Below are 57,671 nucleotides of genomic sequence, written 5' to 3'. Positions count from 1 at the left end.
TCCATTTTATCATGGTACAAAAGCCGATTTACAGGTTGGTGATTTGCTCAATGCAGGATTTGAATCGAATTACTATCCTGAAATTATCATGAATCATATCTACTTTACAGCTTTACAAAACGGAGCAGGATTAGCTGCAGCGTTGGCAGGAGGAAATAATAGAGAACGTATTTATATTATAGAACCGACAGGAGAATTTGAAAATGACCCTAATGTAACCGATAAAAAATTTCCGGGGAACCCTACCCGCTCCTACCGAAGTACAAAGCCTTTAAGAATTGTCGGAGAAATAACAGACTGGATCAGGTTAACCGATGAAGAGCTCCAAAACTGGCGGGAAAGAATTGCAAAGCTCAGGGAAAATCCGAACGCTGAAATTATTAATTAGCATTAAAAATCATAATAACATACAAAACTTGATGTTTAAAATAAACAATCCAATTCTATGATTCGCTTTCTTATTTTAACAATTACGGCTCTATTTGTTATTAACTGTAAAGACAATTCAGGAACCACGAAATATACTGTTGGTCAGGAATGGAATTACAAAACCCGTAAAGGAGAAGAAAATTCTACTCTTAAAATTTTGAAGATTGAAGAGTATCCTGAAACAGGGAAAGTAATCCATATCTCAGTGAACAGATTAAGGATGAAGAACCCTGCCAGTCCCGAAGGATTTTCACAAACATTAAGTCACATACCGATCTCTGAGGAAGCATTGAACAAAAGTATCACCAAAGTACAAAACGAGACAAAAAAAATGCCCGACTCCACCGAAATGGATGGATATTCTTATTGGAAAAAAGAGTTTGACAATGGAAATGCAGGAGTATTTAGCATACCTGTTTCTGAGATTGTGAAGGGAATGGAGAGATCTATTGTTTCAGGAAACTATACTAAGTAAAACATACTCTAACTTTATTAAAAATTCATATTACAGATGAAAAAGACCTTTGAATTCCTTAAACAGTTAGAAAAAAATAATAATCGTGAATGGTTTGCTCAGCATAAAGCCGAATATGATTCGGTGGTAAAAGAAAACAAAATCTTTTTCAATCAGATTTATACTGAGCTTCAAGAGTATGATAATGTAAAAGGAATTCATATTTTCAGAATTTACAGAGATGTTCGTTTTTCCAAAGACCAAACTCCATACAAAACTAATTTTGGAGTTGGATATTCTCGCTCAAAACCGATGCTGAGAGGAGGATATTATATACAACTGGAACCCAGCAACAGCTTTGTAGGAGGTGGATTCTGGGCACCCGATGCCAAAGATCTGCTTCGTATCCGTAAAGAATTTGAAATCAATACCGCAGAAATTGAGAAGATCACTTCAGACAAGACATTTGTAAAATATTTTGAAGAAATTAAAGGTGATTCCGTAAAAACCGCTCCAAGAGGATTTGATAAGGATCATCCCTCCATAGACCTAATCAGAAAAAAACAATATATAGTGATGAGAAAATTTACGGATAAGGAAGTGCAGTCTGATGGTTTTCAGAAAGAAGCTGTTCTCACTTTATTAGCCATGCGTCCTTTTTTTGATTATATGAGCGAAGTACTTACTACGGATCTAAACGGTGAAACTTTATTTTAAAATATAAAGAAAACTGTTTTTAAGAATTTTCTACTTTGTATAAATCTGTTACTATTTTATTTATTTTTATAGCACACTAAATCATCAAAAAAATTTAATATCATGAATCTCAAAACCCTACTCACCCATACCGTCCAGTATAACAACTGGGTGGTTAACAAGTATCTCGACTGGCTTTCTGCCAAATCAGACGAACAGCTTAATCAGGAAGTGATTTCAAGTTTTCCGACGATACTGAAAACACTGCATCACATCTGGCAATCTCAGGAATATTGGTGGAGCCAAATTTCAGAAACTCATGATTTCGATTTTGAAGGCACTTCAGCAACCATCGATAGAAAAGGAATTTTCAACGGTATCCGAGACAATTCTCAAAAACTGATGGAGTATGTTGAAAGCTTATCAGAAGAAGATCTTGCCAAAAATGTAAAAATCGATTCTCAGTGGTTTCAATGTGATTTCTCAAAATATGAATACATTCAACATATCGTTTTACATGGAACGTATCACAGAGGACAAATTGTAACGATGGGAAGAAACGTAGGAATTACCGATGCTCCAATGACAGATTACAACTTCTGGAATATTTATAAAGATGCAAATGTTGTAAATAGTAATTAATTCACTACCCATTAAAAATGTAATAAACCTTTCTATTTCAAGAAGGGTTTTATTATATTCGGAAAAAATTATTACCGAAAACACTAACAATATTTCATATGACTGTTCAAGATCAAATTCAAGAATATATAGCCAGCCAATCTGCACCTAAAAGCAGCGATATGCAGGAACTGCACAATATCATTCTCAAACTCATGCCGGAATGTAAACTTTGGTTTTTAGATGGTAAAAATGAAGAAGGTAAAATTGTTTCCAATCCAAATATTGGCTATGGAGTTTATTCAATACAATACAAAGATGGAACTTCAAAAGAATTTTATCAGATCGGTCTCAGTGCAAATACAACCGGAATTTCTGTTTATATCATGGGAATTGAAGATAAAAAATTTTTACCCCAAACCTATGGAGAAAAAATAGGGAAAGCGAATGTGACTGGATATTGTATTAAGTTTAAAAAGCTTACAGACATTCATATCCAAACACTTGAAGCAGCAATAAAAGATGGAATTAATAGATCAGCATAAACAAACCATGAAAAACAAATTTTTAAATTTTATCCTTAAATATAAATACTATCTAATCTTCATTATTTTCTTTGCATTCATCTCCTTTATATTCAATCCGAAGCAGAAAGAACATTATTTAGCAAAAGACATTCAGACTTTCAAAGAGGGGGATTACCTTACAATAGCTATAATTGGCAGTGGAATATTGATGTGCCTAATGCTAACAATAGCCTTTTTGAAAAAATTTAAAATCAATCAAATTTTAAATTCAATAGTTTTCATTTCTTTTATTTGTTTTTCTATCTTTTTTTTAATGGAAAACACTGCTGTAAGTTTTTGTTTATTTATAAACAGATTAAGCACAAAGAAAGAAATCTTCGAGACTTATGAAACATTTCAGATAACCGATAAAAAATATTTTACAGCCGGAAATATCCGTCGCCCGAACAACTTTATTAATGAAGTCGATTATTATAAATATTTCGGGGTGAAAGACGCTTCAAAATTAAAACCCGGAGATACCATCACCTTACATTTTAAACAAGGACTCCTTAATATTAATTACTTTAATCTAAAATAACCTCATCCAATTTAAAGGGATTTTCTTGCCTCATTAAACCGTTGTACGTATTATTGTAAAAAATTATTTCCATGTACATTGAAGTTTCTCAGGATTTCAAGAAGAAAACTAACGCAGCCATATTTTCTATTGCAATTTTCATCTTCGTTTATATCCTTCTATTTTTGTTTACAATAGCCTTAGCACTTGGATGCATTGCCGGTGGAATAGCAATCATTGCAGCAAAACCAATGTTTCTTACCCTTATGTTAGGAGCAGGTTTGGCTGGAACCGGACTTTTCGTATTCTTTTTTATCATTAAATTTTTATTTAAAAAACACATCAACGACAGGAGCGATCTTACTGAAATCAGAAGAAGTGACGAACCCGAACTCTTCAAAATGATTGACGAAATCGTAAATGAAGCAGGAACTAATGCTCCAAAAAAAGTTTATCTTTCCTATGATGTGAATGCAAGTGTTTTTTATGATTCAAGTTTCTGGAGTATGTTCTTACCTATTCAGAAAAACCTGACCATCGGAATGGGACTGATCAATACTACGACAAAACAGGAACTGAAAGCCATTCTTTCCCATGAATTCGGACATTTTTCCCAACGTTCTATGAAGGTCGGAAGTTACGTATATAATGTAAATCAAATTATTTTCAATCTGGTAAACGACGATGAATCTTACCGTAATTCTGTAGAAAAGTTTGCCAATATCAGTGGTTATTTTTCCATATTTGCGGCATTGGCATTTTTCTTTACCGGAAAAATTAAATGGGTCTTGGTGAAAATGTACAATTTTGTCAATATCCGTCATATGGCTCTTTCCAGAGAAATGGAATTTCATGCTGATGAAGTCGCTGCAAATATTGCAGGTTCCATTGCGTTAGAAGAATCCCTTTTAAGACTGGAGCTTGCCAGTAATTCTTATCAAAATGTTTTAAGCTTTTATGATAACCGATTTTCTAAAAACGAATCGAGTAAAAATATCTACCGTGAACAGTTTTTTGTCATGAATTTTCTTGCCGAACAAAGTGAAGTGGAATCTAAAAACGGACTTCCCAATATTCAACTTTCGGAATCAGGTTTATTTAATAAATCAAAACTCAATATTGAAAATCAGTGGGCTTCCCACCCTTCTCATGAAGATAGAATTGCAAGATTGAGAACTCTCAATATCATAAAAGAACAAGACAATTATCCTGCAAAAAGCATTTTCAAAGATTTTCTAGAAACCGAAGAAAAGATTACGGCTAAACTATTTTCACAGGTAAAATATGGAAAGCAAAAAATCGACCTTGATCTTAATGAATTCCAATCCGAATTTGAAAAACAATACCAAAAAGATTCATTTGACAAAATTTTCAACGCCTACTACGACAACAAAAACCCTGACTTTACAGTAAAAGAATCTGGGTTTGAAAAAGAAACTTCTTTTGATGAACTTTTCAGTAAAGAAAAAGTAGAATGGGTATATACTTTAATTGCCCTTGAAAGTGATCGCAATACTGTGGAAGCCATCGCAAAAAAAGAATATAGCATCAAAACCTTTGATTATGATGGCAAAAAATACAAACAAGGAGAAGCAAAAATATTGGTTCCTAAAATTCAGGAAGCCATTAACGAAATCAAAGAGAAAATCCACCAAAATGATTCTGACATTTACAATTATTTCGTAAAAGCATCCGAAATACAAAATGAAAAACAGAATTTTATACAGCTTTATAAAAACTTCGGAGAATACGACACAGAGTATGACGAAAAATATAAACTATACATAGAATTGATGAATGCCACAGCATTTATGAATACAAAAACGCCATTTGATCAGATCAGAAAAAACTTCAATACCCTGAAACCTTTAGAGGAAAAACTAAAATATCAGCTTACTATTTTTCATCAGAATGAATTTCTTACCAAAGATTTGAATGAACAAGATATAAAAGATTTGAAGTTCTACACTGAGAAAGATCATCTTTATTTTAACAATAATGAATATATGGAACATAATATTCAGCTTCTGATCAAGGCTATCAATCATCTTCCCTATTTTCTTCATAGAAAATATTTCCACAAGAAAAAGGAACTTTTAAATCTGATGAAAGAACTGGAAGAACAAAACTCTCTTGCAAAGATCTCTTAAGAATTATCGCTCTGAAAAATCAGAGCGTTTTTTTATCTTTATCTATTAAATTTTCACCAATGAAAAACAACGAAAGAGTCTATAAAATGTCCTTTGCTGGAGTTTATCCACACTATATTGAAAAGGCAGAAAAGAAAGGGCGAACCAAAGAAGAAGTTCATGAAATTATTTTCTGGCTAACAGGTTATGATGAAAAAAGCTTTCAGGAAATTCTGGAGAACAAAACCGATTTCAGAACATTCTTTGAAGAAGCCCCTCAAATTAATCCTAATTCATCTTTAATAACAGGAGTCATCTGTGGCTATCGCGTGGAAGAAATTGAAGAAGAGCTTATGAGAAACATCCGTTATCTCGATAAACTGATCGATGAATTGGCAAAAGGAAAAACAATGGAAAAAATCTTGAGAAAATAATTTCAATGATATAAAGTAAATTATCATGGCGAAAGCAAACAAAACCAACGAAACAACCGTCAATGTAATTGATTTTATTAATTCATACGTTGAAAAAGATGAGAAGAAATCGGACAGCTTCCAATTAATTAAACTCATGAGTAGCTGGTCTGGGTTTGAACCTAAAATGTGGGGACCAACAATCATCGGATTTGGCAGTTATCATTACAAATATGCAAGTGGGCATGAAGGTGATGCACCTATCATTGGTTTTTCACCTCGCAAAGCAGAATTCTCCTTATATGTTTATTCGCCAACTGAAGAAAGTAAACCTTTATTAGATCATCTAGGAAAATTTAAGATGGGTAAAGCCTGCATTTATATCAAAAGACTATCTGACATTAATATTGACATCTTAGAAAAACTCTGTAAAATGACGATTACACATATAAATGAACATCATGAATGTGCATGCAGAGAAAAATAACAGAATTTTACTATTGATAAATTTTATATTCATCTCTTCTTCATTCCAAAAAACTTCCCGAAATTAGCAGTCTGTGCGTTAAACAAAAAATTAATGAATTAAAAAATTTAAACAAGACATACAGTAAAACTTAGTATAAGTTTTCTTCGGGGCAGGGTGAAATTCCCTACCGGCGGTTACAGTCCGCGACTCCTTTCTTTTGAGAGGACTGATTTGGTGAAATTCCAAAACCGACAGTTAGAGTCTGGATGGGAGAAGAAAATGGAACAATCAGTGAGGCTATTTCGATGGACTCATTGTATTGTATTTCATTTCCATGTACCGAAGTGTATTTTAACTTTTAAAAGTAAAATAACATGGAAAAATTATTAGAAAAATTCGGAGCTAGTCCGAAAGAACGTGTAGAAAAAGCACTTCTTACCTTACAACAAGGCAAAGGAATCCTTTTAGTAGATGATGAAAACCGTGAAAACGAAGGCGATATCATCTTCCCTGCCTCTACCATCACAGAAAAAGACATGGCACTTTTGATCCGCGAATGTAGCGGAATCGTCTGCTTATGCATTTCTGAAGAGAAAAGTAAACACCTGAATCTTCGTCCGATGGTCGAAACCAACAATTCTAAAAATCAAACCGCATTTACCATTTCTATCGAAGCTAAAGAAGGCGTAGAATCCGGAGTTTCAGCAAAAGATAGAGTGACAACTATTAAAACAGCCATTGCAGAAAATGCCTTAGCAGAGCATATTGCCAGTCCGGGACATGTGTTTCCTTTAATCGCCAGAAAAAATGGAGTCTTTGAAAGACGCGGTCATACAGAAGGAAGTGTAGACTTGGTTCAACTTGCCAATCTTGGTAATGATGCCGTACTTTGTGAATTGACCAACGAGGACGGAACGATGGCAAGACTTCCTGAAATTGTAGATTTCGCAGAGAAAAGAGAAATGACTGTGGTAACGATTGAAGATATTTATCATTATCGTAAAATGATTGTCAGCCAGAATTAAAAAATAGAAGCTTTAGCGCACAGAAAGAGCCGTTCAATTGTTTTGGACGGCTTTATTTTATGACTTATCATAAATTTTACAATTATGATTAAAGAAAATACATTTTCAAATCTCAGTTTTTAATTATATTTAACAAAATTTCTAATTATGAAAAGAACTCTACTTTTTATGCTTGCGTTTTCAGGATTGTGTTCAGCGCAAACTACCATTACCAAAGCATTTAACGATCCTCTTGTTGGTGACATTGTGAATAACTTTGTAGTTAACGGAACGGTTGATAATTCCGCAACAGGAGCCAATACGACCTTCAACAACGCATCTTTGACACAAGGAGCAGCTTCACAGGTTACTTACATCGCTCCTACCTCATCTGAGATTACAACGTACCCGGGTTCTACCATTAAAATGATTGATACAGGGAATTCTGTTTTATATAAAGCTACCGCAACTCAATTAGAAATTACAGGAGTGATCACTTCTGCGGCTACTTTAAATTTTGCAGCCGATAACGGAACATTTATTACCTATCCTGCAAGTTTCGGATACTCAAATTCGGATACCGCAAAAGGTACTTTCACTTCAACAACAGCTTCCGGATTATTTAAAGGAACAATTGTTACTACAGCAGATGCTTCGGGAACGCTGATTGTGGGACCGAAAACATATAATAATGTTTTAAGAATAAAATCTGTACAGAATTTTAATTTATATCAATCTACAGATACCAATTACCTTTTCCCAATCGGAAGTGTGATAAATACAGCCTATACTTATTTTGACAGCACGCATAAATTTCCGTTACTAAGTTCTACCAGCGGAACTCTTAGCGTACCGTTACTTAGCATCAATCAGTCTACAAGCGGAGCACAAGTTCTAAACGAAGTCTTTTTAGCAGTAAATGATACTGTATCTAAAAAACAAAACTTTAAAATCTATCCTAATCCGGCGCAGGATTTTATTGAATTTTCAGGAGATTCAAGAAATTATTCAACTGCGAGAATATACAGCTTAGATGGGAAATTGGTAAAAACATCTGATATTCAATCTGGAAAAATTCAAATTTCTGAATTACCATCTGCAGCTTATTTCATTGAAGTTTCAGGTAAAGATGTTCCAACAGAAACAACGAAACTGATCAAAAAGTAAAAACCTCATCCAACAAAAAATATTTTTCAGAAATTCCCTTTCTGGAAGCTTATCATAATGGGTAAAATCAGATACCTGTTAAAAATTTGCCCGTTTTTTGCATTCCCTTTTATTACAACCATCTTAAAATATACAATCATGAAAAAATATCTCATCATCCTTCTTTGTTTTATTTTTTCGGGAATAAAAGCACAAGAAGAATCAGGAGCTGTATCTTCAGAAAAGATGAATATCGTCAAAACGAATGTTACAGCCTATGCGTTCAGAAACATTAATCTTTCTTATGAAAGAGCTTTTAACAATTGGTTTTCAGTCAATATGGGATTTGGAACGATGCCTGAAGGAAAAGTTCCATTTATCAATTCATTTTTAAATGACGAAGACGAAAAAAGATTTCAGAATCTTGAAGTAAAAGCCTTTAATTTCACCATAGAACCCCGTTTCTATATCGGACACGGATATGGGAAAGGATTTTATTTTGCCCCTTATTACCGCTATTCAAAAGTAACTTCCAACACTTTTGACTTTTATTATGATTACAGATTTAGCGGGAACACCTTACAAATTCCGCTAAAAGGTTTCGGAAACACGAATGGAAACAGCGGTGGTTTAATGGTCGGTGTACAATTTTTTCTTACAAAAAATCAGAACCTAGTGTTAGATTTCTGGATTGCAGGAGCACATTACGGAGCCGGAAAAGGAGACTTCACCATGACGAGCGATGTTGTTTTGACTCCCGATATGCAGGCTCAGCTGAAAAAAGAAATAGAAGATCTTGACATTCCTTATGTAAAATACACCGTGGAAACAGACGCCAACGGAGCCAGAATAAAAGTAGATGGTCCATGGATTGGTTTTAGAAGTGGATTGTCTTTAGGATTTAGATTTTAGAAAAATTTTATTTGAATATTTTTTGAAACCGTTCTTTAAAAAGAACGGTTATTTTTATGATAGTATTGGAATACTTATTTTTGACGCGTAAGATAATTTAATGTCAAAAAAAACTAAAAATAGGAAATCCAAATCCTTTTTCTCAGATTTAATAACACATAAACTTTCATGGCTTGAATTTGTTGCTATCGGTTTTTGTTTATGGTTTTTGTTTTATCCTCACCCTTATGAAATTCTTCTCGGGATATTATTGCTTATCCCTCTTTTAGGAATAGTAATCAATGGAATTGAGAAACCTAGCTTAGTTTCTTTAGTTGAAATAACAAAAGATGAAAGTGGATATAAAAAATATGACGTTCTTGATTTCATCGATATTACAGCATGGGTAATTTTAATTAGAGTTTTATTAGATTATGAATTTGAAAGTTTTTACAGTATGATAATTCCAGGAACAATAGCGTTCATTATTGTTCTCATTATTTTATTTTCTACTCATAAACTTATTGCTCAATCAACAAAAAATAAATGGTGGATTTACACTTCAATTATTTTTAATGTTTGTATTTATAGTTACGCAGGAACTTATGCTGCAAATTGTACTTTTGATAATTCCCAACCTCAAAAATACCTTGTAAAAGTTGTTGACAAAAGAATTGTAGAAGGTAGGCGTTCTGATAGTTATTATATAAAAATTACACCTTGGGGAAATCATAATGAAGAGGAAATAAGTGTTTCCAAAGATGAATATGATAGATTATATAATGACAGAGAAATAAATGTAGACTTAAAAAAAGGATTATTCAATATTTCTTGGTATCATGTTGACCTCCATTAAAATTATTTAAAATTTATATCTTTCCTCCATGAATTCATCACAAATCACCACCACACAAAGAATTAAAGCTATCGTAGGCGGATCGATAGGAAACTTGGTAGAATGGTACGATTGGTATGCCTATGCAGCATTTGCCATTTATTTTTCAAACTCATTTTTTCCGGATTCGGATCTTACGGCACAACTTTTAAATACCGCAGGAATTTTTGCAGTCGGTTTTCTGATGAGACCTGTCGGAGGCTGGCTTTTCGGAAGTATTGCAGATAGGGTTGGAAGAAAAAAAGCAATGACATTATCGGTTTTATTGATGTCTTTTGGTTCTTTATTAATTGCGTTGACTCCCACTTATAAAACAATCGGTGTTTTAGCTCCACTCCTATTATTGATCGCAAGATTATTACAAGGTCTGAGTGTCGGCGGAGAATACGGCGTTTCCGCAACCTACCTCAGCGAAATGGCAACTAATGACCGAAGAGGTTTTTATTCCAGCTTTCAGTACGTCACATTAATTGGCGGACAATTGATCGCACTGGGAATTCAATTGATTTTACAAAAATTATTACTTACAGAAGCTCAACTGGAAGATTGGGGATGGAGAATTCCTTTTGTGATCGGAGCTTTACTTTCTGTGATCGCTTTATATTTAAGATCAAACCTTCATGAAACCGAAGCGTTTGAAAACAAAAAAGACGTCGGTGAAAAGAAAAAGGGAACCATCAAAGAATTATTAAAGCATCCAAAAGCGTTATTAACCGTTGTAGGACTAACTTTAGGCGGAACGTTGGCTTTCTATACTTACACCACCTATATGCAGAAATTCTTGGTGAATACGGTACATCTCACAAAAGAAGAATCTACACTTATTTCTTTTATCTCCCTCTTTATCTTTGCCTGCTTACAACCTGTTTTTGGAGCTTTATCTGATAAAATTGGAAGAAGACCGCTATTATTAAGTTTCGGAATTTTAGGAACCGTTTTCACCTACCCTCTTCTGAATGCTTTAAGCCATACCACTTCAATGTGGGGTGCGTTTTTCTTAATTATGTCAGCGCTAATTATTGTAAGTGGCTACACCTCGATTAATGCCGTGGTGAAAGCGGAACTCTTTCCTTCCGAAGTGAGAGCCTTAGGAGTTGGACTGCCTTATGCTTTAACGGTCGCTATTTTTGGCGGAACAGCAGAATATATTGCACTTTGGTTCAAACAGGCCAATGTAGAACATTACTTTTACTGGTATATTACTATCTGTATCTTCTTCTCTTTTGTAGTCTACGCAAGAATGAAAGACACGAAAGAAACTTCTACTTTGGATAAAGATTAATTGTAATGAATAGATATAAAAAATTTGCGGCTCAGATTCTCTGAGCCGCAAATTTTTTATGTTTAATGATAAGCTTGTTTAAACTTTTCTAAAATATTGTCTAAATTATGCCTCTGTACATACACACTCTTCACATCTTCGTACCTCGGTGACTTATAAAAAACTTCATGGAAATCCATACTCCCGTTTCCTACTTTTACTACTTTCTGCACATCGATATTCAATTTTCTAAGTTCATCTTTAAAAACTTGAAATTCATCCTGTATATTCTTCATCTATATATATTTTGGTTTTAATTAAAAAATGATCAATTTAGTTCAAACACCCTGCCATTTTTGAGGGGGCCCGTTTAATTTTTCATTAAAGTTAATAAATTTATCCAAATAATCATAAGATTTTGTTAACAAATAACACAAATAAATGAAAAATAAAAACCTTTTTCTTTATATCCCTACACATTTCTTATATTTACTCCCGAAAGAAATCTTTGGAAACCATGAATATGAAAGCGTTTTTCACCCTATTGATCTTAAGTCTGTCTTTAGTACTGCAAGCCCAGAAGCCGGAATTTCAGGCTCCTGACTACGCCCTAATCAAAAAGAATGTAGAAGATAAAAGTTCAGAATTTTATTATCCGCGCATTCTTAAAAGGCTGAAAGTGAATGATACTCTTCTTACGAACGAGCATTACAGACATCTTTATTTTGGCTTTACATTTCAGAAAAACTACAAACCTTATAAAGTCAGTAAAAAAAGTGACGAACTGAAACAATTTTATCTGGGTGAAGGCATTACCGAAAAAGATTTTCCGAGGGGAATTAAGTTCTTCACAGAAGCACTGGAAGAAAATCCGGTTGATCTTCGCGCAACCAACTATTTAGCCTATCTGTATCACCTCAACAAAGATGAGGCTACAGCCAAAAAAATGTCAAAAAATTTTCACGGATTGCTGGATGCTATTCTCTCTTCCGGCGACGGACTGAAATGTGAAACAGGATTTCACGTGATTGCGGTACCGGATGAATATGTTCTTCTCAATATGTTTCAAATGGAAACCAAAACCCAGAGCTACTCCGGAAAATGTGATTATTTGGAATTCGAAAAAGACAAGTATAAAGTTCCCGGGTTATATTTCGATGTAAGTATTTTTTACGGGAGGTTCTAATCAACAATAAAGAAAGAGGATAAAATCAACATTGATTTTATCCTCTTTTTATGTTTATACATTATCATTTATTTAGATTCCTCCTCTTCCATTTCCACTTCATGTCTCAACTGAGCTTTATACAACGTGGCATAATATCCGTTTTTATCTAAAAGTTCCAGATGTTTTCCTTCTTCAACAATCTTCCCGTGTTCCATCACAATAATTTTATCTGCTTTTTCAATGGTTGAAAGTCGGTGCGCAATAATAATGGATGTTCTGTTTTTCGTAATCTTTTCCGTCGCTCTCTGGATTAATTTCTCACTTTCGTGGTCGATAGAAGAAGTCGCTTCATCCAGAATTAAAATCTTCGGATCAGACAGGTAAGCTCTTAAAAACGATAACAACTGTCTTTGTCCTAATGAAATTGATGAACCTCTTTCGCTTACCACATAATCGTAACCTCCCGGAAGCTGTTCAATAAACTGATCCACCTCAATTTCTTTTGCCCCTGCTTTTATTTTATCCAACGTGATGGCTTCGTCACCAAACGCAAGGTTTTCAAAAATACTTCCATGGAATAGAAACACATCCTGCAACACCACTCCAATATGACTTCTCAGGTTATATAATTCGTAATCTTTAAGGTTTACATCATCAATTAAAATATTCCCTGAATTGATATCATATAATCTTGTAATCAAACTGATAATGGTAGATTTTCCGGCTCCGGTTGCTCCTACAATCGCTACAGTTTCTCCCGGATTGACTTTAAAATCGATTCCTTTTAAAACTTCCTGCTTTTCATCATAGGCAAAACGAACTTCCTGAAATTCTATTTTCCCGTCGAAATGGTCTTTTACCACCTTTCCTGTATTCGGCATTGCATAATCTTCATCCATTAATCCCAATACTCTTTCTGCTCCTACAATCCCTCGCTGAATATTATTAAATCGGTCTGCAATCTGTCTCAACGGACGAATCAACATAGAAATATATTGAATGAATGCAATTACAACTCCAGCACTAATGGTAATATACCCGCCATAGAAAAGAATAAATCCGATAAAAAGTGAAGAGATTAATTCAACTACAGGAAAGAACAAAGAGAAAATGAAAACCGTTCTCAACAATGCTCCTTTCAAAGTAATGTTAATATCATCAAATTTCTTAAACTCAGATTCCTGTCTGTTGAATACCTGAATAATAGACATTCCCGCCAGTCTTTCCTGAACAAATGAGTTCTGGTTCGCTGTCCAGTTTCTTTCATCACCAAAAGCTTTCTTCAGTCTTTTCTGGAAAAACCTTGTGATAACGAGCATTAATGGCAAAATGGCCAATGTAATATAACTCAGGTGAACATTCGTACTAAACATCATCACCAACACGAAAATGATCCTCAACACGTCTCCGAACACCATCAGGAATCCGTCTGTATAAACTGTTGCAATAGTCTCAACATCACCTACAGCTCTTGTTACCAGTTGCCCGATTGGAGTTTTATCAAAAAATGATGTTTTAAAATAGATCAGCTTACTGTAAAGCCTTTCTCTGATATCTCTGATTACATTTTGTGAAATATAGTTGGAGAAATAAACTAAGAAAAAGTTTAAGATCGTTTCGGCAAAAACAAGACCTACCAATAAGTAGATATGTTTCATCATAAGTGCTTTGTCTTGTAGCTTCGTGATATCATTATCTACAACTTCCATTGTAAGATAAGGCCTATACGTGGAAACCATTGCCAGTAAAATGGAGATAATCAGCGTCATGATGAACCAAGAACGAAACTTCATCCCGATAAAGAACAGCCTCTTGATAATTCCCCAGGTATCTTGTTTTTTCATTGTACGAATTGAAGAAAAGAATTAAAATAAAATTCTCTGCAAAAATAAGACTTTATAAATTGACAAGCTTTACAAGTTCATGAATTCCTGATGAAAAATTCAGATCGGTGCTATTTATGGTATAGATGGGGTATGACCTTTTCAACAAGAAAATCATTCCCGGTTTTGACGTCCAGAAGTGCTCTTTTGGGGTTCGTGACGTCAAATTTGACGTTATTGACCTAAAAAACGGGGTTGGTCAACGCCAATTTTGGGGTTATTCACCCCATTTTCGGGGTAGATGGACGCCAAATTTCAGGTTCCTGACCAAAAAAATGACGTCAGGAACCCCAAAAATGGAGTTCAGGACGTCATTGAAGTGTTGTAGAGGCATATTGAAGAAGAATCTGTTGTTCTTCAGCCGTTTGTTAGTTCACTTTTCCCAACCAGTTTAGCACATATCCTGCTACTTCCTCCCAGTTTTTCTCCCCTGCAATAAAGTGACTTCTTCCAGGAAATGCTTTAAAGTCTACGATGCTGTTTTTATCTTTATACGCTCCTGCAATCTTTTTTGAAAAATCTGCCGGAAAAATATGATCACTTTCCCCTGCAATAAACAATAGCGGTTCGTGAGGTTTATTTAAATCTAATTTTGCAGAAGATTTGAAAAGCGGATCTCTGGCTAATTTTCTGCTTTCTGGGGCTGCTACCGTTTCATATAATTTATCACTTTCTTCTTTAGAATAATTATTGAAAAATGCTTTGTGATACCATTCTTTTGATCCCATAAACACAGTGTTCCCTTTAAAAAAATTCACCACAGGCCAAACTATTTTCACGGTAGAAAAAGGAGCCATCACATTTTTGGGAGGAGCGCCATCGATACTTACTCCGGCAACCGCTTTTCCCATATCGATCAGCTTCTGAACCATCAATCCTCCGAATGAATGCCCTATAATAATCGGCTTTTCAGGAAGGGTATCAATAAATCTTGATAAATGATTTACTACATCATCAAATCCTACATCTTTCAAATCTGCCGGAAAGTTCTTTTTCAATTCTTTAGGATCACCTTGATGTCCCGGATTGGCAGGAGTATGTACAGTATACCCTTGTCCTTCGAAATAAGTTTTCCATTCTTTCCAGCTTGTATTATTCACAAATAACCCATGAATCAATACGATAGTTTTTGTTTTCATAACTTTTATTTTTTATTGGTTTTAAATTATGAGACAAAGTTCCGCGAATAAAATGAGGATAATTTTAACCTTGGTTAAAATCGTATTACTTGCCCGAAATTCTTTTTCGGATTCTGCTTAAAGACGGTCCCTGTATTCCTAAATACGAGGAAATATGATATAACGGAACATTGTTGAAAATATCAGGATGTTGTTTAATAAGATCTAAATACCGCTCTTCAGGAGATTTTAAAATAAACCCCTCAATACGGCTCATGGTAACATTAAACGCTTCCTGCGCCAGAAGCCTGCCAAACTTCTCCCATCGATGCGATTTCTGGTATAATGAAAGTAAATCAGTATATCGGATATAAATAATAGAAGCATCCGTTAAAGCCTGAGTATGATAATCACACGGAATCTGATTAATAAAGCTTTTAAAAGACACCACAAAACCATTGGCAGAATATAAAAAAACATTTTTTTCTTCCCCGGTCTTTTCATCGATGGTATAAGAACGGAAAACACCATCAACAATAAAGCCTAAATAAGTACAGACAGTTCCGTGAAGATTGTAAAAGTCCCCTTTCCTATAATCTTTGGGAAGCCAGAAATCTTCAGATAATTTAAAATCATCTTCGGTAAGTCCGGCAAAATGATTCAAAGCAAAAGCAAGTCTTTCAATTTCGTCCATGGTTGTTAGTTTTTATATACAATTAAAAATGGTGACTTTGAAACATCAAGTCACCACTATCTATTATAATTCTGTTCTGCCAATTTCTTCTATTTCCACAGAAGGCTTTTGACGAATTTCTTTTTTGAATTTATTCTCTAAAATTCTATGAGCACCATAAACAGCTGCAATAGCAATCAACCAGCTTATTATGTTAATTAAAGAAAAACCTCTATAATCATTCTCATTATATGAATTGGTAATTCCCTGATAAAATCCATAGCAAAAAAGAAATCCTACTTGAAATCCTAAGTAAATAGCAATTGCCAATACTCCAAGCTGCCATTTTGTTTTCCCGAATCTATCGGCGAGTCCTGCATAATACCTATAGGCTCCAATTAAAATAAAAATTGACATCATAATGTTATTAGTTTTTTAGTTTTTATATGACTTCAAAAATAATCATCTAGTTTGTCATTCCGTAGGAATCTTAGCAAACCTTTTATAATTTAATCTTTAATACATTTCCCTAGATTTCTAAGGAATAACAAAAATACGGTTTTACTTTTAAGTAAATGTTAATCAAATTCATAGCCCACATCCACCAGATACAATCCGTGAGCGGGTGCAGAAGTTCCTGCAGAATTACGATGCTTATCTTCAATCACTTTTCGTAAATCTTCAGGTTGTAATTTCCCTGAACCAATCTCAACCATCGTTCCGACAATTGCTCTCACCATATTTCTAAGAAAACGATTTGCCGACACGGTAAATTTCAGTTCATTCCCATTTTGCTCCCACTCTGCTTTGTACATCTTGCAAAGATTGGTTTTGTTGTCGGTATGCAATTTTGCGAAGCTTGTAAAATCTTCATATTCAAATAAAATTTTACAGGCTTCATTCATCTTATTAATATCCAAAGGTTTTCTCCAATGTTGCCAAGCCAGTTCTTCCGTAAACGGATTTTTCTCTAATGAAATATAATATTCATAGGTTCTGAACGTAGCATCAAATCTGGCATGAAAATCATCTTTCACCTGAAAAATTCTTTTAATAGAAATATCAGCAGGCAAAAAACTATTCAATCTGCGGGAAAGCTCATTATCCAACACTTTTTCAGTATCAAAATGGGCGAAAATCTTCTTTGCATGAACTCCGGTATCTGTTCTTCCTGCTCCTGTAGTTTTAATTTCCTCTCTTAAAATAGTGGAAAGTGCTTTTTCCAATTCTTCCTGCACAGAAATCGCATTCGGCTGAATCTGATAACCGAAATAATTTTTACCGTTGTAGGAAAATTCAATAAAATACCTCAATGTAATAGTTTAATTTTACAAAAATACTTTAATTTAATAAAATATTTATTGAAAACTCGTTCTGAATATGAGACAAAATGATGTTGAAATTCCTATTTTTGCATACGTATGAAAAGATGGTACCTTTATCCTTTTTCCCTCGGTTATCATTTGGTAACGGGTATCCGAAACACAATGTATGATGTAGGGATTTTTAAATCTACAAAATTCAAAACTCCGATTGTTTGTGTCGGGAATCTTTCTGTGGGCGGTAGCGGAAAGTCACCCATGGTGATGTATCTTGCCCAGTTTTTATCAAAACACTACAGAACAGGAGTGCTTTCCCGTGGTTACGGAAGAGTTACAAAAGGCTATGAAGTAACGAACTACGACAGCAATTATAAAATGGTGGGTGATGAAGCGATGCAGTTATTTGAGCGTTTCAAAAACCGTTTTGTCATTGCCGTTTCTGAAGAAAGAGTTCCGGGAGCCAAGAAAGTAATTGCAGATATGGATCTTGATGTACTTGTACTGGATGATGCCATGCAGCACAGAGCCATAAAAGCAGGTTTCAATATTCTAATGACCGATTTTAATGATCCTTATTTTAAAGATCATTTGCTTCCTGCCGGAGATTTGAGAGAATCCAGAGCCGGTTCCAGAAGAGCGGATATCATTATGGTCAGCAAATGTCCTGATGAACTTACCGAAGAAACCAAGCAATATTATATCTCGAGAATACGACCGGATCGTACCCAAAAAGTATTCTTTTCATCGATTGGCTATGACGAAAATGTGTACGGAAAAGAAAAAATGCTTCCGGACAACAACCTGAATTATTATGATATTTTATTAATTACAGGAATTGCCAATCCAAAACCTTTGTTGCAGCACTTAGCCAAATTTTCACAAAGGGTAAAACATTTAAAATTCAGAGATCATCATAACTTTACGGATGATGACATCAAAAAAATTATTGCCGAATACAAAAAACTAGGTGAATATAAATTAATCTTAACCACAGAAAAAGATTACGTACGTCTTAAAACTTTTGACTATCTTAGAGATATTGTTTACTACTGGCCTATTAATGTGATCATTGATAAGAAGGAAGAATTCAATCAAATCATCTTAGATTATGTTAGAAAAAATTAAGCAAACTGCCAAGTTTATTAAAAACATCATTCAGGAAGTTCCGGATTTTGCCATCGTTTTAGGTTCCGGATTGGGAAAACTTCAGGAGGAAGTGGAAGCGATCCATGTTCTTGAATATAAAGACATTCCTAATTTTCCGCAAACCACTGTTGTAGGTCACAGCGGAAAACTTATCTACGGTATTCTGGAAGGCAAAAAAGTATTAATGATGAGCGGCCGTTTTCATTACTATGAAGGGCATTCTATGGAAACCGTGACTTTTCCGGTGAGAGTCTTTCACTTATTAGGCATCCAAAACTTAATTCTTTCTAACGCTTGTGGTGGAGTAAATCCTAATTATAACATTGCTGATATTGTCATTTTAAAAGACCACATCAATATGATGCCTGAGCATCCGCTTCGTGGAAGAAACATTGATGAACTGGGACCTCGTTTTGTTGATATGAGCGAACCTTACAACAGAAAAATGATTGCCATTGCAGAACAATCTGCCAAAGAAAGCAACATTAAAGTTCATCAAGGAATCTACGTTGCTTTACAGGGTCCTACTTTTGAAACTCCTGCAGAATACGGAATGATAAAAGCAATCGGCGGTGATATGGTGGGAATGAGCACTGTCCCCGAAGTGATTGTTGCCAAACATATGAATATGGATGTTTTTTGCGTTTCCGTGATTACCGATTTGGGAGGACCGGATATTGCCTTCACCGTTTCTCACGAAGAAGTTTTAAATGCAGCTAATAAAGCCATGCCTAATGTCATTACTCTGGTGAAAGGTTTGGTGAAAAACCACCAATAGACAATCTCGATCTATAAATTTTTCCTAATTCATAAGAAACCGATCTCAAATTGCATTTCATTGTTTAGATTTGCATAAAATGAAATTGAAACAATGAGAAAATTAGTATTAATTTTTGCATTAAGTATTTTTGGGCTGGGTTATTCTCAGGAAATACCCAAAGTACTTAAAACCGGTTTTTCCAAAGAAGCATTAAACCAGAAGCTGGAGAATGAAGAAGGGAAAAGTATTACCATTAAACAAATTTTAGATCAGCATAAAGGAAAAATACTCGTGATTGATTTCTGGGCCGGTTGGTGCAGAGACTGTCTGAAAGCGCTTCCTAAAGCTAAAGAATTGGAAGAAAACAATAAAAATATTGATTTTGTATTCCTTTCATTAGACCGTTCAAAAGAAGGTTTTAATAAAAGTCTGGAAAGATTTGAAATGAAGGACAAAGAAAATTACTGGTTTGCTTCCGGCTGGGAAAATGATTTCAATAATTATATTGACCTCAACTGGATTCCGAGATATATGGTGATTGATCAAAAATCTGCTATTGCAAAGTATTACGCCATTTCTCCTGAAGATCCGGAAATTCAAACTACGATTGATAAGCTATTAAAATAAATAATCGACATAGGAAATGGAGACGTTAAGAAAATAAAATCTGTGAACGTTAAAAAAATTCTTCTGTTTGAGCGCGGGACCAATTCAGAATCGAATAACAAATCTTGAATTCGCGCGAGTTTAGAATTTTTAGAGAACAGAATTTATTTTTAGTTGGAGTTTCCAAGTCTTGAATTTTTGTTTCTTTTGTTTTAAGACAAAAGAAATCAATAAAAAAACAGGAATCCATATCTTTGTGATATGGATTTTCCTTTTCCGATACGCAAAATAATTCATGTTGATATGGACGCATTTTATGCTTCTGTAGAGCAGCATGATAACCCTGCACTGAGAGGAAAACCGATTGCTGTAGGTGGTGGACATCGCGGTGTGGTTTCTGCAGCCAGCTATGAAGCCAGAAAATATGGAGTCCGTTCTGCAATGCCCAGTAAAACAGCCAAAGAAAAATGCCCACATCTCATTTTCGTTCCGCCACGTTTTGCCCGTTATAAAGAAATTTCAAGAAAGATCAGGGAAATATTTTACGAATATACCGATCTTGTAGAACCTCTTTCTTTAGATGAAGCTTATCTTGATGTAACCGAAAATAAAAAAGATATAGAATCGGCCAATCAGATTGCGAAAGAAATCCGTCAGAAAATATTTGATGCAACGGGACTGACTGCTTCTGCCGGAATTTCTATCAATAAATTTCTAGCTAAAGTAGCTTCTGATATCAACAAGCCAAACGGACAAAAAACGATTCATCCTGATAAAATCGAAACATTTTTAGAAGAGCTTCCTGTCGAAAAATTTTATGGTGTGGGAAAAGTTACCGCCAATAAAATGTTTAGTTTAGGGATTTTTAAAGGAAAAGATTTAAAGAAAAGATCCATTGAAGATTTAACGAGAATGTTCGGTAAATCCGGTGGTTATTATTACAATGTTGTTCGCGGAATTCATCACTCAGAGGTAAAACCTCATCGTATTCAAAAAAGTGTCGCGGTAGAAAGAACTTTTTTTGAGGATCTTTTTGATGAGCAACAAATTAATGAAAAACTGGAAAGTTTAAGTACGGAGCTTCATTCAAGGTTAGAAAAAAATAATATCCTTGGGCGAACTTTAACTTTAAAAATCAAATACAAAGATTTCTCACTTTTTACGAGAAGTATTACCAAAGAAGAATATTTTTCTTCGGCAGAACAATACTTCAATACGGGAAAAAAGCTGTGGGAGCTTCGTCCATTCGACAAGCCTGTACGATTATTAGGCTTATCACTCTCCCATCTCAATACGGAAGATAAAAAACTGGTTTCTGTTCAACTAAAAATCCCGTTTAAAGAATTTGAGGATCAATAGTTTATAAATTTTCACTACCTTGTAGATACCAAATTTTACAAAGTATGAACCAGACTATGATTCAGTTCTTCCACTGGTACTCGGAAGGAGATGGAAAACTTTGGCAAGACGCTGAAAAACAAGCAGAATATTTAGCAGAATTAGGAATCACTTCAGTTTGGTTTCCTCCGGCCTATAAAGGGGCAAACGGAGGATATTCTATCGGATATGATACTTACGACCTCTATGATCTCGGAGAGTTTGACCAAAAAGGAACCATCCCCACAAGATACGGTACGAAAGATCAGTATTTAAAAGCCATCAAAGCACTTAAGAAAAATAATATCCAAATCATTGTTGATATTGTATTGGGACACAAAGGAGGCGGTGACGAGCTGGAAACTTTTAAAGTGGTAAAAGTGGATGAAAATAATCGTGAAAAAGTAATTTCAGATGTTTTCGAAATACAGTCCTATACTAAATTTACATTTGGAGGAAGAGGAAAGAAATATTCAGATTTTGAATGGAATTTTGCCTGCTTCAGCGGAACCGACTATGCGGAAGGAATGGATAAACATATCTATAAAATTCAGTCAGAATATGGGAATGACTGGGAGGAAATGATTGATGATGAAAAGGGAAATTATGATTATCTGATGTTTAATGATGTAGAACATCGAAATCCGCACGTACGTGAAGAATTGAATTACTGGGCAAAATGGTATTTTGAGCAGACGGATTTTGACGGGGTACGTCTTGATGCCTTAAAACATATTTCTTTTGATTTTTATAAAGAATGGATCACTCTACTCCGTTCCAATTCTGGGAAAAATATTTTTGCTGTCGGCGAATATTGGGCTCCCGGATATTTGAATTTGCTTCAACGATATATTGAAGTAACTGAAGGTTGCATGAGTCTGTTTGACAGTTCGTTGCAGAACAATTTCCATAATGCTTCCAAAGAAGGATCTTCTTATGATCTCAGTAAAATTTTTGACGGAAGTCTTACACAGGCAGATCCACTTCATTCTGTAAGCTTGGTAGATAATCATGATACACAGCCTTTACAGGATCTGGAAGCCCCTGTAGAAGAATGGTTTAAACCAATTGCTTATGCTTTGATCTTATTACGAAAAGACGGTTATCCTTGTATATTTTATCCAGATCTGTTCGGAGCTCATTATGTAGATAAAGACAAAGAAGGTAATGATCAGGAAATATTTTTAAATAAAATTGATGGTATCGAAGAGCTTCTGAAAGCCAGAAAAGATCACGCTTACGGCGAAGAAAGAGATTATTTTGAAGATACCAACTGCATTGGCTGGACTCGTGATGGGGATGATGAGCATTCAGGTTGTGCAGTCGTGGTAAGTAATAAAGATGCTTACGAGAAACCTATGGAAATGGGTGAAAAGTATATCGGGAAAACTTTTTATGATCTATTAGGAAGATCTGAAGAAAAAGTGACTATTGATGAAAAAGGATGGGGAAATTTTCCGGTTCCTGCCGGAAATGTAAGTGTTTGGATCGTTGAATAATTTATATGAAACATGAATCTATTTCTATTTACAATACTTGTCATTCCGTAGGAATCTGGGCTACAATATTAGAAATACAATTCTAAAAATATAAGCTTAGATTCCTACGGAATGACAAACGTTACAAATATTTTTTTTAATTAAAATCAGACTAAACTTTTCGGATCTCGAGGATTTCAGGTCTTTCAGAGTCTTCAGAAATTTTTCCGGTTCTGGCAAATTCCGCCCATAAGGAACGGAGTTTTTTACCATTTTCCTGAACATGTTTCCAAGGTACATCTTTTAATAATCCTGAATCTTTCCATGCAATTTCGTTTTCAAAGATCAGCGGAAGATCAACACAATGAGAAGCTCCGATGTAATTATTTTTTATGTTGGAATGAATGGTAAACTGATAAATATTTCCGCCTCCTTCTGCATAATTTTGGGCAAAAATATTGGCCGGTTTTTCATAAATAGATTCTGTAGTTTTCCGAACGATTCTATTGAGAATTTTTTCGTGTAAATAAGTGTATAATCCCTCTTCAGCAGTTTTTACATAAAAAGCGGTTTCATCATGATTTAAACCTATTAGTACATCATATTTTTCAGCATTTTCTTTCCATTTTTGAAAACTTTCTTCTTCCCGACATAAAGGAGGATAGTCGTATTGGGTACAAAAAGGCATGGAGGTTTTTAAGCCATATTTCATCAATGACGGTAGAAATTCCGTATAACTTTCTGTCATTTTTAACGGGTCTTCTTCGTCTTTTAAGAATTCTGTTTTCTGAAAAAATTCATGAGACATTTTGCCTCTTTTTAGGCGGAAACCAAGCGGTGCACTTTGAATAATTACTCTTTGAAATAAATTTTCAACGCCTTCGGAAATTATTAAATGAGCAATCGCATCACCACCGGAAGATTGTCCGAAAAGAGTAATATTTTCTGAATTTCCGCCAAAGCTTTCAATATTGTTTTTGATCCATTTTAAAGCTTCAATGATATCAAAAAGTCCCAAATTCGGAGGTCTTTTTTCATCACCGCCTAAAAAACCAAAAAGTCCGAGCCGATAAGACACCGCAACGACAATAATATTTTGTTCTTTCACCCAAACTGAGGGATCCGAAGTAGGAAGATCTCCGCAACCGACTTCATATGAGCCGCCATGAATCCATACTACGACAGGAAGATTTTCATTTTCATCAATTACTTCAGGACGGGTGATTGTTAAATATTGAGTAGATTCATCAACTTGAAATTTCTCAACTTCTGTTTTACCTATCAGTCTTTCTAAAAGCGGACTTATTTTCTGTGGACACACCGGAGTTTTATCCGGAAAAGTAATTTCCAAAGATGAGTATTCTACCGGAGCAGGTCTTTGATACCTTTCTGATGTTGCATAACGGATGCTTTTAGCTTTAATAACTCCATTTTCTTTTAAAGCTAAAATTTTTCCGAAAGGCGTCTGAAAAGTATGAGTTCTAAAATTCTGTTGTGATGTCATTGGGCTTCAAGCTTTAAGCAATAGGCTTCAGTTTTTTCAACTTCAATTTACGACTTTTTTATTTTTAAACACAAAGATCTCTTTTAAATTTCAGCCCGTTTCTAAGACAGCAAAAACGTTTCACTCAGCAAAGTTTTAGATACTAATTTTTGCATATTTTTTCAACCACAAAAGTCACAAAAGATTAAACTTTCGTTATATTAAGTTTATTATTAAACCTCAAATAAGAACACATAAGTTTTCTGAAAATCTATTTTCAGAGTTTGTCATCTCCGTAGGGATCTAAATATAGTCTTAGAAAATAGTATGGAAAAATTCCTGCTTAGATTCTTTCAGAATGACAAACAATACGAATATTTTTCAATAGTTATGAAAAGTTAATTCAACGTTTTATATTCACTTGGAGAAACTCCAACTTTACTTTTGAACAGCCGTGTAAAATGCTGTGGATATTTGAATCCCAGATCATAAGAAATTTCGCTAATGGATTTTGATGAGTCAAAAATTTGATCTTTGGCAACATCTATCAGTTTATTGTGAATGTATTCCTGAGCAGAAATTCCGAGTTCTTTTTTTATCAGATCTCCAAAGTAGTTTGCAGAAAGGTTGAGCTGCTCAGCAAAATAATTTACCATAGGAAAACCTAAGTTTTTAGGTTTATCAGATTTTAAATACTCATTTACCAACGTTTCAAATTTTCCAATAACGCCCTGATTTACATGATCTCTTGTAATAAACTGACGGTCATAGAAACGCATACAGTAATTTAAAAACAATTCAATATTATTTACGATTAAAGATTTGCTGTGCTTATCGATTGCCTGCCCAAGTTCGTGTTTTATATTTTTAAAACATTCTAAAATGATTTCTCTCTCTTTTTCCGAAAGATGCAATGCTTCATGTACGTCGTAAGAGAAGAAGTTGTACTCTTTGATATTCTTCCCAAGATTGGTTCCTTTCAACAAATCGGGATGGAAAATGAGCGCATATCCTGCAGGCTGAACATATTTATCTTTATTGTAAATTCCATAGGTTTGTCCGGGAGCAATGAAAACCAAAGTTCCTTCCTGATAATCATAACTGTGCTTTCCATAGATCATATCTCCGCACATTACATCTTTCAGAAAAACCGTATAAAAACCAAATTTTCTGATATTCTGACCTACAGGATCAGATTTGGAAAAATCAATGACACTTACTAAAGGATGTAAGGTTTCCTGATTGGTCATTTTATTGTACTCCGAAACACTGTTATAGATTTCAACCTCCTGATTTTCCATGAACTCCATTTTTATTACAATTCAAAATTACCACTTTCTCTGTTGATATTTTACAGGGTCGGTAAAATTGGTACGTCTTTCCGTAATTTATATAAGTAGAGTTTATCTAAAAGTTTCGACTTTTGTATCCGTAATAAGAATATTTAATCCGGAGGAATATATTTTAGTCGTAAATTAAAACATTCTATTTTTTTAATAATACCTCAACACAAATTTTAAACTCAACTCAATTAACACTTAAACTAAAAATAAATGAGCACACTCACTGTAAAAGCGTACGGAGCAGAATCTAAAACTGCAGATTTAGCAGAACTTAATATTGAAAGAAGAGAAGTAACAGCAAAAGATATAGAAATTGAGATTCTATATTGTGGAGTTTGCCACTCAGATCTTCACACTGCGAGAAATGACTGGGGCGGATCTATGTATCCTGTTGTTCCGGGACATGAAATCGTAGGAAGAATCACAAGCGTAGGAAGCGAAGTTTCTAAATTTAAAGTTGGAGACCTAGCTGCAGTAGGTTGTATGGTAGATTCTTGCGGACATTGTGAAAGCTGTAAACACGATCTGGAACAATATTGTCAAAACGGATTCACCGGAACTTACAACGGAAAAGATAAACATTTGGGAGGGCATACTTTCGGAGGATATTCTCAGAAAGTTGTTGTGGATGAACATTTTGTTCTTAGCGTTCCTGAAAATCTTGATCTAGCTGCAGTTGCACCACTTCTTTGTGCAGGAATCACTACTTGGTCACCTTTGAGACACTGGAACGTTGGTCCGAACTCTAAAGTTGCTGTGGTAGGTTTAGGAGGTTTGGGACACATGGCGATTAAACTGGCAAAAGGCTTAGGAGCTGAAGTGACGTTATTCTCAAGAACTCCGGGAAAAACTGAAGATGCTAAAAAATTGGGAGCTGATCACGTAGTAATTTCTACGGATGATTCTCAAATGAAAGAGGTAGCAGGAAAATTCGATTTAATTATTGACACTGTTCCTTACGAGCACGATATTAATCCCTATATGCAGACTGTTGCACTGAACGGAACTCTTGTTTTGGTAGGTTTTGTAGGTCAGTTTGAAGAAGCAAAACCTAGTACAGTGCCTATGATTTTCCAACGTCGTTCTGTAGCTGGTTCATTAATCGGCGGTATTGCGGAAACTCAGGAAATGCTTGATTTCTGCGGAAAACACAATATTGTTTCTGATATTGAATTAATTAAAATTCAGGACATCAACCATGCTTATGAAAGAATGCTGAAAAGCGATGTGAAATATCGTTTTGTCATTGACATGCAATCTTTATAATTCTTGTCGTATATTTTAACTGAAAGGCTCTCTTCGGAGGGCCTTTTTATTGATCATTAATTGCTATACTTTCCTTCCATATCTTTAAACGCCCATTCTGCCATGGAATTGATTACCGGAATTAATCCTTTTCCGGCTTCGCTCAATTCATAGGTTACATGAGGAGGAACGACTGGTTTTGCCGTTCTTATCACCAATCCGTCACTTTCTAATTGTTTCAAATGCTGAATCAACATTTTTTCTGTGACTGCTGGAATTGCTCGTTTCAATTCACTGTATCTTTTATCACCGTTCGAAAGGTGGTATAAAATAATAGGTTTCCAGAATCCACCGATCTTTTCCATCACATACGTTACCGGACAAGAATCTAATGCATATTTCTTGTTCTGCTGAATCGTTGAGCTTTCTTTAATTGCTGCCATAATACATACTTTAGGGTAAGTACTTGTATAAAAGTAAGTACAAATATACCTTTGTATCAGCAAATAAAAAAATTTACATATGAAAATTATCATCACAGGTTCATTGGGAAATGTAGCAAAACCTCTTGCAGAACAATTAATTGCAGAAGGACACGATATCACAATCATCAGCAGTAATGATTCTAAAAAAACTGAAATCGAAAATTTAGGGGCAAAAGCAGCGATTGGTTCAATCACAGATTTAGATTTTTTAATTGAAACTTTTAAAGGAAATGATGCCGCATTTTTGATGACACCACCTAATATGGGATTTGAAAATATTGTTGAAAACACCATCAATGCAGGAAAAAATTATGCAGAAGCTATCAAACAGACAGGCATAAAAAAAGTGGTTATGCTAAGTAGTATCGGAGCGGAATCTCCTGTTGAAAACGGACCGATAAAAGGTCTTCATTTTATTGAAAAATTCTACAATGAGCTGGAAAATACTTCAGTGACTTTCTTAAGAGCTGGATATTTCTATATCAATTTCTTCAATGATATTCCATTGATTAAAAATGCAGGAATTATTGGTGGAAATTATCCAATCAATACAGAAGTCCCATTGGTTCACCCGAAAGATATTGCTAAAGCTGCTGCAAAAGAATTAGTCAACAACTCAGAAGGTAAAAACGTAAAATATATCGTAAGTGATGTTCGAATAGCCTCTGATTTTGCCAAAATTTTCGGAAGTGCCATCGGAAAACCAGAACTTCCATGGGTTGAGTTCAAAGACGAAGAATCATTGAACGGAATGCTACAGGCTGGACTTCCTCAGGAAATTGCAGAACTATATACGGAAATGGGAAGAGGAATCAGAACGAGAGTTGTACAAAAAGATTTTATTGACCATGATGCTGTAGTGGATGGAGACATTAAACTGGAGGAGTTTGCAAAAGAATTTGCAGGTAAGTTTAACGCTTAATTTTCTTTTGATTCCAGGTCAGTTTGAATAGGCTGTTTTATCTACAGTTTCGGCGAGCTAAAGGCTCGCCGAAACTGTATCTTATTAGATTTTTTTATACTGAAATTAAAACCAATTGTTTTATTTCTCTTTTAATGTTCCTTTCAACACTTTCCATTTTCCATCAATAGGCTCATCAATTTTTAATCCTAAAATTTCTGCAACCAAAGGATATACATTGATATTGGCAAATTCATCAATCACCAGATTATTTTTGAATTCTGAGCCCCAAGCAAAGAAAGTTGCTTTCATCTCAGTAACAATTCTCGGGTTATAACCATGTTTTCCAATCGATGTTTTTTTCCCTTTTTCCAAGAAAACTTTTGGAGCTTTGGGAATTAGTAGAATCTGTCCTATTCTGTTATATTGATCATCTTTTGTTCCGAAATGAAGATATTTTGGGAGTTTTTTATCCAGATATACTTCATAATCTTCCGTTTTATTGGCTCTTAATTCTTTATACGTTTTTTTAACCTCATCAGAGTTTTTAACGTAAACTCTCAACAACGTCTGAGAATTATAAATATCAAATTTATTTTTATCTAAAAGCATAGCAGGAATTTCCAACGGATTCCCACCATCTACTTTTATCATTCCGTGATCCGATACGAAAACAAAGTTTACATTTTTTAATCCTAAATCATTTACTTTCTGAACCAATTCTCCAATGGCATTATCGATCAAATGAACAGCGTCTTCAGTTTCCTTTGTATCGGGTCCGAAATGATGACCGCTTCCATCCACTTCAGGGAAATACAATGAGATAAAATGCGGTCTTTTATCCATTGGTAATTTCAACCATCCAATCACTTTATCCACTTTTTCTGAAGGGGTAAATTTCTCATGATACGGATAATAGTATGTGGGTCTTTTTCCTCCTGCCTCACTTGCAGAACCTACCCATTGCAAAGAAGCAGAAACCATTCCCTGTTTTTCAGCTAAGCTCCAAAGCGGAGTTCCACCGTACCAACTTCCATCTTCTGCATTTTTTTTATTACTCATCGCGTACGGTTCTTGTCTCTTATAATCGTAGAAATAATTATCAATCAAACCATGATGAGAAGGATAAAGTCCTGTAATTAACGTCCAGTGATTGGGAAATGTAATACTCGGATAGCTGGGAATCATTGCTTTTGCCTGAACTCCATTCTGTGAGTATTTCAAAAGATTTTCTGCATTGTATTTTTTAGCATAGTCATATCTAAAACCATCTGTTGAGATCATAATCACATAAGGCTTTGTCTGAGCTTCAGTGCTATTGTATCTGTTTGGAATAACGACCTGTGCAGTATCAACCGTTTCTTTTTGTCCAAAAACTGTCAATGAAAAAATCAACAGTAAAAATTGTAATCCTCGCTTCATTATAAATTTTTCACAAAGTTACTTCTGGAAAATTTGACATAAAAGTTTCCTGAGTTAAAAAAACATTAAAAGCACTTTTTAGAATCATTGTAAACAAAAAAGCCACTTTTCAGTGGCTTTCAATTTATTCTTTAATTAATTTTTCGTAGGATAATGTACCGTCTTTTTGGGTAATTTCTAAATAATAGCTTCCGGATCTTAAATCAGAAACACTGATATTTCCCCCTTCAACTTTCACCGATTTTACTTTTCGTCCTGTTGTTTCGTAAATATCAACAGATTTAATATTATCGGCATTTTCGAAATTCACTGTTTCTTTAGCAGGATTTGGATAAATACTTGTTGCTTTGCTCTTAAGTGTCAAATCACTCGTTGCAAGACTCGCAGATCTTGAGAGTGTTGCATAATCTCTCAATGCATTATGATATCCTAAAACTGTATTTCCATCTCTTCTCGAATAGAAAATACTAAGACTTGTATTGGCATTTGAAATCGCAAAATCTCCGGTTCCACCAGCTAAAGTTCTTGTTGCAACGATTGTTCTTGTAGTTCCTGATACCGAATTAGTCCCAACAGTCCAATCCTGTGCAGCATCTGCAGTAGGTGTAACTCCTATCCCACCAAAGGTGTAATCTCTACTTGTAGCAGAATTATAAATAAATCCGTCTGCTCCGTTTGCCATTCCACTGGAACCAAAACCAATTCCAAGCATTGAATTACTGTCTCCAGTTAATGTTAAAGTAACTGTTGTAGGTGTAGTATCTATTTTTACAGTCATACCCGCAGTTGGTAATGAGACTGTTCCTGTCGTAAACTGAGCCCAGGCAAAATTCGCCAGAAGCATTCCCAATATTAGTAAAGTTTTTTTCATTTTTTAATTTTTTAAGAGGTTGATAATGTCTTTATTGTTGGTTTGAAGGGCATATTCGAATGGAGTCATTCCCTGAGAATCTTTGATAGATTTGTCTGCTTTATGTTGTAATAGCAATTCTATGAGTTCTTTATTTCCAAATTTCACAGCCCAGAATAAAGGAGTAGCTCCTGTAGCATCCGCGATATTAGGATCGGCGTTTTTATGAAGTAAACGCTCTACCAGATCTTTATTATATTTTACAGAAAGCCCTGCCAAAGCAGTTCCTTCCTGACTTTTATAATTAACATTCTTTACATTATCTATCAAAAACTTAGCCACTTCATTATTCCCTCTGTAACATGCTAAAATAAGAGGCGAAAAACCATGATCGTTAGTCTGATTAATAACATCTGGATTCTGTTTCATCAGCTCTTGTACCTCTGTTACAGTTCCGCTTCTGGCAATATCAAAAATAGATTTTGCCTTTTCCTGAGCATTCATTAATGTAACGCTCAGAAAAATACCTATGATGAGAATTAAATTTTTCATTATTTCGATAAGATATATTTATATTGAACATTTACATTTTCAGCAATCTTTTTAGTGACCACTTTAGGAATGGTTACTTTATGATCTGCTGATTTTGCAACAAAGCCTCCTTCGATATAAATCTTCCCGTCCTTAGCAGAAATCGTCGCGTTTGACGTATAAGCTTTATCTACTCCATGAAAATTTAATGTTCCCTGGATGACATATTTCTGTTCTGTTGCTGAAAGTTTCGTTTTATCAAAATTCAGGATCTTTCCTTTGAAAGTTGTTTTCGGATATTTTGCTGTTTCAGCATAGCTCTCATTGAAATGCTCTTCCATTAACTTAGTTTTGAAATGAAAGTTTTTGACAGCGGAAACTGAAGCAATTTCTCCTGTATCTGCATTCAAGACAACAATATTATTATCATCCTGAGCAAAAACATCTTCAAATAAAGGTACTGAAGCTTCAAATGTTACTTTCCCTGTCTTTGAGCTATATTTCTGAGCAAAAGCAAGGTTTGTAAAAAGTAACGAAACGGTTAGTATTATTAACTTTTTCATATTAATTCAGTTTAATTTTCAATAAGTCCGTCTGCTTTCCATTGAATGAAAATACTGATCTGCGAAGGCGATAATGCTCCACCTTGAGGCATTTTCTGAGGATCTCCAACCGGTTTCTGGATTCTGTTTATGATATTATCGATATGATTTTTCACCTGAGTATAGCTCGTCCAAGGCTGGAACGAAGCTGCTCCTCCCGCAGAATGGCAAACAATACAATTAGCATCTACAATAGGTTTTACATCTTTAGTATAGGTTACCTTTTCTACAATAGGAGTTGATGCTGAGATTTCTTCATAGGTTCTACTTTCACAGGCTATCAGAATAATCGCCGATGAAAATAAGTATGCTATTTTTTTCATATTTAAAAAACTCTATAAAGGTTAAACCCAAAGAAAATATGCCCTTTTCCCCAATCTCCGGCTGCATTGGTGAGATAACCGATGTCTGAATTGAGTTGAGAGTTGGTAAACAACAGCTGGAAAACATGTCCTCCGGTTTCTATATCCATCCCCAATGATAAAGGATTTTTATAAAAACTGTGATTATCAAAATTCACAAAGTATTCTGCGTTAATAGAAATTCTTTTCGAAATTTTATAACGTCCTCCTAATCCTGTAAGAAACTGGTTTTTGTCTTCAATACTAGGTTCGTAAAGGTTTTTGTGAACATAAGAAGGTGTTAATTGCAGCGAAAATTTATCGCTAAATCTTCTTGAAATAAGTGCCTGAGTAAGATAGGATAATCTATCTCCGAACTGAAGATCCGGATAATTATCTTTGCTAAGGTCTGTATTTACAGCCAACACATTATAGCCTACAATATCAACCGGAAAGTTTTCACTTTGTTTTACCAGTTTATACTTTGCCCCACCTTCAAAAGTTTTCATATTGGTTTCTCTGGAAAGACTTAATGAAAGTCCATCAGTAACACCATAGATTACCCCTAGTTTGGTTGAAGCATCATCTAACCCAAAGAAATCTTTGAATCCTTTGCTTACATCTCCGAAACGGTGTGCTACTACGATATACCATTCGTTCTTTGTAGCGAGTTTTGTAGATTGTCCTGTGACGACTTGTAATGCCTTGAATGCAGGCTGTGAAATTTCGGTGTTTGTTTGAATAGTATCAATATCCTTCAACAAGTCTTCTTGTGCAAAAGCGAGACTTGAAGCCAACATTGACAAAAAAAAGAGAGTTTTTGTCATACATTTATCTGATTAAAATATTAGTATAACAAACTTATAGACTTATGCTTTCAAAATTTGGTGATAAAAGTCACCGACAAAATTGTTTTTATCAATTAAATTGTTAAAATAATTAAATAACATTTATTAGATTTATCTAACATTCTCATTTACAGCCATTCTTATTCCTTCTTTGGTCTGAATGATTTCACCTTCATTTTCAACTTTTTTCAACACACGGCTTACGACTTCTCTGGAAGTTCCTAAATTACTGGCAATTTCTCTATGAGTAAGCTTTATAGGGTTGTTTCCTGTGATTACAATCTGTTGTTTAATATAATTCAGGATTCTTTTATCAAGTCGGTGAAAAACGGCATCATTTACCATGTTCATTACATCGGTGAACCTTTTGTCGTATTCGTTATAAAAAAGTCTGTTGATTTCCGGAAATTTAATTAACCATTCATGCAGTACAGAAACAGGAACCAGCATCACTTCAGAGTCTTCTTCCGCAAGAGCATAGATCTTACTTGTATAATCACTAAAAATGGATGAAAACGTCATTAAGCAGCTATCATTGGGACGCACATAATAATAGATCAATTCTCTCCCGTCATTTAAGGAATAGACTTTAATGGAACCTTTTATCAGGAACGGAACATATCTTACTTTTTGCCCCTCGGTAATAATTTCTGTTTTTGCTTTAATATCTGTAATAAATGCGTGTTTCTGAAGTTCAATTGAAAAATCGTTCCCCAAAAACCCAAACTTATTAAGAATAAATTGGTTATTTATCATATCTATTAAATCATATCTAGAAACAAATATATAAAATTGCAGAATTCATAGAAAAATATTTTTATCTATTAAAGATATTTAATACAGATATATAATTATGAGCATAAAAAAATGCCTCAATTTTCATTGAAGCATTTCTATGTATGTTAAGAAAAATCTTAAGCTTGTACGTTGTTAGCACCTAATACGAAAGGCTCAACTTCTTTGATTTCACCAAATTGTTGTTCGTAGTTAGCAATGTTTTGTTGAAGAGCAGATAATACTCTTTTTGCGTGAAGTGGAGCAAGGATAACTCTTGATCTTACTTTCGCTTGTTGTACCCCCGGCATTAATTGGATGAAATCTACAACGAATTCAGATGGAGAGTGGTTTACTAAAGCTAAATTAGCATAGATTCCCGCTGCTACCATTTCGTTTAATTCGATGTTGATGTTTCCGTCTTGTGGATTTTGATTGTTGTCCATTGTTATAAATTATTTTTTTTAATTCGAAATTTGAGGTTGTGAAAATATAAAAATAATTTCAAACCTCAAATTCCAAATCATTAATTTTAGTTAAGGTCTTCGAATTCTTTTCTAGAACCTACAATTACATTCTGATATTCTTTAAGACCTGTACCTGCAGGAATTCTGTGTCCTACAATTACATTTTCTTTAAGACCGTTCAGATCATCGATCTTACCTGCTACAGCCGCTTCGTTTAGAACTTTAGTAGTTTCCTGGAACGATGCCGCAGACATGAATGATTTAGTTTGAAGAGCTGCTCTTGTAATACCTTGCAATACAGGTGTTGCTGTAGCTGGTAAAGCTTCTCTTACTTCAACTAAAGCCTGATCTTCACGCTTCAATTTAGAGTTTTCGTCTCTTAATTCTCTTGCAGTAATCATCTGACCTGGTTGGAATGCTTTAGAATCCCCAGCATCAACTACTACTTTAAGACCGAATACTCTGTTGTTTTCTTCTAAGAAGTCATACTTATGTTCAAGAGCTCCTTCAAGGAATTGAGTATCACCTCCGTCAACGATAGATACTTTCGTCATCATCTGTCTTACGATAATTTCGAAGTGCTTGTCGTCGATTTTCACCCCTTGTAGACGGTAAACTTCCTGAATTTCGTTTACCAAATATTCCTGAACTGCAGTTGGACCTTTAATTCTTAAGATATCGTCTGGAGTAATTGAACCGTCAGAAAGTGGCGAACCAGCTCTTACGAAGTCATTCTCCTGTACTAAGATCTGGTTTGATAATTTAACTAAGTAAATTTTTCTTTCTCCAGTTTTAGCTTCAACGATCAATTCACGGTTACCTCTCTTGATTTTTCCGTAAGAAACTACCCCATCGATTTCTGTAACAACCGCCGGGTTTGAAGGATTTCTTGCTTCGAATAATTCGGTAACTCTCGGAAGACCTCCGGTGATATCCCCTGCTTTTGCAGATTTTCTTGGGATCTTGATTAGGACTTTACCCGCCTTAATTTTTTCACCATCGTTTACCATTAAGTGGGCTCCTACCGGTAAGTTGTATGCTTTCTGCTCAACTCCTTTAGAATCTACCACTTTCAAAGTAGGTACGGCTTTCTTATTTCTAGATTCAGAGATTACTTTCTCTTCGAATCCTGTTTGTTCGTCAATTTCAAGTTGGAATGAAATACCTTGGATGATATCCTCGTATTCTACCTTACCTGAAGTTTCTGCAATGATAACCGCGTTATACGGATCCCATCTACAGATTGTATCCCCTTTCTTCACTTTATCACCTGGTTTTACAGATAATATAGATCCGTAAGGTACGTTAGCTACCATTAATGGAGTTCTAGACTCATTATCAGCAACCAATCTAAATTCCGTTGAACGAGATACTACAACCTCAGCTGTATTACCGTTTTCATCTTCAGAAGTAATGGTTCTTACTTCGTCCATTTCAACGATACCATCTCTTCTTGCAACGATTGAAGGATTTTCTGAAACGTTACCTGCAGTACCCCCTTGGTGGAAAGTTCTCAACGTAAGCTGAGTACCTGGTTCCCCAATTGACTGTGCTCCGATAACCCCTACAGCTTCACCCATGTGAATCATTTTACCTGTTGCTAAGTTTCTACCGTAACATTTCGCACAGATACCTTTTTTAGCTTCACAAGTTAATGGTGAACGTACTTCAACAGCTTCTAATCCTGCTTCTTCAATTCTCTTCGCTAATTGCTCAGTAATAATTTGATCAGCTTCAGCGATAATTTCATCACTTTCCGGATCATAAATATTATGTAAAGAAACTCTACCTAAGATTCTTTCAGAGATTTTTTCAACAATCTCATCATTTTTCTTAAGTGCAGTAACTTCTGTACCTCTTAAAGTTCCACAGTCGTCTTCTGTAACGATAACGTCCTGTGCAACGTCTACCAATCTTCTCGTTAAGTAACCTGCATCGGCAGTCTTAAGAGCGGTATCCGCAAGACCTTTACGAGCACCGTGGGTAGAGATAAAGTATTCTAGGATGGAAAGACCTTCTTTAAAGTTTGCAAGGATCGGGTTTTCGATGATCTCTGCACCGGTAGAACCAGCTTTTTGTGGTTTCGCCATCAAACCTCTCATCCCTGATAACTGACGGATCTGTTCCTTAGAACCCCTCGCTCCAGAGTCAAGCATCATATATACAGAGTTGAAACCACCTTGGTCAGTTTTCATTCTGCTCATGATCATTTCAGTTAATCCAGCGTTTGTGTTTGTCCAAACGTCGATTACCTGGTTATAACGTTCTGTATCGGTAATTAGACCCATGTTATAGTTAGCTCTAATTTCGTCTACAGTTTCGATTGATTGTGCAATCATCTGCTTTTTCTCAACAGGAACTACGATGTCTCCTAATGAGAAAGAAAGACCTCCTTTGAATGCGTTTGAATACCCTAAGTCTTTCATTGCATCCAAGAACTTCACAGTTGTAGGGAAATCTGTATCAGCAAGGATCTTACCGATAACATTTCTTAATGATTTCTTAGTAAGAAGTTCATTAATATACCCTGACTGTTTAGGTACAATCTGGTTGAATAAAATTCTACCTACAGAAGTTTCGATCAATCTTGTAACGATTACTCCATCTTCTTTAACAGGAAGTCTACATCTTACTTTAGCATTTAAAGATACTCTACCTTCAGCATAAGCGATTTCCGCTTCTTCAGGAGAATAGAATGCAAGACCTTCTCCTTTTACTTTCATAGTATCTGTAGAGCTCAATTCTTTAGTCATGAAATAAAGACCAAGAACCATGTCCTGAGATGGTACTGTAATTGGAGAACCGTTTGCAGGGTTCAAGATGTTTTGAGAACCTAACATCAATAACTGAGCTTCAAGGATCGCTTCAGGACCTAACGGTAAGTGTACCGCCATCTGGTCACCGTCGAAATCGGCGTTGAAGGCTGTTGTTACTAACGGGTGTAGTTGGATTGCCTTACCTTCAATCATCTTAGGTTGGAAAGCCTGAATACCTAGTCTGTGAAGCGTAGGTGCTCTGTTCAATAGAACAGGGTGACCTTTCATCACGTTTTCTAGAATATCATAAACTACCGGTTCTTTTCTATCAATAATTCTCTTTGCAGATTTTACTGTTTTTACAATACCTCTTTCAATTAGTTTTCTAATGATGAATGGTTTGTAAAGTTCCGCAGCCATATCTTTAGGAATACCACACTCGTGAAGCTGTAAGTTTGGACCTACAACAATTACCGAACGCGCAGAGTAATCTACCCTTTTCCCTAGTAAGTTCTGACGGAAACGACCTTGCTTACCTTTCAATGAATCTGAAAGTGATTTCAATGGTCTGTTTGATTCAGATTTTACAGCTGAAGATTTTCTTGTATTATCGAATAATGAATCTACTGATTCCTGAAGCATACGCTTCTCGTTTCTCAAGATTACTTCAGGAGCTTTGATCTCCAATAATCTCTTCAAACGGTTGTTTCTGATAATAACTCTTCTGTAAAGGTCATTCAAATCGGAAGTAGCGAAACGTCCACCATCCAACGGAACCAATGGTCTTAGTTCTGGTGGGATAACTGGAAGTACACGCATAATCATCCACTCTGGTCTGTTGATCATTCTTGTATTCGCACCTCTCAATGCTTCTACAACGTTCAATCTTTTCAGAGCTTCTGTTCTTCTTTGTTTTGAACCTTCGTTGTGAGCTTTGTGTCTCAAGTCGAAAGACAATGCATCAAGATCGATTCTTTTTAATAATTCTTCAACAGCTTCAGCACCCATTTTAGCGATGAATTTGTTTGGATCAGAATCGTCAAGATATTGGTTTTCTACAGGAAGAGTTTCCATGATATCAAGGTATTCTTCTTCTGTAAGGAACTCCATTTTTTCAAAGTCGGAACCGTCTAATTTCTTAGCGATACCTTGTTGGATAACTACATATCTCTCGTAGTAGATAATCATATCCAATTTCTTTGAAGGAATACCTAAAAGGTAACCGATTTTGTTTGGTAAAGAACGGAAATACCAGATATGAGCAATAGGAACAACCAAACCGATATGTCCGATTCTCTCTCTACGTACTTTCTTCTCCGTAACCTCTACACCACAACGGTCACAAACGATCCCTTTGTAACGAATTCTCTTGTATTTACCACAAGCACATTCGTAATCCTTTACAGGACCGAAGATTTTTTCACAGAACAAACCGTCTCTTTCAGGCTTGTGTGTTCTGTAGTTAATAGTTTCCGGCTTAAGAACCTCCCCTCTTGAGTCTTGTAAAATAGACTCCGGTGAAGCTAAACCGATGGTTATTTTATTAAATCTACTTGATTTATTTTTATTTGACATTTGTTAGATTTTAAATTTTAGATTTTAGATTTTAGATTAATTTTTGAATGTCGCCATTCAACATTTATAATTTAAAATTTAAAATTATTCCTCTAGTCTTACATCAAGTCCAAGACCTTGTAACTCGTGAAGTAATACGTTGAATGATTCTGGAATACCTGGTTCAGGCATAGATTCACCTTTTGCAATTGCTTCATAAGTTTTTGCTCTACCAATCACGTCATCCGACTTCACAGTCAAGATTTCTCTCAAGATATTTGATGCTCCGAATGCTTCAAGAGCCCAAACCTCCATCTCTCCGAATCTCTGACCTCCGAACTGAGCTTTACCTCCTAACGGCTGCTGAGTAATCAATGAGTAAGGACCGATAGAACGTGCGTGCATCTTATCATCTACCATGTGTCCTAATTTCAACATATAAATGATACCTACCGTTGCAGCCTGTGTAAATCTTTCTCCAGTCCCCCCATCATAAAGGTGAGTGTGACCGAATTTAGGAAGACCTGCTTTCTCAGTATACTCAGTAATTTGATCTAATGTAGCCCCATCGAAGATTGGTGTAGCGAACTTCAATCCTAATTTTCTACCAGCCCATCCAAGAACTGTTTCGTAAATCTGACCGATGTTCATACGAGAAGGTACCCCAAGTGGATTCAATACGATATCTACCGGTGTTCCATCTTCTAGGAATGGCATATCTTCTTCACGAACGATTCTAGAAACGATACCTTTGTTACCGTGACGTCCCGCCATTTTATCTCCTACATTCAGTTTACGTTTCTTAGCGATGTAAACTTTTGCCAATTTCATGATACCTGCTGGAAGCTCATCTCCGATTGAAATTGCAAATTTCTCACGGTTTTTAACCCCTTGGATATCGTTATATTTGATTTTGTAATTATGAATTAATTGTTTGATTAATTCATTTTTATCGTGATCTACCGTCCAGTCTGAACCGCTAACGTTTACATAATCTTCAACTGAAGTCAATAATTTGTGAGTGAACTTCACACCTTTACCGATGATTTCTTCGTCTAGGTCATTTGTAACCCCTTGAGAAGTTTTACCGCTTACCAGTGTATTTAATTTTTCAATTAAAGTATTTCTCAACTCATCAAACTTAGCCTTGTAAGTGTTTTCAATCTCTTCAAGTTTAAGTTTTTCTTCAGTTCTTTTCTTTTTGTCTTTAATGTTTCTTGAGAACAATTTTTTGTTGATAACAACCCCTCTTAGTGAAGAGTCAGCTTTCAATGAAGCATCTTTTACATCACCAGCTTTGTCACCAAAGATTGCTCTCAATAGTTTTTCTTCAGGAGTCGGGTCAGATTCACCTTTTGGAGTAATTTTACCAATCATGATATCTCCAGGCTTCACTTCAGCACCGATTCTGATCATACCGTTTTCGTCAAGATCTTTAGTCGCTTCTTCAGAAACGTTTGGAATATCTGCTGTAAGCTCTTCCATACCTAATTTGGTATCACGAACTTCAAGAGAATATTCATCTACGTGAATTGAAGTAAACCAGTCTTCACGTACAACTTTTTCGTTGATTACAATCGCATCCTCGAAGTTGTACCCTTTCCAAGGCATGAAGGCAACCACTAAGTTTCTACCAAGAGCTAATTCTCCGTCTTCAGTAGCATAACCGTCGCAAAGTACCTGTCCTTTTTCCACTACATCACCTACTCTTACGTTTGGTCTTAGGGTAATCGTTGTACTCTGGTTAGTTTTTCTAAACTTAGTAAGGTTATATGTTTTAGTAGCAGACTCGAATTGTACTAAATCTTCGTCTTCGCTTCTTTCATATTTAATAGTGATCTTATCAGCATCTACGTACTCTACAGTACCTGTACCTTCAGCATTGATCAAAATTCTAGAATCTCTTGCAACTTGTTGCTCAAGCCCTGTACCTACGATTGGAGCTTGTGGCTTCAATAGAGGAACTGCCTGACGCATCATGTTAGATCCCATCAACGCACGGTTCGCATCATCATGCTCCAAGAAAGGAATCAATGAAGCTGAAATACCAGAAATCTGGTTTGGTGCAACGTCGATAAGGTTTACCTGAGAAGGCTCAACTACAGGGTAGTCACCATCAAGTCTTGCAATAATTCTGTCTGTTAAGAATTCACCGTTATCATTCAACTCAACGTTTGCCTGAGCAATTACTTTGTCTTCTTCGTCTTCTGCATTCAGATAGATAGGATCAGCAGCAAGATCAATCTTACTGTCTTCTACTTTTCTATATGGAGTTTCGATGAAACCTAGTCTGTTGATCTTAGCATAAATACCTAAAGATGAAATCAAACCGATGTTTGGTCCTTCCGGAGTTTCAATCGGACAAATTCTTCCGTAGTGAGTATGGTGAACGTCTCGAACCTCGAAACCTGCTCTTTCTCTTGATAAACCTCCAGGCCCTAGTGCAGAAAGTCTACGCTTGTGCGTGATTTCTGAAAGCGGGTTGGTTTGGTCCATAAACTGAGAAAGCTGGTTCGTTCCGAAGAATGAGTTGATTACAGACGTTAAAGTCTTAGCATTCACAAGATCTAGAGGAGTAAAGATTTCGTTATCTCTAACGTTCATTCTTTCCTTGATCGTTCTTGCAATTCTTGAAAGACCTACACCGAACTGACCTGCTAATTGCTCACCAACAGTTTTAATTCTTCTGTTTGATAAGTGATCGATATCATCAACCTCTGCTTTAGAGTTTACCAACTCGATCAAGTGTCTTACGATCGCAATGATATCTTCTTTTGTAAGAACCTCGGTTGTCGTAGGAATATTAAGACCTAATTTTTTGTTTAGTCTGTAACGTCCAACTTCACCTAATGAATATCTTTGCTCAGAGAAGAATAATTTTTCAATAATTCCTCTTGCAGTTTCCTCATCTGGTGGATCTGCATTTCTCAACTGACGGTAGATATACTCTACTGCCTCTTTTTCAGAGTTAGTAGGGTCTTTTTGTAATGTATTCTGGATAATAGAGAATTCATTGCTGTTTTCTTTGTGAATCAAGATAGATTTCACACCAGCATCCAAAATAAGATCTAAATGTTCTTTTTCAAGAATAGTTTCTCTATCCAAGATGATTTCGTTTCTTTCGATAGAAACTACTTCACCGGTATCTTCGTCTACGAAATCTTCGAACCAAGTGTTCAATACTCTCGCAGCCAATGTTCTTCCTTCTACTTTTTTAAGGGCAGCTTTAGAAACTTTAACTTCTTCAGCAAGGTCGAAGATCTGAAGGATATCCTTATCAGATTCGTAACCGATAGCTCTTAATAAAGTTGTTAATGGTAACTTTTTCTTACGGTCGATATACGCGTACATTACGCTGTTGATATCTGTCGTAAATTCCATCCAAGATCCTTTGAAAGGGATAATTCTTGAATAATACAACTTAGTTCCGTTTGCGTGGTAAGTCTGTCCGAAGAATACACCAGGTGAACGGTGAAGCTGCGTAACAATAACTCTCTCTGCACCATTGATGATGAAAGAACCACTAGGCGTCATGTAAGGAACCGGGCCTAAATATACATCCTGAACCACAGTTTGGAAATCCTCGTGCTCAGGGTCTGTACAATACAATTTAAGTCTTGCTTTAAGAGGCACTGAATACGTCAATCCTCTTTCCACACACTCATCGATTGAATAACGTGGAGAATCTACCAAATAATCTAAGAATTCCAATACGAATTGGTTTCTAGAATCGGTAATCGGGAAATTTTCCTGGAAGGTTTTGTACAAACCTTCGTCTGTTCTGTCTTCAGGAAGCGTATCAAGCTGGAAAAACTCACTGAAAGACTCGATTTGGATATCCAAGAAGTCTGGAGTGATGATCTTCCCTTTCGCTGAAGAGAAATTAACTCTCTGATTTCCCCTAATTGTAGGTGTTGTTTTACTCATAAAACTTTTAAGAAAGGTTAAAAAATATTTTGATTTATTACAAAAATATCAGAAGAAAGTAGAGAAAAATAGGTGGAAGAAAAGAAAAAGTAAGAAAATTTTGGCGCAATTATCAAGTCTTTGTTCTTTATTCTCAATCCTTTAAGTCTTAATCTAACTTCTAACTGCAACGCTGGTATATCTTTTCACAGCGTAATGCAAAATATTTTTATTACTTTTGAGGCAGATTCGCCGCAATATCTATATACAAGAAATCCCCTTCATTTTCATGAAAGAGGTGATATTCAATATTTTATAGATTTACAAACAATTATTCGCGCCAAAAGAGACTGCAAATTTACAAAAACTTATCCACATTCACAATATTTTATTGTGTTATATGCTCGTCAGTTCTTTTATACTTATTTCATACTTATACAATTCAGAGAATCTAGATATAATTAATTGTCTAATATCAGTAACAATAGCTGACTTATCAATTTCAAAAAAAGTTTCTAAAACTCAATTTTATTCCACAAAAAAAGCCCGGGTAAAATACCCGAGCTTATTATTTATAGTAAGATTGATTATTTCAATTCTACTTCAGCACCAGCTTCTTCTAATTGCTTCTTAAGAGCTTCAGCTTCGTCTTTAGAAATACCTTCTTTGATTGGAGCAGGAGCACCATCTACGATATCTTTAGCTTCTTTAAGACCAGCACCAGTTAAATCTTTTACTAATTTAACGATAGCTAATTTAGAAGCACCTGCAGACTTAAGAATTACGTCGAATTCAGTCTTTTCTTCAGCAGCTTCACCTGCACCACCTGCAGCAACTACTACAGCAGCAGCAGCTGGCTCAATTCCGTACTCATCCTTAAGGATAGCAGCTAATTCGTTTACGTCTTTTACTGTTAAGTTTACTAGCGTTTCAGCTAAATTTTTTAAATCTGACATTGTTGTAATGTTTTTTGTTGATTATTGATTATTTTTTGAGTGTAATTATTCAGCAGCTGGCGTTTCGTCAGTGCTTTCTGCAGCAGGAGCTTCTGGAGCCGCCTCAGCAGGAGTTTCTTCAACTGCAGGAGCAGCAACTTCTTCAGTTGTAGCTTCTCCAGCTTCAGATTTGTTTTGAAGAGCAGAAACAACTCTCTGGATTGGAGACTGAAGTAATCCGATGATTTCACCGATCATTTCTTCTCTAGACTTGATGCTTACTAAAGTATCTAAGTTTTCGTCACCAACATAGAAAGTTTCCTGAACAAAAGCAGACTTTAATGCCGGCTTCTCATCCTTCTTTCTGAAGTCTTTGATTAATTTCGCAGGAGCGTTAGCTGTCTCAGAAATCATGATCGCTGAGTTTCCTTTGAAAGACTGGAACATCTCAGAGTAATCTACTCCTTCGATTTGCTCCATTGCTTTTTGTAAAAGTGTATTTTTTACAACTTTTACTTTAATATTTTGCTTGAAAGCCTGTCTTCTGAAATCAGAAGCTTTACCAGCGTTCAAACCTTCTAGATCTGCTACGTAAACTACTTTTGCATCCTGAAGCAAATCTTTGATCTCTTGTATTGCTACAACTTTTTGGTCTTTTGTCATTGTCTTAGGATTTATTATTAGTTAACAGATTTAGTATCGATTGCAATACCAGGACTCATTGTAGAAGACAAATAGATAGACTTCACATAAGTACCTTTAGCAGCAGTTGGCTTCATTTTGATCAAAGTAGAGATCAATTCCTGAGCATTTTCCTTGATTTTAGCAGCATCGAAAGATACTTTACCAATACCTGCGTGGATAATACCGTATTTGTCTACTTTAAAGTCAATTTTACCAGCTTTTACTTCAGTTACTGCTTTACCAATTTCCATTGTTACAGTACCTGATTTAGGGTTAGGCATCAAACCTCTTGGTCCTAATACTCTACCTAATGGTCCTAATTTACCCATAACAGCCGGCATAGTAACGATAACGTCAACATCAGTCCAACCATCTTTGATTTTTTGTAAATATTCATCAAGACCTACGTAATCAGCACCAGCTTCTTTAGCTTCTGCTTCTTTATCTGGAGTTACTAAAGCCAAAACTTTAACATCTTTACCAGTTCCGTGAGGAAGAGATACAACACCTCTTACCATTTGGTTTGCTTTTCTTGGATCTACACCCAATCTTACAGCGATATCTACAGAAGCATCAAACTTTGCAGAGTTCACTTCTTTTACAAGAGCTGAACCTTCTTCAAGGTTATAGATTCTTCCTTTTTCTACTTTGCTTAAAGCTTCCTTTTGCTTTTTAGTTAATTTTGCCATTTCTATTAGTTTTAAGCGTTAAAAGTTGGTTTAGTTCCTGTTACTCTTAATCCCATAGATCTAGCAGTACCTGCAACCATAGAAACTGCAGAATCCATTGTAAAGCAGTTAAGGTCAGTCATTTTATCTTCAGCGATTTTTTGAACTTGAGCCCAAGTTACAGCACCTACTTTGTTTCTGTTCGGTTCTCCAGAACCACCCTTGATTTTAGCCGCATCCATCAACTGGATTGCTGCAGGAGGAGTTTTGATTACGAATTCAAAAGATTTGTCTTCGTATACTGTAATTACTACAGGTAAAACTTGTCCTGGCTTATCTTGAGTTCTTCCGTTAAATTGCTTACAAAACTCCATGATGTTCACACCTGCAGAACCCAATGCTGGACCTACTGGTGGAGAAGGGTTAGCAGCGCCACCTTTCACCTGAAGCTTTACCATTTTAAAGACTTTCTTAGCCATTTTTTGTTTTTTAAGTTTGAATAATTAATGAGTTTGGAAGCATTTATTATTCAGCAGGTTATCCATATCTCACCTTAGATAATCCTACTTTTCGGACTGCAAAATTATAAAATATTTTTGAAATAGCAAATTGATATCTTATTTTTTATTAAAAATTTAATCTAAAAATAAAAACCCACTCATTTTTCAATAAGTGGGTTTCGAATATTTTGTAAGTATAATGATTATACTTTTTCAACCTGCATATAGCTAAGCTCCATTGGAGTTTTTCTTCCGAAGATAAGAACTGATACTTCAATTTTCTTTTTATCTTCAAGAATTTTCTCTACTGTTCCATTGAATCCATTGAATGGTCCGTCAATTACTTTAACGTTTTCTCCAACGATGTAAGGAATTTCAACATCACTTGCAAATTCTGACAACTCATCCATTCTTCCAAGCATTCTGTTAACTTCAGACTTTCTCATTGGAACTGGATCACCTCCTTTTGTTAAGCTTAAGAAAGAAATAACTCCAGGAATGTTCTTAATAACGTGAGGAATCTCTCCCATTAATTCAGCTTCAATCATTAAGTATCCAGGATAGTAAGGTCTTTCTTTAGGAACTTTTTTACCGTTTCTAATTTGAATAACCTTTTCCATAGGAATAACCACTTGAGTAACGTACTGCTCAAACCCTAAACGTTTGATTTCTGTCTCAATATAGTTTTTCACTTTATTTTCCTGTCCGCTGATAGCTTTCAGCACATACCATTTCAATTCGCTCATTGTGGGAAAATACTTTTATTATTAATTGAACAAGTTGATTAGCATTCCTATTATGTTGCTGATTGCTTTAGAAAACAATTCGTCAACCCCAAAGGTAAATAACGCCAAAATAACTGTTGCAATAGTCACTACAATTGTAGATGATTGCAGATCAGCCCACTTCGGCCATTCAACTTTATGTCTGAATTCGTTATAAGAACCTTTTAAAAAATCGATAAATGAACTCATAATTGTTATTTGCACGGGCACAAGGATTCGAACCCTGATCAACGGTTTTGGAGACCGGTATCCTACCATTGGACGATGCCCGTAGATTAAAAGTTCCGTAAGTTTCCTTACGGAACTTTAATTATATTAAGATGATTAGTCTAAGATTTCAGTAACCTGACCTGAACCAACTGTTCTACCTCCTTCTCTGATAGCGAATCTAAGACCCTCGTTAAGAGCGATTGGTTGTAACAATTCTACAGTGATCTCTAAGTTATCACCAGGCATTACCATTTCTACACCTTCTGGTAAGAAGATCTCACCTGTAACGTCAGTAGTTCTTACGTAGAACTGAGGACGGTATTTGTTGTGGAATGGAGTGTGACGTCCACCTTCTTCTTTAGAAAGGATATAAACTGAAGCCTTGAATTTTTTGTGAGGCTTAACAGAATCTTTCTTAGCGATTACCATACCTCTCTTGATGTCAGTTTTTTCAATACCTCTCAACAATAGACCTACGTTATCACCAGCTTCTCCTCTGTCTAGGATTTTCCTGAACATCTCAACTCCTGTAATTGTAGAAGTTAATTTTTCATCACCCATACCTACGATATCAACTGGGTCACCAGTGTTGATAATACCAGCCTCGATTCTACCAGTTGCTACAGTACCTCTACCTGTAATAGAGAATACGTCTTCGATTGGCATCAAGAATGGCTTTTCAGTATCTCTTACTGGCTCGTCGATCCACTCATCAACTGCATCCATTAGAGCTTCAACAGTTTTGAACCACTTATCTTCAGAATCACCGTTAGTTGCAGCAGTAAGTGCACCTAGAGCAGAACCTTGGATTACTGGAGAGTTATCTCCGTCGAAATCATAAGTAGCTAATAAATCTCTAAGTTCCATTTCAACAAGCTCTAACAATTCTGGATCATCCACCATGTCAACTTTGTTCATGAAAACAACGATTTTAGGTACGTTTACCTGACGGCAAAGTAGGATATGTTCTCTAGTCTGAGGCATTGGTCCGTCAGTTGCAGCACATACTACGATAGCTCCATCCATCTGAGCAGCACCAGTTACCATGTTCTTTACGTAATCCGCGTGACCTGGACAGTCAACGTGAGCATAGTGTCTTTTTTCAGTTTCGTATTCGATGTGAGCAGTATTGATAGTAATACCTCTTTCTTTTTCTTCTGGAGCAGAGTCAATTGCAGAGAAGTCTTTTTTCTCAGCAAGACCTTTGCTAGCTAATACAGCAGAAATAGCAGCTGTAAGAGTAGTTTTACCATGGTCAACGTGACCAATAGTACCAATGTTCAAGTGTGGTTTGTTACGATTAAACGTTTCCTTTGCCATGATTTGTAATTATTTATTTATTGTTTTTCAAATTTTCGGTGTGCAAATATAATGAATTTTTAAATACTAAAACCTTTTTATTAAAAAAAGTTTCAATATTCAAATCCAATGAAGTACAAACCGTATATTTCAAAGTATTGAGACTGCAAATTTACACAAATTTCTTGATTGAAAAAATCTTGATAAATGTTTTATTAAAAATCAAAACTATCTCATTAATTATGAATATTATATAAAAACAAAATATCCATAAAAAAAATTAATTGTTATTGAAAAAACCAAAGTAACCCGTTTCTCGTACATAAAAATACAACCATTAAAAAATAATATTATGAGAAAATTATTACACTCCTTTATGGCCGTATCTGCTGTTTGTATTATTTTATTTTCATGCAATGATTCTGATGATTCTATTATGCCTGAAAACAACATGATGCAAGGTCCAGATCTTATGGTGTATGGAATAACATCAATGAACGAACTGGTGTCTTTTAATTCAAATAATCCTAAAGCTTTTGTTTCAAAAACTTCTGTCATGGGAGTTCCAACAGGAGAAAAGCTATTGAGTATAGATTTCAGACCTGCAACAGGAGAATTGTATGCATTATCAAATGCCAGTAAATTATACATCATTAATACAGCAAATGCTTTTGCAAGAGTTGTAGGTTCTACAGCATTTACACCTGCAATTTCAGGAACCATTGCTTCGATTGATTTTAACCCGACCGTTGATAGAATTCGATTGGTAAGCAATACAGGACAAAATCTTCGTTTACATCCTGAAACAGGGGCTTCAGCAGCAACTGATATGAATATCAATGGAGGTTCTAGTGCTTCTGTAACAGGCGTAGCTTATACCAACAGTAAATCCGGAGCTTCTTCTACCATTTTATATGATATAGATCCTGCAGCAGGAAAATTATTTAAACAAGATCCTCCTAATAACGGAACTTTGGTAGAAGTCGGAAGTTTAGGAACAACATTTACCGGACAAGCTGCTTTTGATATTAAATATGATAATAATACCGCTTTATTAGCTTTAAATGACAAATTACATCTTTTGGATTTAAATAGTGGTAAAGCTACCAGTATAGGATCACTTCAACAAGCAATTATTGATCTGGCAATACCTACAGAGCCCGTTGCTTATGCTGTTGATAATTCAAACAATCTGCAAATATTTAATCCCAACAGTCCCATGCCTGTTTCAAAAAGCATTGCAGGATTACAAAGTGGTGAAAATATTTTAGGAATTGATTTTCGTCCTTTAAACGGACAGTTATATGCATTGGGAAGTTCCAGCAGAATATATACGATTAATTTAGGTACAGGTGCAGCCACTGCTGTTGGAAGCTCTCCTTTTGCGACCTTACTTTCAGGAACCGACTTTGGATTTGATTTTAATCCGACCGTTGACAGAATACGTGTAGTAAGTAATACCGGACAGAATCTTCGCCTCAACCCAAATGACGGAACTATCGCAGCAACGGATCTTACTCTTAATCCGGGAAACCCAATGATAAGTGCAGCAGCATATACGAATAATTTTGCAGGGGCAACTACGACTACTCTATTTGTGATTGATCATAATACCGACAAATTATATCAACAAAACCCGCCTAACAATGGTACCTTGGTAGAAGCAGGTTCTTTAGGCATCAATATTACCAATACCAATGGTTTTGATATCGGAAGCATGAGCCAAAAAGCTTATCTAATGGCTTCAGTGGGTTCAACAACAAAAATTTATACGATTAATACAAGTACAGGAGCTGCAACGGCGGTTTCAGATTATCCAAATACTGTAAAAGCTTTTACAGTGGGATTAGGATTTTAACTCATAATCTTATTTTGATAGAATGGAGAAGCGCGGAAAACAAAGTTTTCCGCGCTTCAATTAATATAAAATAAATGAAAGATTGACTAAATCTGTTGTGATTTTTTAGTTCTATTGAAGATCCAAAAGATAATCGGGAAAATTAATAATGTTAAAACTGTGGCTGTAATTAATCCTCCGATAATCACAATTGCCAAAGGTTTTTGAGACTCGGAACCGATTCCTGTTGACAATGCTGCAGGCATTAATCCGATAGAAGCCATTAAAGCCGTCATGATGACAGGGCGCGTTCTCGATTTTACTCCATTTAAAATAGATTCATCCAGACTTAGCCCATTCTTGACATTCTGATGAAATTCAGTGATAAGAATTACCCCATTCTGAATACAGATTCCAAGGAGAGCGATCATCCCTACTCCGGCAGAAATCCCAAAGTTGATTCCTGTGACATGCAAAGCAATAATACCTCCGATCAAAGCAAATGGAACATTCGCCAACACCAAAAGAGAGTCTTTCATGTTTCCGAAAAGGATAAATAATAGAAAGAAAATCCCTAAAATACTGATCGGAACCACCTGTGTCAATCGTTTTGATGCTCTCTGCTGATTTTCAAACTGACCGGTCCACCCGACAGTATATCCATCTGGAAGATCAATCTTAGCAACAGCTTTTTGTGCATCCGCAATGGTACTTCCTAAATCTCGATCACGGATTGAAAATTTTATTCCGATGTATCTTTTAATATCATCACGGTAAATAAATGCCGCTCCGTTATCTTTTTCAATCGTACTGATTTCTTTTAAAGGAATTTTTGCACCATCCTGTGTCGGAACCATCAAAGCAGCAATATCATTTTCATCTTTTCTGTATTCCTGAGAGTAGCGAAGACGAATGGGGAATTTTCTTTCGCCATCAAACATTTCGGAAGCTGTTTTACCTCCAAAAGCCATTTCTAAAACAGATTGTGCATCATCGGGCATCACTCCGTAAGCAGCCATTTTATCTCTATCCAAGACAACACTTACTTCCGGCTGACCAATATTTTTGATAATTCCGGCATCTTTTACTCCTTGAATGTCTTTCACCTCTTTTAAAACTTTTTCAGCAAGCACATCCAACGTCTGAAGATTGTCACCATAAATTTTAATTCCATTTTCAGCTTTAAATCCAGCGACAGCTTCTGCTACGTTATCGGAAATCGGCTGAGAATAATTGAAGGTAATTCCTTGATAGGTTCTTAGTTTTTTGTCAATTTCTTCTATTAATTCTTCATAGGTGATCTTTCTTTTCCAGTCTGCTTTAGGTTTAAGATTTACGGCAAACTGTACAAATCCGAATCCGTTCGGATCGGTTCCGTCGTTACTTCGTCCCGTCTGAGCCAAAACATCGGTCACTTCGGAAAAGCTCATAATATCTTTCTTCAAGAGATCCGCTGTTTTTAAGGATTCTTTTAAGGAGGAACTCATCGGCATTTCAGCTGTGATCCATAATGAACCTTCATTTAATTGTGGTAAAAACTCTGTTCCCAAAAACTTCCCGGAAAATAAGGTAAGTGCAAGAAAAGAAAGGGAAACAATTAAACTTAATCTTTTATGTTTAAAAGTAAAATTGAAACCTTTTAATACAATTCTATCCCAGAAGTTCACAAAAGGATTGTTCTTTTCCTTTACATTTTTATTCAAAAGAATATGTGAAAGAACAGGAACCAAGGTCAATGTAAAGATCAACGCTCCCATTAAAGCAAAACCGAGTGTGAATGCTAATGGTGAAAACATTTTCCCTTCTACTTTCTGGAATGAGAAAATCGGGATTAATGAGGTGATGATAATTAATTTCGAAAAGAAAATTGCCTTTCCTAAACCGGTTCCAGTTTGCTTAATCCATCCTCCTTTTGCCATTTTATTGAACTTTTCCTGTCCATATTTCATGGCTTTATGGTCGAGCATTACAAAAAGTCCTTCCACCATGACGACGGCTCCATCGATAATAATCCCAAAGTCAACCGCTCCTAATGACAACAAGTTGGCACTCATTCCTGCTAATTTTAAGCATAAAAAAGCAAACAATAAGGATAACGGAATGATGATAGAGACAATTAAAGTTGTTCTCCAGTCGGCCATGAAAATTAATACAATCACCGTTACCAGAATGATTCCTTCCAATAAATTATGCATTACCGTTTCAGTAGTGAAATCCATCAGATTATCTCGATCGTAGAAAGTGACCATTTCCACATCTTTCGGAAGAATCTTTTCATTCAGTTCTTTGATTTTAGCTTTTACACCTACCAAAACTTCACGAGGATTCTCCCCTTTTCTCATCACCACAATTCCTTCCACCGTATCTTCCTGATTGTTCAGTCCGGCCTGTCCTACTCTTGGCAAAGAACCTTCATGTACATCTGCGACATTTTTAACCAACACAGGGTTTCCATGATCATTTTCTATCGTAATATTTCCGATATCTGAAATAGATTTTACCAACCCAATTCCTCGAACAACATAAGCCTGACCGTTTTTTTCAATCACATCTCCCCCAACATTTAAGTTACTTTTCGTTACCGCATCGTATACCTGAAGCGGAGTTAAATTGTATTTATCTAATGCTCTAGGATCAATACTTAATTCAAAAACTTTATCCTGACCTCCGAAAACATTGATATCCGCAACTCCGGGCACCCCTCTTAACGCTCGGTCGATTACCCAATTTTGTAAGGTTAATAGTTCACGGGAATCTTTTGTTTTACTTTGTAAAGTATATCTGAAAATCTCACCAGTCGGTCCATAAGGCGGCTGAACTTCAGGATCTACCTCATCAGGAAGACTCACTGTTCGCAATTGATTATTGACCTGATTTCTAGCAAAAGTATCGTCTACTCCGTCGTCAAAAAGAATTTTAACAATGGAAAGTCCAAACATTGTGGTACTTCTCACACTGGTTTTCTTTTGAACGGGGCTCATCGCCAATTCAATCGGGGTCGTTACAAAACGTTCAACCTCTTCTGCGCTTCGCCCGTTCCATTGGGTAATAATGACAATTTGGGTATTGGTAACGTCGGGAAAAGCTTCAATGGGCATATTTTTGAAACTGATGAATCCCGAAATCGCCAAAATCGCTACCCAAATAAAGGTAAATGCTTTATTTTTTAATGAAAAAGCAATTATATTTTTTATGAATTTATTCATGATAGATTTTTTGATGACTTAAAAAGTCGTTGAAAGAATTTTTCGATTTTAACTATTCAAAGAGCGGTAAATCAACAATTGATTGTTGGTGATTACCTGTTCTCCATCTGACAAACCTTCGGAAACATAGGTTGTTTCACCGACTTGTTTTAAAACCTTTATTTCTTTCACTTTTACATCTGTTCTGGATTTATAAATCACCACAAAACTTCTGTTATCATCAAAAATGACAGCCTTCGACGGAATGGTAAGTGCCATATTATTTTCTGAACTGGTCACTTTTATTGTCGCTTTACTTTCTGGTATCAACAATCCGTTTTGGTTGTCCAATACTACTCTAGCCTGCATTGCATTGGTTTCCGGATCGATGATTTTAAAGATTTTATCGATTTTTCCATCAAAAACTTTATCAGGATAAGACAATGTGGAAACCTGAGCTTTCATTCCCAGACTTATTTTATCGATATCCGATTCATTCACATTCATAATTGCCCAGACATTGGTTGTATTCGCAACATCAAAAATATTTTCACTTCTGTCACTTCTCAACTGCATATCTTTATTGATATTCTTCTGAACAATATATCCGCTGATTGGCGCCACAACACTGTAAATATTTCCTTTCTTCACATTGTACACCGTACTCACCGCGCTTGCTCTCTGTAACTGATCCTGCGCTTTCTGCAACTGGCTTTTTGCTTCCAACACATCTCTTTCTGTATTCAGTTTTCCTTCGTACATTTCTTTGGCAACACGAAGATTATTCTGAGCTACTACCATATCCGTTTTTGCATCGCTTACATCTTTCTGTATTTCCGCCAACTCCGTACTTCTGATCGTTGCTAATACCTGACCTTTCGTCACATGATCTCCCAACTCTACATTCACGCTCAAAACATTTCCCCCAACCAACGGATAAACATCGATATAGCTGTTTTTATCTGCAGAAATCTTTCCATAGAAATTGTAATCGTCTTCTATATATTTTTTTTCAACTTTCGCTAAAGAAATTGATTGAAGCATGGTATTGCTCAGTTCAAAACCTTTTTTCGCCTGTGGTTTTGTCTCATCCACTTTTTTTGAGCACGATAAAACGGACAAAGCCACCATTACCGGAATTATATATTTTTTCATGTTTAATAGAAGATTTTCGTTTGTACTAGTTGATTCAATTGTTCTGCGGATTGCATGATTTCGTTTTTCATATCGTAAATCTGAAGAGCCGTTTCTCTGTAGCTGTCCATGAAATCTGCAAATTCTATAAGACTGACATTCCCTTTTCTGAAATTATTCAGCATTCCGTTGTATACCAGTTCCATATTATTCAGATCGTTTGTTTTGATTTCTGCTAGCTGATCATATTGACTTTTCCACGTTCTGTAGGCAGCTTGAACTTTAGTTTCAAGATTTAATTTCTGAAAATCTGCATTTTTCTGATTTTGCTGAATCGCGAAATTGGCTTTATCTACATTTCCTTTATTCGATTTCCACAATGGTAACGGAATTCCTACCATCAGATTCACTTCATTTTTAAAAGTTCCTCCGTTTTGATCCCATCCTGCTCCAAGATTTAAATCAGGAACATTTAACGATTTTTGCCATTGAGTATACAACTTACTGTTGTCTATTAATTTTAAATTATATTGATAATCCGAGTTATTTTCCAATGCCTTTTTCTGCAATTCGGATTCGTCACCGAAAGGCTGTGCAGCCAGAATATCTTTAGCCTCAGAATCGGAAAGTTGTGGATTGATATCCTCTGTAGTCCCTGTTAAGACTTTTAAATTCTGTTCGAATTCAAGAATATTTTTATTAATACCTATTTTATCGTTATTCAACTGAATCACGATACTTTGCAGCCTCACTTCATCCTTTAGAGAAACATTTCCTTTTGCAGACTGCACTTTATAAGCAGCGAGAAGGTCATTCATATACCCCAACTGCTTATTGGTATTTTCAAGTTTTAGTTGTTCGTAATAAAGATCAAAATACGTCGTACGAAGCTGGGCTCTCAAATCCACGAGGAGCTGAGCAAACTGAAGCTGAGCCAGTTCTTTGTTGGATTTCGCGAAGGCAATTTCGTTTTTCTTTTTGCCTCCCATGTAAATTAACTGCGTTACTTGTGCGCCTTTAGCATGTCCTACATCAAAAACCTTTCTGTCATCAGGATTGTATGCATTGATTTGTCCGCTCAATTGCGGAAGTTCCCAGATTTTAGCCTGCAAAACATCTGCATCGGCCATATTGATGTTGTACTGTTCGGCGAGCAGTTGTAAATTGTTCTTCTGGAAAGCTTCTTCACAGTCCAAAAGAGACATTTGCTGTTGTGCCGTCATGAATGAGGAAATGACGATGAACAGCCCTGCAAATTTGTTCATTTTATTGATTTTATGATACAAATTTGCCTTTATGGGATTAAAATGCTCTTAAAGATGGCTTAAAAAAAAATTAAATTTGGCCAAAAAAAGGTTCTTGGAGTATTTCATGAACCCTTAAGAAGCTAAAATAGTCAGGATTATTTATTAAAAATCACACTGAATTTATTTAACAAATCTGATGGAGACGAATAGCTTATTTCAGCCCCATGATAATCAAGAATTCGTTTAACAATTCTAAGTCCTAATCCTGAGCCTGAAATATTTTGAGAGTTGTTTCCACGCATAAATGCTTCAAATAATTTCGACTGCTCTTCTACCGGAATCGTATCTCCATGAGAAATCACATCGACAATCAGGTTTTCATGGGTTTCTGTAATCAGAACATCTACTTCCGTATCATCGGAATAGACAGCGGCATTTTTAAATAAATTAATAAAAACAATATCGAGTAAAGACTGAACTCCTTTTATCGTTAAAAGAGCATCTTCGGAAGTATCTTCAGAAATCAGGAAATCCATTTTCAGTTTCGGATAACTTTTTTCCACAGCTTCAAAGGATTCAAAAATCACTTCATCAATTCTTACTTCTTCATAAATACTCTGGATATTTTCTCTGTCAAATTTAGTTAGTAATAAAAGTGAATTGGTGAGATCTGATAATTGGTACACATCTCTTTGGATCTGTTTTAAAGAAGTTAGAGTTTCAGGAGAGTGTTCATTAAATTTAATTAAATTTTCCAACTGAAAGGCCATTCTCGTAATGGGTGTCCGTATTTCATGGGAAGCACTCGCTGTAAAATCCTTTTGCGACTGAAAAACATCATCCAATCTCCCAATCATTGTGTTAAAAGATTTTGCGAGAACATCTATCTCATCGTTAGAATTACGGATAGGAATTTGTGTCGTCAGTTTATGAGCTGTAACTTCAGAGATTTCTTTATTCAAATCTTCCAAAGGTTTCAGGAATTGCCCCATAAAATAATAACTAAAGAAACCAATAAGCAACGTACTCATGACATAAGCTGTTATCAAAAGATATTTAAGATAAGCTAATTTTGAATTTCCGTTGGTATCGAGAGCGCTTGTAAGAATATAATAGTTTTCCCCATTGATAGTTTTGAGAGCAGCGTAAATTTCTGGAACCGTTTTCTCGGAATAGATAATTTTCTTTTCGTCAAGTTCTTTTAATAAAGCGCTATCCCAGGTTACATTTCGATCTTTGATGGTACTATAAATGAGTTCTTTTTTCCCATTAAAAATTAAAATGGTTTCGTTTAAAAGAATATTATCCGAATTTTCATTAAAAAACACAGGGGCTTCTTCTTCAAAATCTTTTGACTTGGCAATAAAGTGAGAAGTAAACTCTAATCTCTGCCTGAATCGTTCTTTGAATTCTTCTTTTCGGAAATCATTAAAAGACATATAAATTACCGCCATTACAATACCGAAAAGCAATGAAAAGGCAATACTGAGATTGAGCGCTATCTTCCTTTTTAAAGACATTTTATAATGGACTTAGATAATATCCGAAGCCGGAACGTGTATGAATAAGTTTAACTTTAAAATCTTTATCGATTTTCTTTCTTAAGAAATTAATGTATACTTCAACCGTATTGGTATTTGTATTGAAATTGTGTTCCCAAACGTGCTCTGTAATCTGTTGTTTTGAAACCGTTCTTCCCTGCGCTGCGGCAAGATAAACCAACAACTGAAATTCTTTTAAGGTAAGACTGATTTCATTTCCGCCACGGTAAACTTTTTGTTCCGTTTTATTCACAATCAAATCATCTATTCTGATAATATCCTGATCTGTTGTTTCTGAAGGAGCTTTTCTTCTCAGTAATGAATTAACACGCAACAATAGCTCTTCAAATTGGAAAGGCTTCACCAAATAATCATCTGCCAATCTGGTAAACGCATCTTTTTTATCTGACAAATCTCCGTACGCCGAAATGATGATGATAGGAGTATTCTTATCGAAGGAACGAATCGTCTGACAAACATCCAGCCCATTAATTTTAGGAACATTAATGTCCAATAAATACAAGTCGTATGTATTATTCTTTATCTGACGGATAAATGTTTCTCCATCATAAATTTTATCACAAGTAAAATTATTTGATTCCAAGAATTTGCAAAGTTCCGCCGAAAGAATAAGGTCGTCTTCTAATAAAAGAATATTCATCAAACTATATTTTATACGAATGTAACGAAAATTTTTATGATTATAAATGATGTTATCCTAAGAGAAGAATACTTTAATTAAATTTTAAGGTATAGATTTTATCTTTATACTTGAATTGATTTTGTATTTAAAATCAACATCCTTATCAAAGCTATTATTTAAAAATCGGAACTACACTCAGATGACTTTTTAATACGAGTGTTTAACCATAAACTGAAGTAGACTTCCATATTCTTTCTTATTACAATAGGAGTAATTCGAAAATAGTTTTCTTAAAGTTTAGGCAAAAAAATATCCCGAGGAAATCGGGACTGAAACGAGAGCCAACTACGGGACTTGAACCCGTGACCTCTTCCTTACCAAGGAAGCACTCTACCGCTGAGCTAAGTCGGCATTAATTAAAAAAATCACACTGAATAGCGTGATTTTTATTGAGCGGAAGACGGGGGTCG

General features: G+C 35.4%; 54 protein-coding genes, 2 tRNA genes and 1 riboswitch (1 of these 57 running past the window's edge). Of the genes, 23 read left to right on the top strand and 33 right to left on the bottom strand.

Going from position 1 to position 57,671, the window contains the following annotated elements; genetic code table 11:
• The 14 genes from arr to RM51_RS11940 all read left to right on the top strand — a co-directional run.
• On the top strand, nt 1–388 hold the 3' portion of the coding sequence (gene arr / locus RM51_RS12005) for an NAD(+)--rifampin ADP-ribosyltransferase (protein WP_039369667.1). 38 nt of this gene lie to the left of the window's left edge; only the last 388 of its 426 coding nucleotides appear in the window; the start codon falls outside the window, past its left edge; its stop codon occupies nt 386–388.
• A gap of 57 nt (nt 389–445) precedes the next feature.
• On the top strand, nt 446–904 hold the full coding sequence (locus RM51_RS12000; RefSeq protein ID WP_039369664.1) for a hypothetical protein: 459 nt from the start codon (nt 446–448) through the stop codon (nt 902–904).
• Nucleotides 905–940: 36 nt separating this feature from the next.
• Nucleotides 941–1,600 carry a DUF2461 domain-containing protein gene (locus tag RM51_RS11995; RefSeq protein WP_084111108.1) on the top strand — a complete coding sequence of 220 codons (660 nt, stop codon included), beginning with the start codon at nt 941–943 and terminating at the stop codon, nt 1,598–1,600.
• Nucleotides 1,601–1,702: 102 nt separating this feature from the next.
• The gene (locus RM51_RS11990) at nt 1,703–2,221 is read left to right on the top strand and encodes a DinB family protein (protein ID WP_039369658.1); all 519 of its coding nucleotides are present in this window, start codon (nt 1,703–1,705) and stop codon (nt 2,219–2,221) included.
• 98 nt (nt 2,222–2,319) lie between these two features.
• Nucleotides 2,320–2,745 carry a DUF1801 domain-containing protein gene (locus RM51_RS11985; RefSeq protein WP_039369656.1) on the top strand — a complete coding sequence of 142 codons (426 nt, stop codon included), beginning with the start codon at nt 2,320–2,322 and terminating at the stop codon, nt 2,743–2,745.
• A gap of 295 nt (nt 2,746–3,040) precedes the next feature.
• Nucleotides 3,041–3,307 (top strand): hypothetical protein, encoded by a 267-nt coding sequence (locus RM51_RS19410; RefSeq protein WP_131667076.1) that lies wholly within the window; start codon nt 3,041–3,043, stop codon nt 3,305–3,307.
• Nucleotides 3,308–3,378: 71 nt separating this feature from the next.
• Nucleotides 3,379–5,436: a M48 family metallopeptidase gene (locus tag RM51_RS11975; RefSeq protein WP_039369650.1), complete on the top strand. Its 2,058-nt coding sequence runs from the start codon at nt 3,379–3,381 to the stop codon at nt 5,434–5,436.
• Between the two features lie 59 nt (nt 5,437–5,495).
• The gene (locus tag RM51_RS11970) at nt 5,496–5,849 is read left to right on the top strand and encodes a DUF2200 domain-containing protein (RefSeq protein WP_039369647.1); all 354 of its coding nucleotides are present in this window, start codon (nt 5,496–5,498) and stop codon (nt 5,847–5,849) included.
• A gap of 25 nt (nt 5,850–5,874) precedes the next feature.
• Nucleotides 5,875–6,315, top strand: coding sequence for a DUF1801 domain-containing protein (locus RM51_RS11965; protein WP_039369645.1), 441 nt, complete (start codon nt 5,875–5,877; stop codon nt 6,313–6,315).
• A 138-nt stretch (nt 6,316–6,453) separates the two neighbouring features.
• A riboswitch (FMN riboswitch) is annotated at nt 6,454–6,579 on the top strand.
• Between the two features lie 92 nt (nt 6,580–6,671).
• Entirely contained in the window at nt 6,672–7,322 is a 651-nt protein-coding gene (ribB, locus tag RM51_RS11960) for a 3,4-dihydroxy-2-butanone-4-phosphate synthase (protein ID WP_039369643.1), read from the top strand.
• 147 nt (nt 7,323–7,469) lie between these two features.
• Nucleotides 7,470–8,468 carry a T9SS type A sorting domain-containing protein gene (locus RM51_RS11955; protein WP_039369641.1) on the top strand — a complete coding sequence of 333 codons (999 nt, stop codon included), beginning with the start codon at nt 7,470–7,472 and terminating at the stop codon, nt 8,466–8,468.
• Between the two features lie 138 nt (nt 8,469–8,606).
• Complete coding sequence (locus RM51_RS11950) at nt 8,607–9,359, top strand: DUF3575 domain-containing protein (protein ID WP_039369762.1); 753 nt, start codon at nt 8,607–8,609, stop codon at nt 9,357–9,359.
• A gap of 100 nt (nt 9,360–9,459) precedes the next feature.
• Nucleotides 9,460–10,194, top strand: a complete 735-nt coding sequence (locus RM51_RS11945; protein WP_039369639.1) for a hypothetical protein — start codon at nt 9,460–9,462, stop codon at nt 10,192–10,194.
• 28 nt (nt 10,195–10,222) lie between these two features.
• Nucleotides 10,223–11,515 carry an MFS transporter gene (locus RM51_RS11940; protein ID WP_039369637.1) on the top strand — a complete coding sequence of 431 codons (1,293 nt, stop codon included), beginning with the start codon at nt 10,223–10,225 and terminating at the stop codon, nt 11,513–11,515.
• Nucleotides 11,516–11,577: 62 nt separating this feature from the next.
• Here RM51_RS11940 and RM51_RS11935 read toward each other — a convergent pair whose 3' ends face one another.
• On the bottom strand, nt 11,578–11,790 hold the full coding sequence (locus tag RM51_RS11935; RefSeq protein WP_039369635.1) for a hypothetical protein: 213 nt from the start codon (nt 11,788–11,790) through the stop codon (nt 11,578–11,580).
• Nucleotides 11,791–12,017: 227 nt separating this feature from the next.
• Here RM51_RS11935 and RM51_RS11930 point away from each other — a divergent pair, with 227 nt between their 5' ends.
• Nucleotides 12,018–12,680 (top strand): DUF4919 domain-containing protein, encoded by a 663-nt coding sequence (locus tag RM51_RS11930; protein ID WP_039369759.1) that lies wholly within the window; start codon nt 12,018–12,020, stop codon nt 12,678–12,680.
• Between the two features lie 68 nt (nt 12,681–12,748).
• Here the strand turns inward: RM51_RS11930 and RM51_RS11925 are convergent, their stop codons facing one another.
• The 5 genes from RM51_RS11925 to truA all read right to left on the bottom strand — a co-directional run bounded on the left by RM51_RS11925 (nt 12,749) and on the right by truA (nt 17,649).
• Nucleotides 12,749–14,506 (bottom strand): ABC transporter ATP-binding protein, encoded by a 1,758-nt coding sequence (locus tag RM51_RS11925; RefSeq protein WP_039369632.1) that lies wholly within the window; start codon nt 14,504–14,506, stop codon nt 12,749–12,751.
• A 407-nt stretch (nt 14,507–14,913) separates the two neighbouring features.
• Nucleotides 14,914–15,684 carry an alpha/beta hydrolase gene (locus tag RM51_RS11920; RefSeq protein WP_052248491.1) on the bottom strand — a complete coding sequence of 257 codons (771 nt, stop codon included), beginning with the start codon at nt 15,682–15,684 and terminating at the stop codon, nt 14,914–14,916.
• 85 nt (nt 15,685–15,769) lie between these two features.
• Complete coding sequence (locus RM51_RS11915) at nt 15,770–16,357, bottom strand: Crp/Fnr family transcriptional regulator (RefSeq protein ID WP_039369626.1); 588 nt, start codon at nt 16,355–16,357, stop codon at nt 15,770–15,772.
• Between the two features lie 63 nt (nt 16,358–16,420).
• A complete protein-coding gene (locus tag RM51_RS11910; protein WP_039369623.1) occupies nt 16,421–16,756 on the bottom strand; it encodes a hypothetical protein in 336 nt (111 codons plus the stop codon).
• A gap of 158 nt (nt 16,757–16,914) precedes the next feature.
• Entirely contained in the window at nt 16,915–17,649 is a 735-nt protein-coding gene (gene truA / locus RM51_RS11905; protein WP_039369620.1) for a tRNA pseudouridine(38-40) synthase TruA, read from the bottom strand.
• 108 nt (nt 17,650–17,757) lie between these two features.
• Here truA and lpxK point away from each other — a divergent pair, with 108 nt between their 5' ends.
• The 5 genes from lpxK to RM51_RS11875 all read left to right on the top strand — a co-directional run bounded on the left by lpxK (nt 17,758) and on the right by RM51_RS11875 (nt 23,046).
• Nucleotides 17,758–18,783, top strand: a complete 1,026-nt coding sequence (gene lpxK / locus RM51_RS11900) for a tetraacyldisaccharide 4'-kinase (protein WP_039369617.1) — start codon at nt 17,758–17,760, stop codon at nt 18,781–18,783.
• Complete coding sequence (locus RM51_RS11895; protein ID WP_039369613.1) at nt 18,767–19,582, top strand: purine-nucleoside phosphorylase; 816 nt, start codon at nt 18,767–18,769, stop codon at nt 19,580–19,582. The genes lpxK and RM51_RS11895 overlap by 17 nt, the downstream gene beginning before the upstream one ends.
• 93 nt (nt 19,583–19,675) lie before the next feature.
• A complete protein-coding gene (locus RM51_RS11890; protein ID WP_039369610.1) occupies nt 19,676–20,191 on the top strand; it encodes a TlpA family protein disulfide reductase in 516 nt (171 codons plus the stop codon).
• 240 nt (nt 20,192–20,431) lie between these two features.
• Nucleotides 20,432–21,529 (top strand): DNA polymerase IV, encoded by a 1,098-nt coding sequence (gene dinB / locus RM51_RS11880; RefSeq protein WP_039369605.1) that lies wholly within the window; start codon nt 20,432–20,434, stop codon nt 21,527–21,529.
• A 44-nt stretch (nt 21,530–21,573) separates the two neighbouring features.
• Nucleotides 21,574–23,046, top strand: coding sequence for an alpha-amylase (locus RM51_RS11875; RefSeq protein WP_039369601.1), 1,473 nt, complete (start codon nt 21,574–21,576; stop codon nt 23,044–23,046).
• Nucleotides 23,047–23,197: 151 nt separating this feature from the next.
• On the opposite strand, the gene RM51_RS11870 is transcribed toward RM51_RS11875, so the two are convergent.
• Nucleotides 23,198–24,529, bottom strand: coding sequence for a carboxylesterase family protein (locus RM51_RS11870; RefSeq protein WP_039369599.1), 1,332 nt, complete (start codon nt 24,527–24,529; stop codon nt 23,198–23,200).
• A gap of 377 nt (nt 24,530–24,906) precedes the next feature.
• A complete protein-coding gene (locus tag RM51_RS11865) occupies nt 24,907–25,809 on the bottom strand; it encodes a helix-turn-helix domain-containing protein (protein WP_039369596.1) in 903 nt (300 codons plus the stop codon).
• Nucleotides 25,810–26,061: 252 nt separating this feature from the next.
• Here RM51_RS11865 and RM51_RS11860 point away from each other — a divergent pair, with 252 nt between their 5' ends.
• Nucleotides 26,062–27,117, top strand: coding sequence for an NAD(P)-dependent alcohol dehydrogenase (locus RM51_RS11860; protein WP_039369593.1), 1,056 nt, complete (start codon nt 26,062–26,064; stop codon nt 27,115–27,117).
• 56 nt (nt 27,118–27,173) lie between these two features.
• Here the strand turns inward: RM51_RS11860 and RM51_RS11855 are convergent, their stop codons facing one another.
• Entirely contained in the window at nt 27,174–27,539 is a 366-nt protein-coding gene (locus RM51_RS11855; protein ID WP_039369591.1) for a winged helix-turn-helix transcriptional regulator, read from the bottom strand.
• A 79-nt stretch (nt 27,540–27,618) separates the two neighbouring features.
• On the opposite strand from RM51_RS11855, the gene RM51_RS11850 reads away from it, so the two are divergent.
• Nucleotides 27,619–28,503, top strand: coding sequence for an NmrA family NAD(P)-binding protein (locus RM51_RS11850; RefSeq protein WP_039369589.1), 885 nt, complete (start codon nt 27,619–27,621; stop codon nt 28,501–28,503).
• Between the two features lie 120 nt (nt 28,504–28,623).
• On the opposite strand, the gene RM51_RS11845 is transcribed toward RM51_RS11850, so the two are convergent.
• The 18 genes from RM51_RS11845 to tuf form a co-directional block, all read right to left on the bottom strand.
• Nucleotides 28,624–29,904 (bottom strand): alkaline phosphatase family protein, encoded by a 1,281-nt coding sequence (locus RM51_RS11845; RefSeq protein ID WP_039369585.1) that lies wholly within the window; start codon nt 29,902–29,904, stop codon nt 28,624–28,626.
• 124 nt (nt 29,905–30,028) lie between these two features.
• Nucleotides 30,029–30,775 carry a T9SS type A sorting domain-containing protein gene (locus RM51_RS11840; protein ID WP_039369583.1) on the bottom strand — a complete coding sequence of 249 codons (747 nt, stop codon included), beginning with the start codon at nt 30,773–30,775 and terminating at the stop codon, nt 30,029–30,031.
• Nucleotides 30,776–30,778: 3 nt separating this feature from the next.
• Nucleotides 30,779–31,306 carry an ankyrin repeat domain-containing protein gene (locus RM51_RS11835; protein WP_039369580.1) on the bottom strand — a complete coding sequence of 176 codons (528 nt, stop codon included), beginning with the start codon at nt 31,304–31,306 and terminating at the stop codon, nt 30,779–30,781.
• A complete protein-coding gene (locus RM51_RS11830; RefSeq protein ID WP_039369578.1) occupies nt 31,306–31,848 on the bottom strand; it encodes a YceI family protein in 543 nt (180 codons plus the stop codon). The genes RM51_RS11835 and RM51_RS11830 overlap by 1 nt, the downstream gene beginning before the upstream one ends.
• Nucleotides 31,849–31,859: 11 nt before the next feature.
• Complete coding sequence (locus RM51_RS11825) at nt 31,860–32,210, bottom strand: c-type cytochrome (protein WP_039369573.1); 351 nt, start codon at nt 32,208–32,210, stop codon at nt 31,860–31,862.
• Nucleotides 32,211–32,212: 2 nt separating this feature from the next.
• Nucleotides 32,213–33,055 (bottom strand): DUF5777 family beta-barrel protein, encoded by an 843-nt coding sequence (locus RM51_RS11820; RefSeq protein WP_039369570.1) that lies wholly within the window; start codon nt 33,053–33,055, stop codon nt 32,213–32,215.
• A gap of 132 nt (nt 33,056–33,187) precedes the next feature.
• Nucleotides 33,188–33,832, bottom strand: a complete 645-nt coding sequence (locus tag RM51_RS11815; protein ID WP_039369568.1) for a Crp/Fnr family transcriptional regulator — start codon at nt 33,830–33,832, stop codon at nt 33,188–33,190.
• A 158-nt stretch (nt 33,833–33,990) separates the two neighbouring features.
• Nucleotides 33,991–34,296 (bottom strand): DUF3467 domain-containing protein, encoded by a 306-nt coding sequence (locus tag RM51_RS11810; protein WP_039369566.1) that lies wholly within the window; start codon nt 34,294–34,296, stop codon nt 33,991–33,993.
• Between the two features lie 86 nt (nt 34,297–34,382).
• On the bottom strand, nt 34,383–38,648 hold the full coding sequence (rpoC, locus tag RM51_RS11805; RefSeq protein ID WP_039369563.1) for a DNA-directed RNA polymerase subunit beta': 4,266 nt from the start codon (nt 38,646–38,648) through the stop codon (nt 34,383–34,385).
• Between the two features lie 84 nt (nt 38,649–38,732).
• On the bottom strand, nt 38,733–42,554 hold the full coding sequence (gene rpoB, locus RM51_RS11800; RefSeq protein ID WP_039369561.1) for a DNA-directed RNA polymerase subunit beta: 3,822 nt from the start codon (nt 42,552–42,554) through the stop codon (nt 38,733–38,735).
• A 566-nt stretch (nt 42,555–43,120) separates the two neighbouring features.
• Nucleotides 43,121–43,489 (bottom strand): 50S ribosomal protein L7/L12, encoded by a 369-nt coding sequence (gene rplL / locus RM51_RS11795; RefSeq protein ID WP_039369558.1) that lies wholly within the window; start codon nt 43,487–43,489, stop codon nt 43,121–43,123.
• A 45-nt stretch (nt 43,490–43,534) separates the two neighbouring features.
• A complete protein-coding gene (gene rplJ / locus RM51_RS11790; RefSeq protein ID WP_039369556.1) occupies nt 43,535–44,131 on the bottom strand; it encodes a 50S ribosomal protein L10 in 597 nt (198 codons plus the stop codon).
• Nucleotides 44,132–44,148: 17 nt separating this feature from the next.
• Nucleotides 44,149–44,841 carry a 50S ribosomal protein L1 gene (gene rplA, locus RM51_RS11785; RefSeq protein ID WP_039369552.1) on the bottom strand — a complete coding sequence of 231 codons (693 nt, stop codon included), beginning with the start codon at nt 44,839–44,841 and terminating at the stop codon, nt 44,149–44,151.
• Nucleotides 44,842–44,852: 11 nt separating this feature from the next.
• The gene (rplK, locus tag RM51_RS11780) at nt 44,853–45,299 is read right to left on the bottom strand and encodes a 50S ribosomal protein L11 (RefSeq protein WP_039369549.1); all 447 of its coding nucleotides are present in this window, start codon (nt 45,297–45,299) and stop codon (nt 44,853–44,855) included.
• A gap of 224 nt (nt 45,300–45,523) precedes the next feature.
• Nucleotides 45,524–46,066 (bottom strand): transcription termination/antitermination protein NusG, encoded by a 543-nt coding sequence (nusG, locus tag RM51_RS11775; protein ID WP_039369546.1) that lies wholly within the window; start codon nt 46,064–46,066, stop codon nt 45,524–45,526.
• A 21-nt stretch (nt 46,067–46,087) separates the two neighbouring features.
• Nucleotides 46,088–46,294 carry a preprotein translocase subunit SecE gene (gene secE / locus RM51_RS11770; RefSeq protein WP_039369543.1) on the bottom strand — a complete coding sequence of 69 codons (207 nt, stop codon included), beginning with the start codon at nt 46,292–46,294 and terminating at the stop codon, nt 46,088–46,090.
• A gap of 12 nt (nt 46,295–46,306) precedes the next feature.
• Nucleotides 46,307–46,377, bottom strand: a tRNA-Trp gene (locus RM51_RS11765).
• A gap of 52 nt (nt 46,378–46,429) precedes the next feature.
• Entirely contained in the window at nt 46,430–47,635 is a 1,206-nt protein-coding gene (tuf, locus tag RM51_RS11760; RefSeq protein ID WP_039369540.1) for an elongation factor Tu, read from the bottom strand.
• A 331-nt stretch (nt 47,636–47,966) separates the two neighbouring features.
• Here tuf and RM51_RS11755 point away from each other — a divergent pair, with 331 nt between their 5' ends.
• Complete coding sequence (locus RM51_RS11755; RefSeq protein WP_039369537.1) at nt 47,967–49,472, top strand: DUF4394 domain-containing protein; 1,506 nt, start codon at nt 47,967–47,969, stop codon at nt 49,470–49,472.
• Nucleotides 49,473–49,558: 86 nt separating this feature from the next.
• Here RM51_RS11755 and RM51_RS11750 read toward each other — a convergent pair whose 3' ends face one another.
• From RM51_RS11750 to RM51_RS11725, 6 genes are all read right to left on the bottom strand, one after another.
• Nucleotides 49,559–52,657, bottom strand: coding sequence for an efflux RND transporter permease subunit (locus RM51_RS11750; protein ID WP_039369534.1), 3,099 nt, complete (start codon nt 52,655–52,657; stop codon nt 49,559–49,561).
• Nucleotides 52,658–52,705: 48 nt separating this feature from the next.
• Nucleotides 52,706–53,791, bottom strand: a complete 1,086-nt coding sequence (locus tag RM51_RS11745; protein WP_039369531.1) for an efflux RND transporter periplasmic adaptor subunit — start codon at nt 53,789–53,791, stop codon at nt 52,706–52,708.
• 2 nt (nt 53,792–53,793) lie between these two features.
• On the bottom strand, nt 53,794–55,035 hold the full coding sequence (locus tag RM51_RS11740; RefSeq protein ID WP_084111105.1) for a TolC family protein: 1,242 nt from the start codon (nt 55,033–55,035) through the stop codon (nt 53,794–53,796).
• A gap of 137 nt (nt 55,036–55,172) precedes the next feature.
• Nucleotides 55,173–56,537, bottom strand: a complete 1,365-nt coding sequence (locus RM51_RS11735; RefSeq protein ID WP_039369526.1) for an ATP-binding protein — start codon at nt 56,535–56,537, stop codon at nt 55,173–55,175.
• Between the two features lies 1 nt (nt 56,538).
• Nucleotides 56,539–57,219: a response regulator transcription factor gene (locus RM51_RS11730; RefSeq protein WP_039369523.1), complete on the bottom strand. Its 681-nt coding sequence runs from the start codon at nt 57,217–57,219 to the stop codon at nt 56,539–56,541.
• A 321-nt stretch (nt 57,220–57,540) separates the two neighbouring features.
• Nucleotides 57,541–57,612: transfer RNA gene (locus RM51_RS11725), tRNA-Thr, on the bottom strand.
• Nucleotides 57,613–57,671 lie beyond the last annotated feature (59 nt).

The sequence above is a fragment of the Chryseobacterium taiwanense genome, from assembly GCF_000813825.1.
Classification (GTDB): Bacteria; Bacteroidota; Bacteroidia; order Flavobacteriales; family Weeksellaceae; genus Chryseobacterium; species Chryseobacterium taiwanense.
Note: the sequence above shows the minus strand (reverse complement) of the source record. Positions and strands in the feature narration are given on the sequence as shown.

Excerpts from the sequence above, each read along its gene's own strand:
- RM51_RS12000 (WP_039369664.1), top strand. The coding sequence starts at position 446 with ATGATTCGCTTTCTTATTTTAACAATTACGGCTCTATTTGTTATTAAC.
- RM51_RS11995 (WP_084111108.1), top strand. The coding sequence starts at position 941 with ATGAAAAAGACCTTTGAATTCCTTAAACAGTTAGAAAAAAATAATAAT.
- RM51_RS11990 (WP_039369658.1), top strand. The coding sequence starts at position 1,703 with ATGAATCTCAAAACCCTACTCACCCATACCGTCCAGTATAACAACTGG.
- RM51_RS11985 (WP_039369656.1), top strand. The coding sequence starts at position 2,320 with ATGACTGTTCAAGATCAAATTCAAGAATATATAGCCAGCCAATCTGCA.
- RM51_RS19410 (WP_131667076.1), top strand. The coding sequence starts at position 3,041 with ATGGAAAACACTGCTGTAAGTTTTTGTTTATTTATAAACAGATTAAGC.
- RM51_RS11975 (WP_039369650.1), top strand. The coding sequence starts at position 3,379 with ATGTACATTGAAGTTTCTCAGGATTTCAAGAAGAAAACTAACGCAGCC.
- RM51_RS11970 (WP_039369647.1), top strand. The coding sequence starts at position 5,496 with ATGAAAAACAACGAAAGAGTCTATAAAATGTCCTTTGCTGGAGTTTAT.
- RM51_RS11965 (WP_039369645.1), top strand. The coding sequence starts at position 5,875 with ATGGCGAAAGCAAACAAAACCAACGAAACAACCGTCAATGTAATTGAT.
- ribB (WP_039369643.1), top strand. The coding sequence starts at position 6,672 with ATGGAAAAATTATTAGAAAAATTCGGAGCTAGTCCGAAAGAACGTGTA.
- RM51_RS11955 (WP_039369641.1), top strand. The coding sequence starts at position 7,470 with ATGAAAAGAACTCTACTTTTTATGCTTGCGTTTTCAGGATTGTGTTCA.
- RM51_RS11950 (WP_039369762.1), top strand. The coding sequence starts at position 8,607 with ATGAAAAAATATCTCATCATCCTTCTTTGTTTTATTTTTTCGGGAATA.
- RM51_RS11945 (WP_039369639.1), top strand. The coding sequence starts at position 9,460 with ATGTCAAAAAAAACTAAAAATAGGAAATCCAAATCCTTTTTCTCAGAT.
- RM51_RS11940 (WP_039369637.1), top strand. The coding sequence starts at position 10,223 with ATGAATTCATCACAAATCACCACCACACAAAGAATTAAAGCTATCGTA.
- RM51_RS11935 (WP_039369635.1), bottom strand. The coding sequence starts at position 11,790 with ATGAAGAATATACAGGATGAATTTCAAGTTTTTAAAGATGAACTTAGA.
- RM51_RS11930 (WP_039369759.1), top strand. The coding sequence starts at position 12,018 with ATGAAAGCGTTTTTCACCCTATTGATCTTAAGTCTGTCTTTAGTACTG.
- RM51_RS11925 (WP_039369632.1), bottom strand. The coding sequence starts at position 14,506 with ATGAAAAAACAAGATACCTGGGGAATTATCAAGAGGCTGTTCTTTATC.
- RM51_RS11920 (WP_052248491.1), bottom strand. The coding sequence starts at position 15,684 with ATGAAAACAAAAACTATCGTATTGATTCATGGGTTATTTGTGAATAAT.
- RM51_RS11915 (WP_039369626.1), bottom strand. The coding sequence starts at position 16,357 with ATGGACGAAATTGAAAGACTTGCTTTTGCTTTGAATCATTTTGCCGGA.
- RM51_RS11910 (WP_039369623.1), bottom strand. The coding sequence starts at position 16,756 with ATGATGTCAATTTTTATTTTAATTGGAGCCTATAGGTATTATGCAGGA.
- lpxK (WP_039369617.1), top strand. The coding sequence starts at position 17,758 with ATGAAAAGATGGTACCTTTATCCTTTTTCCCTCGGTTATCATTTGGTA.
- RM51_RS11895 (WP_039369613.1), top strand. The coding sequence starts at position 18,767 with ATGTTAGAAAAAATTAAGCAAACTGCCAAGTTTATTAAAAACATCATT.
- RM51_RS11890 (WP_039369610.1), top strand. The coding sequence starts at position 19,676 with ATGAGAAAATTAGTATTAATTTTTGCATTAAGTATTTTTGGGCTGGGT.
- dinB (WP_039369605.1), top strand. The coding sequence starts at position 20,432 with ATGGATTTTCCTTTTCCGATACGCAAAATAATTCATGTTGATATGGAC.
- RM51_RS11875 (WP_039369601.1), top strand. The coding sequence starts at position 21,574 with ATGAACCAGACTATGATTCAGTTCTTCCACTGGTACTCGGAAGGAGAT.
- RM51_RS11870 (WP_039369599.1), bottom strand. The coding sequence starts at position 24,529 with ATGACATCACAACAGAATTTTAGAACTCATACTTTTCAGACGCCTTTC.
- RM51_RS11865 (WP_039369596.1), bottom strand. The coding sequence starts at position 25,809 with ATGGAAAATCAGGAGGTTGAAATCTATAACAGTGTTTCGGAGTACAAT.
- RM51_RS11860 (WP_039369593.1), top strand. The coding sequence starts at position 26,062 with ATGAGCACACTCACTGTAAAAGCGTACGGAGCAGAATCTAAAACTGCA.
- RM51_RS11855 (WP_039369591.1), bottom strand. The coding sequence starts at position 27,539 with ATGGCAGCAATTAAAGAAAGCTCAACGATTCAGCAGAACAAGAAATAT.
- RM51_RS11850 (WP_039369589.1), top strand. The coding sequence starts at position 27,619 with ATGAAAATTATCATCACAGGTTCATTGGGAAATGTAGCAAAACCTCTT.
- RM51_RS11845 (WP_039369585.1), bottom strand. The coding sequence starts at position 29,904 with ATGAAGCGAGGATTACAATTTTTACTGTTGATTTTTTCATTGACAGTT.
- RM51_RS11840 (WP_039369583.1), bottom strand. The coding sequence starts at position 30,775 with ATGAAAAAAACTTTACTAATATTGGGAATGCTTCTGGCGAATTTTGCC.
- RM51_RS11835 (WP_039369580.1), bottom strand. The coding sequence starts at position 31,306 with ATGAAAAATTTAATTCTCATCATAGGTATTTTTCTGAGCGTTACATTA.
- RM51_RS11830 (WP_039369578.1), bottom strand. The coding sequence starts at position 31,848 with ATGAAAAAGTTAATAATACTAACCGTTTCGTTACTTTTTACAAACCTT.
- RM51_RS11825 (WP_039369573.1), bottom strand. The coding sequence starts at position 32,210 with ATGAAAAAAATAGCATACTTATTTTCATCGGCGATTATTCTGATAGCC.
- RM51_RS11820 (WP_039369570.1), bottom strand. The coding sequence starts at position 33,055 with ATGACAAAAACTCTCTTTTTTTTGTCAATGTTGGCTTCAAGTCTCGCT.
- RM51_RS11815 (WP_039369568.1), bottom strand. The coding sequence starts at position 33,832 with ATGATAAATAACCAATTTATTCTTAATAAGTTTGGGTTTTTGGGGAAC.
- RM51_RS11810 (WP_039369566.1), bottom strand. The coding sequence starts at position 34,296 with ATGGACAACAATCAAAATCCACAAGACGGAAACATCAACATCGAATTA.
- rpoC (WP_039369563.1), bottom strand. The coding sequence starts at position 38,648 with ATGTCAAATAAAAATAAATCAAGTAGATTTAATAAAATAACCATCGGT.
- rpoB (WP_039369561.1), bottom strand. The coding sequence starts at position 42,554 with ATGAGTAAAACAACACCTACAATTAGGGGAAATCAGAGAGTTAATTTC.
- rplL (WP_039369558.1), bottom strand. The coding sequence starts at position 43,489 with ATGTCAGATTTAAAAAATTTAGCTGAAACGCTAGTAAACTTAACAGTA.
- rplJ (WP_039369556.1), bottom strand. The coding sequence starts at position 44,131 with ATGACAAAAGACCAAAAAGTTGTAGCAATACAAGAGATCAAAGATTTG.
- rplA (WP_039369552.1), bottom strand. The coding sequence starts at position 44,841 with ATGGCAAAATTAACTAAAAAGCAAAAGGAAGCTTTAAGCAAAGTAGAA.
- rplK (WP_039369549.1), bottom strand. The coding sequence starts at position 45,299 with ATGGCTAAGAAAGTCTTTAAAATGGTAAAGCTTCAGGTGAAAGGTGGC.
- nusG (WP_039369546.1), bottom strand. The coding sequence starts at position 46,066 with ATGAGCGAATTGAAATGGTATGTGCTGAAAGCTATCAGCGGACAGGAA.
- secE (WP_039369543.1), bottom strand. The coding sequence starts at position 46,294 with ATGAGTTCATTTATCGATTTTTTAAAAGGTTCTTATAACGAATTCAGA.
- tuf (WP_039369540.1), bottom strand. The coding sequence starts at position 47,635 with ATGGCAAAGGAAACGTTTAATCGTAACAAACCACACTTGAACATTGGT.
- RM51_RS11755 (WP_039369537.1), top strand. The coding sequence starts at position 47,967 with ATGAGAAAATTATTACACTCCTTTATGGCCGTATCTGCTGTTTGTATT.
- RM51_RS11750 (WP_039369534.1), bottom strand. The coding sequence starts at position 52,657 with ATGAATAAATTCATAAAAAATATAATTGCTTTTTCATTAAAAAATAAA.
- RM51_RS11745 (WP_039369531.1), bottom strand. The coding sequence starts at position 53,791 with ATGAAAAAATATATAATTCCGGTAATGGTGGCTTTGTCCGTTTTATCG.
- RM51_RS11740 (WP_084111105.1), bottom strand. The coding sequence starts at position 55,035 with ATGAACAAATTTGCAGGGCTGTTCATCGTCATTTCCTCATTCATGACG.
- RM51_RS11735 (WP_039369526.1), bottom strand. The coding sequence starts at position 56,537 with ATGTCTTTAAAAAGGAAGATAGCGCTCAATCTCAGTATTGCCTTTTCA.
- RM51_RS11730 (WP_039369523.1), bottom strand. The coding sequence starts at position 57,219 with ATGAATATTCTTTTATTAGAAGACGACCTTATTCTTTCGGCGGAACTT.